Annotated in this window: 50 protein-coding genes and 1 tRNA gene (1 of these 51 running past the window's edge); 38 read left to right on the top strand and 13 right to left on the bottom strand. The window is 42.2% G+C overall.

What is annotated here, in order from left to right; all coding sequences use genetic code 11:
• Positions 1–1,572: the 3' portion of a sodium-translocating pyrophosphatase gene (locus E7X57_RS09475; RefSeq protein ID WP_135612730.1), read on the top strand. It extends 447 nt beyond the left edge of the window; only the last 1,572 of its 2,019 coding nucleotides appear in the window; the start codon falls outside the window, past its left edge; the stop codon is at positions 1,570–1,572.
• 225 nt (positions 1,573–1,797) lie between these two features.
• Positions 1,798–2,427 carry a class I SAM-dependent methyltransferase gene (locus E7X57_RS09470; protein WP_135612729.1) on the top strand — a complete coding sequence of 210 codons (630 nt, stop codon included), beginning with the start codon at positions 1,798–1,800 and terminating at the stop codon, positions 2,425–2,427.
• 74 nt (positions 2,428–2,501) lie between these two features.
• Here the strand turns inward: E7X57_RS09470 and E7X57_RS09465 are convergent, their stop codons facing one another.
• Complete coding sequence (locus tag E7X57_RS09465) at positions 2,502–2,957, bottom strand: DUF523 domain-containing protein (protein ID WP_135612728.1); 456 nt, start codon at positions 2,955–2,957, stop codon at positions 2,502–2,504.
• A 135-nt stretch (positions 2,958–3,092) separates the two neighbouring features.
• Between E7X57_RS09465 and E7X57_RS09460 the strand changes: the two genes are divergently transcribed.
• The gene (locus E7X57_RS09460) at positions 3,093–3,998 is read left to right on the top strand and encodes a hypothetical protein (protein ID WP_135612727.1); all 906 of its coding nucleotides are present in this window, start codon (positions 3,093–3,095) and stop codon (positions 3,996–3,998) included.
• A 91-nt stretch (positions 3,999–4,089) separates the two neighbouring features.
• Here the strand turns inward: E7X57_RS09460 and E7X57_RS09455 are convergent, their stop codons facing one another.
• Positions 4,090–4,998 (bottom strand): TIGR00269 family protein, encoded by a 909-nt coding sequence (locus E7X57_RS09455; RefSeq protein ID WP_135612726.1) that lies wholly within the window; start codon positions 4,996–4,998, stop codon positions 4,090–4,092.
• 155 nt (positions 4,999–5,153) lie between these two features.
• Here E7X57_RS09455 and E7X57_RS09450 point away from each other — a divergent pair, with 155 nt between their 5' ends.
• The 6 genes from E7X57_RS09450 (at position 5,154) to E7X57_RS09425 (ending at position 9,951) form a co-directional block, all read left to right on the top strand.
• Positions 5,154–5,882 carry an ABC transporter ATP-binding protein gene (locus E7X57_RS09450; protein WP_135612725.1) on the top strand — a complete coding sequence of 243 codons (729 nt, stop codon included), beginning with the start codon at positions 5,154–5,156 and terminating at the stop codon, positions 5,880–5,882.
• A gap of 13 nt (positions 5,883–5,895) precedes the next feature.
• The gene (locus tag E7X57_RS09445) at positions 5,896–6,570 is read left to right on the top strand and encodes a heme exporter protein CcmB (protein WP_135612724.1); all 675 of its coding nucleotides are present in this window, start codon (positions 5,896–5,898) and stop codon (positions 6,568–6,570) included.
• 62 nt (positions 6,571–6,632) lie between these two features.
• Positions 6,633–7,340, top strand: coding sequence for a cytochrome c biogenesis protein (locus E7X57_RS09440; protein ID WP_135612723.1), 708 nt, complete (start codon positions 6,633–6,635; stop codon positions 7,338–7,340).
• A 165-nt stretch (positions 7,341–7,505) separates the two neighbouring features.
• The gene (locus E7X57_RS09435) at positions 7,506–8,600 is read left to right on the top strand and encodes an NADH:flavin oxidoreductase (RefSeq protein WP_135612722.1); all 1,095 of its coding nucleotides are present in this window, start codon (positions 7,506–7,508) and stop codon (positions 8,598–8,600) included.
• A gap of 65 nt (positions 8,601–8,665) precedes the next feature.
• Positions 8,666–9,343 carry a S4 domain-containing protein gene (locus E7X57_RS09430; RefSeq protein WP_135612721.1) on the top strand — a complete coding sequence of 226 codons (678 nt, stop codon included), beginning with the start codon at positions 8,666–8,668 and terminating at the stop codon, positions 9,341–9,343.
• A 26-nt stretch (positions 9,344–9,369) separates the two neighbouring features.
• Positions 9,370–9,951, top strand: a complete 582-nt coding sequence (locus tag E7X57_RS09425; RefSeq protein WP_135612720.1) for a DUF2119 domain-containing protein — start codon at positions 9,370–9,372, stop codon at positions 9,949–9,951.
• A 30-nt stretch (positions 9,952–9,981) separates the two neighbouring features.
• On the opposite strand, the gene thsA is transcribed toward E7X57_RS09425, so the two are convergent.
• Positions 9,982–11,601 carry a thermosome subunit alpha gene (thsA, locus tag E7X57_RS09420; RefSeq protein WP_135612719.1) on the bottom strand — a complete coding sequence of 540 codons (1,620 nt, stop codon included), beginning with the start codon at positions 11,599–11,601 and terminating at the stop codon, positions 9,982–9,984.
• 168 nt (positions 11,602–11,769) lie between these two features.
• Between thsA and dph5 the strand changes: the two genes are divergently transcribed.
• Positions 11,770–12,573 (top strand): diphthine synthase, encoded by an 804-nt coding sequence (gene dph5, locus E7X57_RS09415; RefSeq protein ID WP_135612718.1) that lies wholly within the window; start codon positions 11,770–11,772, stop codon positions 12,571–12,573.
• A 209-nt stretch (positions 12,574–12,782) separates the two neighbouring features.
• Here dph5 and E7X57_RS09410 read toward each other — a convergent pair whose 3' ends face one another.
• Positions 12,783–13,400 carry a hypothetical protein gene (locus E7X57_RS09410; RefSeq protein WP_135612717.1) on the bottom strand — a complete coding sequence of 206 codons (618 nt, stop codon included), beginning with the start codon at positions 13,398–13,400 and terminating at the stop codon, positions 12,783–12,785.
• Positions 13,401–13,714: 314 nt separating this feature from the next.
• Here E7X57_RS09410 and E7X57_RS09405 point away from each other — a divergent pair, with 314 nt between their 5' ends.
• From E7X57_RS09405 to E7X57_RS09390, 4 genes are all read left to right on the top strand, one after another.
• The gene (locus E7X57_RS09405) at positions 13,715–15,409 is read left to right on the top strand and encodes an ATP-binding protein (protein ID WP_135612716.1); all 1,695 of its coding nucleotides are present in this window, start codon (positions 13,715–13,717) and stop codon (positions 15,407–15,409) included.
• 49 nt (positions 15,410–15,458) lie between these two features.
• Entirely contained in the window at positions 15,459–15,740 is a 282-nt protein-coding gene (locus tag E7X57_RS09400) for a DUF357 domain-containing protein (RefSeq protein ID WP_135612715.1), read from the top strand.
• A 71-nt stretch (positions 15,741–15,811) separates the two neighbouring features.
• On the top strand, positions 15,812–16,153 hold the full coding sequence (locus E7X57_RS09395; protein WP_048194852.1) for a DUF555 domain-containing protein: 342 nt from the start codon (positions 15,812–15,814) through the stop codon (positions 16,151–16,153).
• A gap of 12 nt (positions 16,154–16,165) precedes the next feature.
• Positions 16,166–17,068, top strand: a complete 903-nt coding sequence (locus E7X57_RS09390) for a carbohydrate kinase family protein (protein ID WP_135612714.1) — start codon at positions 16,166–16,168, stop codon at positions 17,066–17,068.
• Between the two features lie 168 nt (positions 17,069–17,236).
• Here the strand turns inward: E7X57_RS09390 and ppdK are convergent, their stop codons facing one another.
• Complete coding sequence (ppdK, locus tag E7X57_RS09385; protein WP_210409059.1) at positions 17,237–19,891, bottom strand: pyruvate, phosphate dikinase; 2,655 nt, start codon at positions 19,889–19,891, stop codon at positions 17,237–17,239.
• A 567-nt stretch (positions 19,892–20,458) separates the two neighbouring features.
• Between ppdK and E7X57_RS09380 the strand changes: the two genes are divergently transcribed.
• The 5 genes from E7X57_RS09380 (at position 20,459) to E7X57_RS09360 (ending at position 23,764) form a co-directional block, all read left to right on the top strand.
• Positions 20,459–20,719 carry an H/ACA ribonucleoprotein complex subunit GAR1 gene (locus E7X57_RS09380; protein ID WP_135612712.1) on the top strand — a complete coding sequence of 87 codons (261 nt, stop codon included), beginning with the start codon at positions 20,459–20,461 and terminating at the stop codon, positions 20,717–20,719.
• Between the two features lie 90 nt (positions 20,720–20,809).
• Positions 20,810–21,823: a transcription initiation factor IIB gene (locus tag E7X57_RS09375; RefSeq protein ID WP_048194848.1), complete on the top strand. Its 1,014-nt coding sequence runs from the start codon at positions 20,810–20,812 to the stop codon at positions 21,821–21,823.
• 172 nt (positions 21,824–21,995) lie between these two features.
• Positions 21,996–22,607 carry a LysE family transporter gene (locus E7X57_RS09370; RefSeq protein WP_210409058.1) on the top strand — a complete coding sequence of 204 codons (612 nt, stop codon included), beginning with the start codon at positions 21,996–21,998 and terminating at the stop codon, positions 22,605–22,607.
• Between the two features lie 36 nt (positions 22,608–22,643).
• A complete protein-coding gene (locus tag E7X57_RS09365) occupies positions 22,644–23,639 on the top strand; it encodes a class I SAM-dependent methyltransferase family protein (protein WP_135612710.1) in 996 nt (331 codons plus the stop codon).
• A 53-nt stretch (positions 23,640–23,692) separates the two neighbouring features.
• A tRNA-Thr gene (locus E7X57_RS09360) sits at positions 23,693–23,764 on the top strand.
• Between the two features lie 171 nt (positions 23,765–23,935).
• Here E7X57_RS09360 and E7X57_RS12675 read toward each other — a convergent pair.
• Positions 23,936–24,388: a hypothetical protein gene (locus tag E7X57_RS12675; RefSeq protein WP_210409057.1), complete on the bottom strand. Its 453-nt coding sequence runs from the start codon at positions 24,386–24,388 to the stop codon at positions 23,936–23,938.
• Positions 24,389–24,689: 301 nt separating this feature from the next.
• Here E7X57_RS12675 and E7X57_RS09345 point away from each other — a divergent pair, with 301 nt between their 5' ends.
• From E7X57_RS09345 to E7X57_RS09275, 13 genes are all read left to right on the top strand, one after another.
• Positions 24,690–25,283, top strand: a complete 594-nt coding sequence (locus E7X57_RS09345; protein WP_244603664.1) for a cyclic nucleotide-binding/CBS domain-containing protein — start codon at positions 24,690–24,692, stop codon at positions 25,281–25,283.
• 63 nt (positions 25,284–25,346) lie between these two features.
• Positions 25,347–26,141, top strand: coding sequence for an HPP family protein (locus tag E7X57_RS09340; RefSeq protein ID WP_135612707.1), 795 nt, complete (start codon positions 25,347–25,349; stop codon positions 26,139–26,141).
• 116 nt (positions 26,142–26,257) lie between these two features.
• Positions 26,258–28,129, top strand: coding sequence for a CBS domain-containing protein (locus tag E7X57_RS12975; protein WP_371413191.1), 1,872 nt, complete (start codon positions 26,258–26,260; stop codon positions 28,127–28,129).
• A 900-nt stretch (positions 28,130–29,029) separates the two neighbouring features.
• Entirely contained in the window at positions 29,030–31,102 is a 2,073-nt protein-coding gene (locus E7X57_RS09320) for an S-layer protein domain-containing protein (RefSeq protein WP_135612706.1), read from the top strand.
• Positions 31,103–31,140: 38 nt separating this feature from the next.
• Entirely contained in the window at positions 31,141–32,223 is a 1,083-nt protein-coding gene (locus tag E7X57_RS09315) for an iron ABC transporter permease (protein WP_135612705.1), read from the top strand.
• A 5-nt stretch (positions 32,224–32,228) separates the two neighbouring features.
• Positions 32,229–33,053 carry an ABC transporter ATP-binding protein gene (locus E7X57_RS09310; protein WP_135612704.1) on the top strand — a complete coding sequence of 275 codons (825 nt, stop codon included), beginning with the start codon at positions 32,229–32,231 and terminating at the stop codon, positions 33,051–33,053.
• Positions 33,054–33,066: 13 nt separating this feature from the next.
• Complete coding sequence (locus E7X57_RS09305; protein ID WP_135612703.1) at positions 33,067–33,912, top strand: class I SAM-dependent methyltransferase; 846 nt, start codon at positions 33,067–33,069, stop codon at positions 33,910–33,912.
• A 46-nt stretch (positions 33,913–33,958) separates the two neighbouring features.
• The gene (locus tag E7X57_RS09300; RefSeq protein WP_135612702.1) at positions 33,959–35,191 is read left to right on the top strand and encodes an ABC transporter substrate-binding protein; all 1,233 of its coding nucleotides are present in this window, start codon (positions 33,959–33,961) and stop codon (positions 35,189–35,191) included.
• Between the two features lie 140 nt (positions 35,192–35,331).
• Positions 35,332–36,177 (top strand): class I SAM-dependent methyltransferase, encoded by an 846-nt coding sequence (locus tag E7X57_RS09295; protein WP_135612701.1) that lies wholly within the window; start codon positions 35,332–35,334, stop codon positions 36,175–36,177.
• Between the two features lie 64 nt (positions 36,178–36,241).
• Positions 36,242–36,649 (top strand): pyridoxamine 5'-phosphate oxidase family protein, encoded by a 408-nt coding sequence (locus E7X57_RS09290; protein ID WP_167880963.1) that lies wholly within the window; start codon positions 36,242–36,244, stop codon positions 36,647–36,649.
• A complete protein-coding gene (locus E7X57_RS09285; protein WP_135612699.1) occupies positions 36,650–37,672 on the top strand; it encodes a methyltransferase in 1,023 nt (340 codons plus the stop codon). It begins immediately after the preceding gene.
• A gap of 4 nt (positions 37,673–37,676) precedes the next feature.
• Positions 37,677–38,042: a cupin domain-containing protein gene (locus E7X57_RS09280; protein WP_135612698.1), complete on the top strand. Its 366-nt coding sequence runs from the start codon at positions 37,677–37,679 to the stop codon at positions 38,040–38,042.
• Between the two features lie 378 nt (positions 38,043–38,420).
• Positions 38,421–39,995, top strand: a complete 1,575-nt coding sequence (locus E7X57_RS09275; RefSeq protein WP_135612697.1) for a GAF domain-containing protein — start codon at positions 38,421–38,423, stop codon at positions 39,993–39,995.
• Between the two features lie 118 nt (positions 39,996–40,113).
• Here the strand turns inward: E7X57_RS09275 and E7X57_RS09270 are convergent, their stop codons facing one another.
• Positions 40,114–42,057, bottom strand: coding sequence for a PAS domain-containing sensor histidine kinase (locus E7X57_RS09270; protein ID WP_135612696.1), 1,944 nt, complete (start codon positions 42,055–42,057; stop codon positions 40,114–40,116).
• Positions 42,058–42,105: 48 nt separating this feature from the next.
• Entirely contained in the window at positions 42,106–43,869 is a 1,764-nt protein-coding gene (locus E7X57_RS09265; RefSeq protein ID WP_135612695.1) for a PAS domain S-box protein, read from the bottom strand.
• Positions 43,870–44,222: 353 nt separating this feature from the next.
• On the opposite strand from E7X57_RS09265, the gene E7X57_RS09260 reads away from it, so the two are divergent.
• A complete protein-coding gene (locus tag E7X57_RS09260; protein ID WP_135612694.1) occupies positions 44,223–44,735 on the top strand; it encodes a hypothetical protein in 513 nt (170 codons plus the stop codon).
• Between the two features lie 114 nt (positions 44,736–44,849).
• On the opposite strand, the gene E7X57_RS09255 is transcribed toward E7X57_RS09260, so the two are convergent.
• Positions 44,850–47,525: a tetratricopeptide repeat protein gene (locus tag E7X57_RS09255; RefSeq protein ID WP_167880962.1), complete on the bottom strand. Its 2,676-nt coding sequence runs from the start codon at positions 47,523–47,525 to the stop codon at positions 44,850–44,852.
• Positions 47,526–47,856: 331 nt separating this feature from the next.
• Here E7X57_RS09255 and E7X57_RS09250 point away from each other — a divergent pair, with 331 nt between their 5' ends.
• The 5 genes from E7X57_RS09250 to E7X57_RS09230 all read left to right on the top strand — a co-directional run bounded on the left by E7X57_RS09250 (position 47,857) and on the right by E7X57_RS09230 (position 54,929).
• Positions 47,857–49,041 (top strand): mechanosensitive ion channel domain-containing protein, encoded by a 1,185-nt coding sequence (locus tag E7X57_RS09250; RefSeq protein ID WP_135612692.1) that lies wholly within the window; start codon positions 47,857–47,859, stop codon positions 49,039–49,041.
• A 285-nt stretch (positions 49,042–49,326) separates the two neighbouring features.
• On the top strand, positions 49,327–50,577 hold the full coding sequence (gene larA, locus E7X57_RS09245; protein ID WP_135612691.1) for a nickel-dependent lactate racemase: 1,251 nt from the start codon (positions 49,327–49,329) through the stop codon (positions 50,575–50,577).
• Positions 50,578–50,587: 10 nt separating this feature from the next.
• The gene (locus tag E7X57_RS09240; protein WP_135612690.1) at positions 50,588–52,012 is read left to right on the top strand and encodes an FAD-binding oxidoreductase; all 1,425 of its coding nucleotides are present in this window, start codon (positions 50,588–50,590) and stop codon (positions 52,010–52,012) included.
• Positions 52,013–53,104 carry a (Fe-S)-binding protein gene (locus E7X57_RS09235; RefSeq protein ID WP_135612689.1) on the top strand — a complete coding sequence of 364 codons (1,092 nt, stop codon included), beginning with the start codon at positions 52,013–52,015 and terminating at the stop codon, positions 53,102–53,104.
• 244 nt (positions 53,105–53,348) lie between these two features.
• A complete protein-coding gene (locus E7X57_RS09230; protein ID WP_167880961.1) occupies positions 53,349–54,929 on the top strand; it encodes a cell wall metabolism sensor histidine kinase WalK in 1,581 nt (526 codons plus the stop codon).
• A gap of 20 nt (positions 54,930–54,949) precedes the next feature.
• On the opposite strand, the gene E7X57_RS09225 is transcribed toward E7X57_RS09230, so the two are convergent.
• From E7X57_RS09225 to eif1A, 4 genes are all read right to left on the bottom strand, one after another.
• Entirely contained in the window at positions 54,950–55,357 is a 408-nt protein-coding gene (locus E7X57_RS09225; RefSeq protein ID WP_135612687.1) for a fasciclin domain-containing protein, read from the bottom strand.
• A 100-nt stretch (positions 55,358–55,457) separates the two neighbouring features.
• Entirely contained in the window at positions 55,458–55,994 is a 537-nt protein-coding gene (locus tag E7X57_RS09220) for a pre-rRNA-processing protein PNO1 (protein ID WP_135612686.1), read from the bottom strand.
• 41 nt (positions 55,995–56,035) lie between these two features.
• Positions 56,036–56,830 carry a serine protein kinase RIO gene (locus tag E7X57_RS09215; RefSeq protein ID WP_135612685.1) on the bottom strand — a complete coding sequence of 265 codons (795 nt, stop codon included), beginning with the start codon at positions 56,828–56,830 and terminating at the stop codon, positions 56,036–56,038.
• Between the two features lie 2 nt (positions 56,831–56,832).
• Positions 56,833–57,153 carry a translation initiation factor eIF-1A gene (gene eif1A / locus E7X57_RS09210; RefSeq protein WP_135613020.1) on the bottom strand — a complete coding sequence of 107 codons (321 nt, stop codon included), beginning with the start codon at positions 57,151–57,153 and terminating at the stop codon, positions 56,833–56,835.
• Positions 57,154–57,671 lie beyond the last annotated feature (518 nt).

The raw sequence follows: 57,671 nt of genomic DNA, 5'->3' as shown, positions 1-57,671 counted from the left end.
TTCGGCGATGTTGATCTTGTAGTCGGATTCGGTTTCGGTGCAAGTCTTATCAGCCTTTTCGCAAGGGTCGGTGGAGGTATCTTCACAAAGGCTGCCGATGTCGGTGCTGATCTTGTGGGTAAGATCGAGGCTGGTATTCCTGAGGATGATCCAAGGAATGCTGGTGTCATTGCTGACAACGTAGGTGACAATGTCGGTGACTGTGCTGGAATGGGTGCAGATCTGTTCGAGACATATGTCGTTACTGTCCTCGCATCAATGCTTCTTGGTTCCCTGATCATCGAATCATATCCAAACGCTATCCTTTACCCATTGATCCTCGGTTCAGTGGCTATCTTTGCTTCCATTATCTCTATCTTCTTCGTGAAAGTAGGAAACGATGGAAAGATAATGAAAGCGCTCTATAAGGGTGTTGCAGTATCAGCAATTCTTAGTCTGATCGCATTCTATTTCGTGACCGATTCCCTCATGGGCGACATTAGATTGTACTACGCATCCATTGTGGGTATTGTCATAATGGTATTGATGGTAATATTTACAGAGTACTACACTTCCACAAGCTTCCGTCCGGTCAAGACAATTGCCAAGGCATCCGAAACCGGTGCTGGTACAAATGTCATCTCCGGTCTCGCTATTGGATTTGAGAGTACAGCACTTCCACTTATCATCATCGTTGCCGGTATCCTTGCATCCTACTTCGTAGTAGGCGGTGCAACTGATCCTGCAATGGGTGTTTACGGTATTGCTATTGCAGCAGCAGCAATGTTGTCAACGACTGGTATGATCGTGGCTCTTGACTCATACGGTCCTATCACCGACAATGCTGGTGGTATCGCTGAAATGGCAAAGATGCCTGCGGAAGTACGCAAGATCACCGACGAACTTGATGCAGTCGGAAACACAACGAAGGCTGTAACAAAGGGTTACGCAATAGGTTCTGCTGCACTGGGTGCACTGGCACTTTTCGCAGATTACAGGCACAAAGTTAACCTCGAAGCAGGTTCACTCAGTCTTGACAATCCTATTGTTCTCGTTGGTCTCCTTATCGGTGCACTGCTCCCATTCCTGTTCACTGCTGTCACAATGAGGGCAGTAGGAACTGCAGCATTCGCTATTGTTAACGAAGTTCGCCGCCAGTTCAGGGAGATCCCTGGTATCATGGAAGGCACTGCAAAGCCGGAATACGGTAAGTGTGTAGACATCGTTACTGCAGCAGCTATCCGTGAAATGGCAATTCCAGGTATCCTCGCGATCTTCGTTCCACTTTTAGTTGGAATCGTGCTTGGTCCGGAGGCTCTTGGTGGATTGCTTATCGGTATCATCGTTGCAGGTCTTCTCCTTGCTATGACCATGAACAATGGTGGAGGAGCATGGGATAACGCAAAGAAGCTCATCGAAGACGGAAAATATGGCGGAAAGGGTTCCGATGCTCACAAGGCAGCAATTGTCGGTGACACAGTCGGTGACCCATTCAAGGACACATCAGGTCCTGCTCTTAACGCACTGATCAAGGTAGTTAACATGATCGCGATCCTGTTCTCTTCCCTGTTCATCGGAAAAGGCCTGTTCTAAATTTAAAAAACCGATCCGGAATTTTCCGGATCATCTCTTTTCTTTTTTCGGACTGATTCTTTTTCTTAGGCTCTTTTGCTATCGTTTTGTAAATAAGGTCTTTACCCTCCTTGTTCATTTGAAGGAAAGGTGGATGAATTGTGACATCAAGTATTAATTATTAAAGGTACATACAAAATATTCACATGCTGTTACTCTTATTAATTACAAGGTCTGGTATCTCACATGTCAAATATAATGCCATTTGAAAGGTACACATCCAGATATGAAAAATGGTTCGAGGATAACATCCAGGTCTATGGGTCAGAGTTGAAGGCACTAAGAGCTAGTGTACCATCCTTTTCAAGAGGAATTGAGGTTGGTGTTGGGAGCGGCAGATTCGCAGCTCCGTTGAATATTCATTTAGGTATAGACCCCTCGTCTAGCATGTTGGATATCTCCCGAAAAAAAGGAATTGAAGTTGTTCGGGGTGTAGCTGAAAAACTTCCTTTTACAGATTCCAGTTTTGACCTTGCACTGATGGTCACAACCATCTGTTTTCTGGATGATATTGCATCTGCATTCAGGGAAGTGAACAGGATCCTGATGCCCGGAGGTTCCTTTGTTATAGGATTTATAGACAAGAACAGCCCTCTTGGCAGATCATATCAGGAAAAAAGGTCAAATAATGTTTTCTATAGCCTGGCAACTTTCTATTCTGTGGAAGAGGTCGTATCCCTTCTCAAAGCATCCGGTTTTGATGACCTGTTTTTCACCCAGACGGTCTTCAGGGGCCTGAAGGACATAAAGGACATAGAACCTGCGCTGCCAGGTCATGGGCAGGGCTCCTTTGTTGTGATCAGAGCTGTGAAGTGACAGGTTCCTTTTTTTATCTCTGGATATATTGTGCAATTATTCTGCCACCAATCCAAAATATAGATAAAAATGACTCATGAATCACACATCTCGAAGAAGACCCCTCTCTCTTCAAGTTCCTGCACTATCTCTTCGTAGAAAACTCCCAAGCCTTCCACAGTCTCGTGTGCAAATTCATCGACACGTCCGGCAGGTCCTCCTATGGTCGTGGTCTGTGCACCGCATGAGGGGCTCTTTGGAACTCCTAGTATCTTTATAGAATAGCCTTCCTGGTAGAATTGCTCGAGCATATCTGCAAAAGGCTCGAAAAGAGAGCGACAAAAGCGTCTGTAGTTCGGGGTTTCCAGCTGGTCTTTTGTGATCTCCCTGCGGGCACTGCCAAGATAGATCATTTCAGGACATGGAAGCTGAATCACATTCCTGCTGCATATCTCCATTTTAGGTGGGGCTTTGATACCTTTGAGTCGGGAATATACATTTGCCAGGCAATGCCCGATAACCAGTATCTCTTTTCCATTCTTTTCTTGCATGATATGAACTCCTCACTAACCTATATTCAATATTCTTAACATGTTTCATAAAATGTTAAGGTATTATTGTAGGATCTAAGTAATACTTATATAGTGTCAGAAACGGTTTAAATCTATCTCGAGGAGATAAAAAATATGCATGAAGATCTGGGGAAAGTTCTCAACAAGGGATTTGGAACATGGAAGCGCAATCTCGGAATAGCTGTCCCGTTCATCTTTAACATGCTTCTAAGCATGCTTGTTCTGGTAATGGCTGTCATTATCCTTTCCTTCCTTGTCATCGCTCCTTCGGTCTCAGAAATATCCGATCCGTCTTCCCTTTCTCCGGAAGAAGCAATGGAGATGATAATGCCTCTGTTCAGTGATAGCATTGGTGTTGTCATAGTATTCGGTCTTCTTACAATGCTTGTATTGGCATTTATCCAGTCCTATTTCACTGCTGGTGCTGTTGGAATGGCAAAAGCAGCATCAGAGTCCGGGCACACAACTCTTTCCGACATGTTCCGTTATGGGAATGATAATGTGATCAACTTGCTCATGGCAAAGATCATGGTGTTCCTGATAAGTCTCGCTGGGGTCATTTTTATTGTACCCGGAGCACTTGTCACGAACGACTTTGGTACATTGATGTCCAATCCCGAGAATGCTGTCATTACAAGTGTAATGCTGCTTTTCGGTTTTCTCTTGTGGGTCATTTATGCCATAATAGTTGGTCTGGTGCTCAGTCCTCTGGAGTTTTGCCTGGTAGTGGACAACCTTGACCCGATGTCAGGCCTTAAAAAAGCCTACGGTTTTTTTATGGAAAACAAGCTGGACGTTTTCCTGCTTTTCATCGTAATGATCAGCATATCTGTCCTGAACAACCTTCTCAGCGAAGTTATGTCTACCATAGAAGCATTAGGGGCGATTTGGGCCTTTATCAGTTTCATTCTGTCCTTCGCTGTGATCCAACCACTTATTACAGTCTGGTGGACTCGCCTTTACATGTCCAGGTCAGAAAAAGAACTGTATGATATCAGCGAATTGCTGGAATATCCTTAACATAAACTGCTCTTAACATGGTCCACCTTGAAATGTTCCATCCTTAAAAATTCTTTATCAAGCTATCAGAGCTATTCGATGTCAAAATTAGTTAGTTTCGCCCAAGAAGCTTGCATGCCTGACAAAGCTCGGCTGTACATGGCTCGCCACAAACCCTGCAATCTGTGAGGCTGGCCTGTGGGAATTCCCTCCCAAGTATTCCTACCATCTTGTCGAACCCTCTCATAATAGAGTACTTGGTTCCGGGATGGTTCACCTCAAATTCGTTTATCATGTCCCTTACCTCACCCCTGAGAGCTTCATGGGCATACGGGCATTCGCTCATGTCGAATGGTAGGTCGTTCACAATGGCATACAAAGCGACCTCTTTCTCAGGAACCTTGCGTAAAGGTTTTGCACGAAGCACAAGACCTTCCAGAGCTCGTGGTGGCGAAAGACGTATCATACGTTCCACATCGCCGCCGAGGTGGTTCATCATTATGGTCTGAGCCTCATCATCCAGATTGTGGCCGGTGGCAAGCTTTGTAGCACTGATCTCATTTGCGATCTTGTTCATCAGGGATTTTCTCAGGACACCACAGTAACTGCATGCTCCAAGTTTTCTCTCCTGTGCGACCAGCTCATCAAGCGTTTTGTCATATTCATCCTTAAAAGAACGCACAATATGTCTGATACCAAGTTCGGATGTGAGCTTTCTTGCTTTTTCAAGGGTAACTTCCCTGTAGCCCTCAATGCCTTCGTCAATAGTGATCGCAACGATCTCCACATCCCGCCTCTTGCTGAATATCTTGTGAAGTATGTGTAACAGGACAATACTGTCCTTTCCCCCGCTAAGGGCGACTGCAATGATGTCGCCTTTCTCGACATTGTACTGCTTTCTGATGGTCAGCTTGATCTTGCGTTCCACATCTTCAATGAAATGTTTCTTGCAAAGGTGCATGCCGGAGTATTTCTGGAAAATAATGGCATCCTTGTTACATTTCATGCATTTAATGGGCATTGGATAGAGCTCCTTTCCTTCTCAAAAGAAACGATGATATTAGAACTTTGGGGTTTGAATGGATATGCCGGATATATTTGTTGTAGCCATATTGTGCTCATCTTCGTTGGTTTCACATCAAAACGTTAATTTACACATAAAGTAATCTTACTGCGATGGATAGCATACTGTCACTAAGCAATGTTTCTAAAAGCTACGGGAATGTTCCTGTTCTCAAAGGTATTGATCTTGACATCAAAAAAGGGGAGTTCATTGCCATACTTGGAGCCAATGGGGCAGGCAAAACAACTCTTGTTAAGATCATGTCGACACTTTCCTCTCCTTCGGAAGGATCGGTTGAGATCAGGGGGCATAACGTTGCAGAAGACCCGGCTTCAGTAAGAAGCATGATCGGTATGATCTCCCATGAAACATATCTGTACAACGACCTAACAGCAGAGGAAAACTTACGGTTCTTCGGAAAGATGTATGGCATAAGTGCAGGATATCTCGAAGATCGCATAAATGAACTTCTGGAGCAGGTAGAACTTAGCGGCAGGTCTGATGACAGGGTTGCTACTTTTTCCAGGGGTATGAAACAGCGCCTTTCCATTGCAAGGTCACTGATACATGAGCCGGCACTTTTGTTCCTTGATGAGCCATATACCGGACTGGACCAGCATGCAAGCCTGACATTTGAGAAAGTACTTCAGGACCTTGATCCTGAGGATACTACAAGAGTGATGGTAACCCATGATATTACAAACACGTTCAAAATGTGCAGCCGTGTCCTGATACTGGATGAAGGTATTATCGTATTCGACAGCCCGATGTCTGATGTGAGTTCAGCAGAAGAGCTAAAAGATATCTACATTTCTCATGTAAGCAGCCATCGTTCAATATAACCGGGAGTTTTCAATGATACGCATCTTTGACATCGCAGCAAAGGACCTTAAAGAGGAATTCCGCACCAAGCAGATGCTTAATTCCATGGTGATCTTCTCGCTGCTTGTTATCGTTATTTTTAGCATTTCCTTCGGCTCGATCCTTGGTTCTTCGGAAAATGTGGAGATGATCGCTCCGGGTGTTCTCTGGATAGCATTCATCTTTGCAGGTTCGATAGGCCTCTCCCGTTCTTTTGTAGCAGAACTGGAAAATGGCTGCCTTGAAGCTTTGAAGCTTTGTCCTGTGAGCAGGTCTGCTATCTATACAGGAAAAGCCATTGCAAACATCGTCCTGATGCTGATGGTGGAAATTATCACAATCCCTCTCTTCGTCATCCTGTTCAACTATAACCTAGGTGGACTACTTTTACCGGGTCTGGTGATCGCTCTGGGAACTATCGGTTTTGTTTGCGTGGGCACACTACTCTCAGCACTGACGGTAAATACCCGCACACGTGAGATACTGCTTCCTGTATTGCTCTTGCCACTGGTACTTCCGGTGCTCATACCTGCGGTGATGGCAACAGGTAGTGCACTCTCGGGTGCATCTCTGGGTGTTATCTCACAGGAGCTGAGGTTGTTGCTTGTTTATGATGTTGTTTTCTTCCTTGTGGGACAGCTTGTCTTTGAATACGTGATACAGGATTAAGGCTTATATAGCGGAGAGTTAGTACTACCTACATCATTTAATCATATTATTGAGGTCTTCAAATGTCGGATAAGAGTTTAACAGGCAAGGTCTTGCCATTGGTAGCTGCTGCAACAATGTTGCTGGCCATTGGCATGATATTCTTTTACCTGCCTGAGATGAAAGGCGAGTCCGGTGAGGTCTTGGACAGCAGTTTCAGGATATTCTATTTCCATATGCCCATTGCAATAACATCCTATCTTGCATTTACAGTTGTTTTCGTGTCCAGTGTTCTCTATTTGAAGAATGGTGAATACAAATGGGATATTATTTCACGCTCTGCTGCAGAGGTGGGTGTGATCTTCGCTTTACTTGTACTGGTAACAGGTTCCATCTGGGCAAAGGCAACATGGGGATGGTACTGGATATGGGAGCCACGTCTTACTACTTCCCTTGCACTTTTCCTTGTCTATGTAGCTTACCTGTTGTTACGTCAGGCAATTGATGCTCCGGATAAACGTGCACGCCTTGCAGCAGTATTTGGTATACTTGGTTTTGTCTCTGTTCCCCTGAGCTTTTTGTCCATACGCCTATGGCGTTCAGCTCATCCTTTAATGTTCGGAGAGGCTGCTTCCGGTTCAGGTGGCGGACTTGAGGGTACATCTCTTCAGTTGACCCTGCTTGTGAACATAGTTGCATTCCTACTTCTTTTCGCAGCTATAGTTTCGTACAAGATAGGTAATGAGGATCTTGAAGAAGAGATCAGCTCATTAAGAGCATCTCTAAGATGATCGTTCTTTTCCCTTTAATTGATCTATTTTCATTATGTTCTTTCTTTTCTACTTCCTTTTTTCTCATCCTCTTATTTTCTCTCTTTCTTCTTTCTTTTCTTCCTCCTTCCTCTTCTCCTCTTCATCTAGCAAAAAATATAAACGAATAGTTGTCGATTAGGTAGCATGCTTTTCGAACCAATTTCCATAGCAGACCTTACTGTAAAGAACCGTTTTGTGCGTTCAGCTACCAATGAGTGGCTTGCACAGGAAGATGGCACCCCTACTACTGCCATCGGTGACATGTATGAGGAACTTGCACGCAATGATGTGGGTTTGATCATTACCGGCTATTCCTATGTGAATGTGCAGGGAAAGAGCAACGACAAGCAGCAGGGCATATACGATGACAGGTTCATCGGTCCTTACAGTGAGATCACATCAAGGGTGCACAAGTATGACAGCAAGATCTTCATACAGATCGTGCATGGTGGTCGTCAGTCTGTGGTACAGGAGGGAATTCCTCTTCTGGCACCTTCAGCTGTTGAAGATGCTTCATCCGGGAAAAAGCCTGTTGAAATGACGGAGGGTGACATCCTCAACACTATCGAGGATTTTGTGGAAGCTGCCAGACGTGCAAAGGAGGCAGGTTTTGATGGTGTGCAGATACATTGTGCACATGGTTTCCTTTTGAGCAGTTTCATATCTCCTTATACGAACCACAGGACCGACAAATGGGGTGGTTCTGTTGAGAATCGTACCAGAATTATAACAGAGATCACAAGGCTTATTCGTGAGAGAATTGGCGAGGATTTCCCGATCATGGTGAAGCTGAACGCTACGGATGGGTTTGACATTACTTCAGGTAAATTCGGGCTTGATGCTCCGGAATGCGTGGAGATCGCAAGCCTTCTCGAGAAGGCCGGGATCTGTGCTATTGAAGTAAGTGGTGGCATATTTGAAGCAGGGGATGTGATGTCCCAGCCGAATATTGATTCTGAGGAAAAAGAGGCATACTTCAGACGTTACTCAAAGATGATAAGCGATACCGTAAGTATCCCGGTCATACTGGTTGGGGGTATCAGGTCAAAGAAGGTAATGGAATCTATGTTAAATGGATATGCAGACATGGTCTCGTTCAGCAGGCCGTTCATAAGCGAGCCTGATCTCGTGGTAAAGTTAAGGGATGGCATATCTGACCGGGTAAGGTGTGTGTCCTGCAACAGATGTTTCGATCACAACGGAATTCGCTGCAATTATGATTTTGGCGATTCCGCTTAATCCCTTTTTTAAATTTTTGGTTGGTTGGTCGTATCTATTTATAGTTTCTTTGCCTTCATTAATTCATGAGACTGGATACATATCTTGTTGAAATGGGTCATTTCAAGTCACGTGCTCGTTCCAAACAGGCCATCAAAGGTGGTCACGTGAGGATAGATGGTAATGTTGTAACAAAAGCCTCAAAAGATGTTTCTATAGATGATACTATCGAGGTTGATGAAGGTCTCGATATGCCAAAAGGGTATTTCAAGTTAAAGGGGATACAGGAAGAAACAGGTCTTATCAAAGAAGGTGACAGCATCATTGACCTTGGGTCAAGTGCAGGCGGTTTCATCACTTTCGCATCAGATATCGCTGGCAAGATAAGTGGTCTGGAGTTCAGCCATGATTTCAGGTCAGAACTCGGTCAGCTTGCTCATGAGAACGAGAATGTATCTGTAACTTTTGATGATGTTTTTAGTGTTCCTCTTGAGGAGCTTTCAGAGGACCCGGTTGACATAATTCTGAGCGATATGACCCTGGAACCAATGGATTCATTGGCAGCTCTTGAAAGAGTACTTCCTCTGCTAAAGGATGGAGGCAAGGTTCTTCAGGTCATAAAGATGTCAAAGAAACTTGACAGGAGTCCGGTGCTTGACAGAATGGAAGAGCTTGGTATCGAGATCCTGGACGTTCTGGAATCTCATAAGCAGGAGATATATGTAGTTGGCCAGAAAACAGGTATTCAGGAAGATATGGAATAAATCCGTTCATCAGGGAAAGGTTGGCAATGCTTTTGAAGTTATATGGAAAGGGGCGGCCTTTCCGGCTTTTTGTTTCAGGTCTTCATGGTTCTGAATGGAGAGATACTTCATCTGTCCTGCTAAACCTCAAACATCCTTTTTCAGGTACTCTGGCGATCCTGCCGGTAGTTAACAGGGGGAAATATATCTCCACACTTGACAGGGATTATTATTCCGGGATCGGAAAAGTTATTGTTGATGTTGTCAAGGAGTACAGGCCGGACATCTACGTTGAACTTCATTCCTATTCTAAAGAGAATTTTTGCAAACTGGTCTCTAAAGACAGGTTAAGCAATGTTGGTGTTCCCGGTTTCAGCTCTCTTGAAAAGGGGGTGCTTATGGGATCTGTATCGCCTAATATTCGAAGAGAACATTTTCCTGTGGAAGCTCTGTGCCTGACATTCGAGATTGAAAAAGGTAGCCTGCAGTCACAGAAATTTGTTTCAGGAATGCTCGATATCATTAAGGATTGTAATTCAAGGGACGGTTTCATCGGATATATGATGGAAAGGTATCCGGAAGTAGCAAAAAAAGCAATAGAAGATTATAAAAAGTTCTATGGGTTGTAAGGTTTCCCTTACAATCCATTTAATATCGAATTATAATCCGAGAGCGTCGTAGTTGTGAATGTTGTGCTCCGGGTTAACATCCATCATTTCTCTTCTCTGTGCTTTGAGCATGTCGTCGACACGAAGTACCATGTTGGCAACTTCTGAAGCTGACTTGATAGCCTGTTTCTTTACCCTGAGTGGATCGACGATTCCCTTTTCGAGAGAGTCGCTGATGTCGCCTGTGTAAACATCAAGACCTGCGTTCTTGATCTCACCGTGCTTTGCACGAAGTGCGAGGATCGTGTCAATACCATCCATTCCTGCATTGACTGCAATTTCTCTTGGTATTGCTTCCATTGCTTCTGCAAATGCTGTAATGGCAAGCTGTTCACGACCGCCGAAACTGGCTGCAAAGGTGCGGAGTCCCTGTGCAACTTCTATCTCGGATGCACCGCCACCAGGAACGATCTTTTCATCTTCAATAACGTTCTTGATCACCTGTAATGCATCGTCAACCGTACGTTCGAGGTTGTCAGTGACGTGCTCGGTAGCGCCTTTAAGCAGAAGGGTTACAGTCTTTGAGTTGTGGCATTCCCTGATATAGATCTTACCGAGGTCGAATGCTCCGATCTGTTCAATGATGCCTGCACTTCCAAGGTCCTTTTCGGTGATGTCAGTGATGTTCTTGACGATGTGTGCACCTGTTGCTTTTGTGATGCTCTTCATGTCTTCTTCATTGACACGTCTGATAGCAAATATTCCCTTTTTCTGGAAATAGTCTGCAGCATACTGGTCGATGTTCTTTGTTCCGATCACTACAGTAGCACCGGTGTCTATGATCGTGTCGAGCATCTTTTCATAATCTGCTTCTTCCTGTGCAGCGAACTGTGTCAACTGTTCTGCAGAATTGATCTGGAAAGTTGCTTTGTTCTTTGTTTTCTGAACTAGAACGTCTGAAGCCAGAAGTGCGATCTTTGGGTTCTCGACGATCGCTGGCATTGCAGAATGAAGGCGTGCTTTGTTGATGATGATACCTTCAAGAAGCTCGGTATCACTGATCTTGTGGCCAGGGTCCTGTGTGATAAGGATGTTTTCCTTTACATTGACCTTTCCATTAACTGCGACTTCCAGTGCTGCGTCTACACATAATTGTGCAATATGATCGCCGTAAGCTTCTGCGGATTTACCTGCTATTGCGGTCTTTGCGATCTTTAAAAGGACATCCTTGTTCTCTTTTGTGACATCTATGGCATAGTTGTCAAGAATTTCTGAAGCTTTACCTGAAGCTGCCAGGAAACCTTTGATTATTACTGTAGGGTGAACTCCGGAAATGACCAATTCTTCTGCCTTTTCAAGAAGTGATCCTGCAAGGACAGCTGCACTGGTGGTACCATCGCCTGCAATGTCTTCCTGTGTCTTTGCGATTTCCACTATCATTTTTGCAGTTGGGTTCTCGATCTCCATACCCTTAAGGATCATTGCACCGTCGTTGGTGAGTACAATATCTCCGACCGCATTCACAAGCATCTTGTCCATTCCTTTTGGACCAAGTGTTGTTTTTACGATATTTGCAACTGCTTTTGCTGCACCGATGTTCGCGAAGAGAGCCTGCTTGCCCTGCGTATGTTCTTTCCTTGGATCTGTTATAATTGCTGGCTGACCTACCATTGGATATGAACCTCCTGATGATCTAATATATGAACTGGTATAGTGATTTTACTAATATTGATTGAAACTAACTGTGTATGGTTCTATAAAAACGTTGCGAACGATTATACTGGATTTATCATTAGATACTCAAAAACTTTAACATACAAGCTGGTTTTAAGCGTATTTATGCTCGACTTTGTAGGACTTGGACTTTTTGATGAAAAAGACATCTCAATAAAAGGACTTGAGAAGATCCATAATGCGGATAAGGTCTATGTAGAATTCTATACTTCCATTCTTATGGGTACTGACCTCGAAAAGATGGAAGAGCTCTACCAGAAAAAAATCACAGTCCTTTCAAGGGAAGATGTAGAACAGCATGCGGAGGAATGGATCGCCGATGCAAAAGATATGAATGTTGTGTTTCTGACCGGCGGTGACACAATGGTATCCACAACCCATGTGGACCTACGCCTTCGTGCACTTGATATGGGTATTGAGACTTTCCTCGTTCATGGTGCATCCATAGCATCTGCAATATGCGGACTCTCAGGTCTCCAGAACTATCGGTTTGGAAAAGCGGCAACTGTCCCTCATCCTTATGTTACCAGCCGTGGTAGCAGGGTGGTATCTGAAACACCTTATGATACTATAAAGATGAACATGGATAACGGCCTTCATACGGCGGTGTTCCTGGATATTGATAAAGATAAAGGCTACATGACAGTAAATGAAGCTCTCGATATCCTGCTTGAGGTTGAGGATAAACGCGGTGAAGGTGTAATGACCGATCGCATCTCTGTCGGTATAGCCTGTGCAGGCTCGCCATCACCTGTGGTGAAGGCAGACTATGCCCAGTCCCTGAAAAGCTTTGATTTTGGTGAACCTTTACACATACTGATAATTCCTGCATCACTGCACTTTGTTGAAGCTGAAGCCCTTGTGAAGCTTGCAGGTGCACCGGAAGGGATACTTGAAGATGTGGACTGATAAGTGATAATATAAAAAGTGATAGTGAAAATGGGGCTTGCCCATAAAGTCTTCTTGACTACAAACTCATCATTTGACCACAAAGTACTATGTTTGACCATAAACTCGAAAAATCAGAAACTTCTAAAGCCTTCGATTTTCTGAAAAATAAAATAATTACTGATCAATTTTCAACAAAGAACACACATCCTCATTCAGATTACCATAACTTAACCACTCTTTGACATAACCTCCCTGATGTACAATCCTCCCAATATAGGTCCTATCACAAACAAAAAAGATAACATCAGAACGCTAATGAGTTCACTATTAACACCATGGGAACTGCTTAAACCATTGTAAACAAGCACTAAGCCATTTATTGCGGAAAAAACCAAAATCATCTTCAGATTCCTAGTATTGTCGCATCCGATAGAACGGGCATAAATGTAGAAACTTACAGGCATTGCTACTAGCTGTAATGTAAGCAACACAACTGCAATTCCTTGTAAAAAATCAAATTCATTCTCAATTCCCAAATTAAGCTTTGAGTGCGAAATAATTGCCAAAACTCCAATTACACATGAACAGATAATCAAAGGCAGACCAGCAACATTCCTGCTCTTAAATACTTTAAACCCAATCGCGAACATTGGAAGAAGGTAGACAACACCTACGATTAGGTGATAAATATCTAAAATTGGTTCATACAAGTACATGTTGGCTAAAGTCATTCCGAATACTGACCATCCTAGCCAAATCCAGCCTATAAAGAAAAGAGATACCTCCCATGGTAAATCCTTAATTCTAGCAATATATAACGCTGGTAATCCATCTGTTCCATTCATTCGTTCTTTCTCCAAATCCAACTATACCGATTTGATGTATCATATGTATTACTTCTATAAAAAATAATTCAAATACAAAACTTATCACAAATGTCTTATAGAAAATCTTCGTTCTTAAACTGAACTAATCATCGAATTTGACCACAAAGTATAGCATTTGACTACAAAATCATGTGTTTGACTCTAAAGTAAAGGACTTTATTGGCAAGCCTGGAATATGTGCCTGTCTGACTCTTTACTTTCTTATCGTGAAATAGCAACGGTATAAAGCACAATAGATATAAGTCTGTAGTTCCTTTTTTTGGTGAGAGGATATGATGCGCGGCTCAGTAGGTATAATTTCAGGTGAGACCGGATCGTTTGATTTTAAGTTCTTGATTTCTGACAGCACGGCTGTACATCGAGGGGAATATGTAAAGGCCTGGCATGAGGGCGATGGATGGGTGCTTTGCCAGGTGCTTTCGATCAAAAGGTTCAGTGATAAAGTTAGTATGAAAAATTCCTTTGATGAAGCTAAAAAAGCATTTGAGGAATTAAAGAAGGGTGGTAAGGACCGGAAGAGTTCCGACCGTATAGTTGCAGAAGCTACTGTTATAGGAAGTCGTGATCCTTCCGGGCTCTTAAGGGCTCCCAAGACCCCTTTCAGTCCGGGAGATGATGTTTTTAAGGCAGACAATGACCTGATAAGTTCTGTACTTGGTCTGTCTGGTAATGAGATGTACATCGGCCTGCTGGATGGTACTGATATTCCGGTGCATCTGAGCGTGAACAGCCTTGTGCAGAAGCATTGCAGTATCCTTGCGAAGACCGGAAGTGGCAAGTCATATACGGCGGCAGTGTTACTGGAGGAATTGCTTGATCGCAAGGTTCCTCTTTTGATCCTTGATCCACATAGCGAGTATGCTTCTATGAAAGAACCTGCATCCTCATCCGGTGATTTTAAAAAGTTCGGTGTATCTCCAAAAGGTTACGGTTCCAATGTAACAATATATACTCCTGCGAACAAGGCAGTAAATCCGAATGCCGATGAGTTGTTCCGGTTGAACGGCAACAATCTGACCGCAAAGGACCTTACTTCTATCTTCCCTGAGAATTTCAACAGCACTCATATTGGTATCCTGTATGAATCGATACAGAAGCTCCGTGCAGAAATGGAAACCTATACTCTTGATGACATAATATTCGAAGTAAGCAATAACGAGAGCAAAGCCCGCTGGAATGTTATGAGTCTCCTTGAGGACATCCGTGATTCAGATCTCCTCTCATCATCACCAACATCCCTGGAAGAGCTTATGCAGAAGGGCAAGGCAGCAGTTATTGATTTCAAAGGTGTGGCCCCGGATCTCCAGAGCATGATCGTAGCGCAACTTTGCAGTGCGCTTTTCGAAGCACGTAAAATGAACGCCATCCCGCCGGGTATGCTTGTTGTGGAAGAAGCACATAACTTTGCTCCTGAGCGTGGTTTCAGTAAGACTGCAAGTTCTGAGGTCCTGCGTACCATTGCATCAGAGGGACGTAAGTTCGGACTTGGTATGCTGGTAATATCTCAGCGCCCTGCAAGGATCGACAAGAATGTGCTTTCCCAGTGCGGGACTCAGATTATCATGAAAGTGACCAACCCCAACGACCTTAAATCTATCAGTAAGGGACTTGAAGGTGTGAACTCTTTTGTGGAGGATGAACTTATGCGCCTGCCTCCGGGTGTTGCTATGCTTGTAAGCAACGATATCGAGAGGCCTGTACTTATAGATGTCAGGGTAAGGAAATCAAAGCATGGGGGGGAATCGGTTAATGTACTTAAAAGTGCCCAGGCATCATCCCCTGCTCCTGTAAAGCGCACTTCTAAACCTGTCAGCCAGCCAACGGCAAGTTCTGCACCTGTACAGGTGGAAGGCTCTGCTGAAGCAGGTAGTCCGCCACCGAAAAGGCAGCCACGCAGGCAACCTGACAGGCAGCCTAAGGCTGAGGGTGGAGGACTTTTCAAGAAGATCTTCGGTTCAGAAAAGTGACTTTTCAACGGATGGGTTTATAAATATACTATATGTAGATGGTGTAATTGTGGCAGCAGATCTGAACGAAAAAGTTGAAAGATACGAACGTCTGTTGAGAGAAGCACTTGGAAAGGCGGACATAAGTCCAATTGAGCGATCACACATGCGTAAGGTGGCTGAGGACTATAAGAATATGGCACATTCCTACTATGAGGACGGGATGCATTTCATCAGGTCCGAGGATCCGGTAAATGCACTTATTTGTTTCAGCTATGGTCATGCCTGGCTGGATGCAGGTGCACGTCTGGGTGTTTTTGATGTTGACGACGATGTGCTGTTCACTATATGATCATCATTCAATAAATTAGATTAAAGAAGACAATGAAGGTTTAAGATAAGATATCTGGAGAGAATGAAACGATGACAAATTATCATGTTACACTTGAAGCTGCCTGGTTGGTAAGAGACGTAAATACTGCAGACGATGCTATTGGAGTTGCTATTGCAGAAGCTGGAAAAAGACTGAACCCACAACTCGATTTTGTAGAGGTCGATGTCGGAACTACTTTCTGTCCTGCCTGCAATGAGCCTTTTGGCAGCGTTTTCATTGCAGCTAATACTGCAATTGTAGGTCTTGTCCTTGAAATGAAGGTTTTTGATGCAGAGAGTGCAGAGCACGCATCAAGGATTGCAAAATCCGTAATAGGCAAGGCATTACGTGATGTACCACTCCATGTAGTGGATGTTGAAGATTTTGAATAAAAAGGTGTCTGGATGTCTGATGTGATATCTGTAGTAGGACATGCTGCGATAGATCTTCTCTTTGATGTGGAAGGCATTGCAACACAGAACGAATCATATCCGATAGTCGATTACCAGAGATTCTTCGGAGGCGGGGCTGCAAATATCGTTGCAGCGATCTCCATTCTTGGAGGAAACTCTCAGCTGATCTCTGCTGTTGGTGATGATTTTGTTACTTCCGGGTATGAAGAGCACCTTGAAGGTCTTGGAGTTGATCTTTCCCTTCTTTTCAGATTTAAGGGAGAAAAAGGAACTGCTGCTTATGTTTTCACAGATCCTTTCCACAATCAGTCCACTTACTTCTATTGGGGAGCATCTGCAAAGATGAAGGAACTGGAACCCCCTGAGGTTGATTTTGTTCATCTTGCAACATCTGAGCCAAACTTTAATGCTAAGATAGCACAAAAAGCAAAATTCGTGTCTTTTGATCCCGGACAAGACCTTATCACATATTCAAGAGAGAATCTTGAAGCTATTCTTGAGAACACTGACGTTCTTTTCACGAACAAGCATGAGATCAAGCGTGTCTGCGAGATGACCGAAAGCACTTTTGAGGATATTAAGGAACAGATTGGCATTGTAGTCGTTACTTACGATGCAGAAGGCAGCAGGATATTTACATCCGGTGAAGAATATGAGATCCCTGTGGTCTCTGTAAAAGCAGTGGACCCAACCGGGGCAGGGGATGCATATCGTGCAGGTTTCCTTGTGGCATATACTCGTGGATATCCGCTGGATGTTTGTGGCAAGGCCGGAGCTACGGTCGCATCATTTGCTGTGGGATCAGTTGGTTGCCAGACAGACCTTCCCACGTGGGATGATATGGTGGCCAGATATGAAGGTCACTTCGGAGCATTTCCATCACTTGATGGGTGAATGTTCTTCTCTTTTTTATTTAACTTCGGATAGCTAAGGTAGTTAGTATTTTCTAAGTTGATCAGCGGTAGCTAATTTTCATTAGTAACAACTACGCGAATTAGTATATATATTTCAAAAAAAGAGTTCCAATACCGTGTGTTTCCACACGATATTGTGTTATTGCGTTTACTGCTTGTTCTCGATCACAGCGTGTGCTGCTGCAAGTCTTGCGATTGGCACACGGAATGGTGAACAGCTGACATAGTCCAGTCCGACGTTGTGTCCGAACTTCACTGATTTTGGCTCTCCGCCATGTTCTCCACAGATTCCGATCTTGATGTCCGGTCTTGTAGCACGTCCTTTCTCGATACCGATCTTAACAAGCTGTCCCACACCTTCCTGGTCAAGCACTGCAAATGGATCGTCCTCGAGTATGCCACTCTCTAAGTAGAATGGTAAGAACTTGCCTGCATCATCCCTGCTGAACCCGAAGGTTGTCTGGGTCAGGTCGTTGGTACCAAAGGAGAAGAACTCGGCTTCCTTTGCGATCTGATCGGCTGTGAGTGCTGCTCTTGGCAGTTCTATCATTGTTCCGACCATGTAGTCAAGTTTGATACCTTCCTTTTCCATAGCTGCTTCTACAGCTCCGATAACATGCTTTTTGACGAATTCAAGTTCCTCGATGTTGCTGATCAGCGGGATCATGATCTCTGGTACGATTGTCATACCTTCTTTTGTGAGCTCACATGCTGCTTCAATGATGGCCTGTGCCTGCATCTCGTAGATCTCGGGATATGTGATCCCAAGGCGGCATCCTCTGTGACCGAGCATTGGGTTCATCTCTTTGAGATATTCAATACGCTCGATGACCTTCTTCACCCTGTCAATTTCGGTTTGTGTGGCATCATTGGCATTTAGTTCTGCCAGCTTTTCAATTGCTTCCTCGTGGTTTGGCAGGAACTCGTGGAGTGGTGGATCAAGCAGTCTGATGGTCACAGGGAATCCTTCCATTGCCCTGAATATTCCGATAAAGTCCTCTCTCTGCATTGGGAGAAGTTTCTTTAATGCTGCTTTTCTGGCATCGATCTCTTCTGCCATGATCATTTCACGTACCGCAGGGATCCTGTCCTCTCCGAAGAACATGTGCTCTGTTCTGCAGAGTCCAATGCCTTCTGCACCAAAGTCGCGTGCGACCTGTGCATCGTGTGGGGTATCTGCGTTTGTCCTTACCTTCAGGGTTCGAACTTCATCGGCCCATGATAGTATCTGTTCAAGTTCGCCGGTAACTCCTGGCAGGATAAGGTCAACCTTTCCAAGAATGACGTGCCCTGTGGAACCATCAATGGAGATCATGTCACCTTCGTTGATGGAATGTTCTCCAACATGGAAGATCTTCTCTTTCATATCAATTACAATTTCACCGCAGCCTGCAACACATGGCTTACCCATGCCTCTTGCAACTACTGCTGCATGTGAGGTCATTCCTCCGCGTACTGTGAGGATACCTTCTGCAGCATTCATGCCGCCGATGTCCTCAGGGGATGTCTCAGCACGTACAAGGATGGTCTTTTCGCCCTTCTTTGCTCTTTCTTCGGCATGTTCTGCTGTGAAAACAACTTCACCCACAGCAGCTCCCGGGGATGCAGGGAGGCCGTTAGCAATTACGTCCGGTGTTGCGTCAGGGTCAATATTTGGATGCAGGAGCCTGTCGACTTGTGCAGGTTCGACCCGTATAAGGGCAGTTTCCTTGTCGATAAGTCCTTCTTCTACCATATCGGTCGCGATCTTGATGGCTGCAGCTGCAGTTCTCTTACCGGTCCTTGTCTGCAGCATGAAAAGCTTGCCTTTCTCAATGGTGAACTCAATGTCCTGCATGTCCCTGAAGTGATCCTCCAGTTTCATGTAGATGTCCACAAGCTGGTCGTAGACCTCAGGCATGTTGTTCTTCAGGGTTTTGATCGGTTGAGGTGTCCTGATACCTGCAACGACATCTTCGCCCTGTGCGTTGATGAGATATTCTCCGAAGAATCTCTTTTCACCTGTTGCAGGGTCTCTTGTAAATGCTACTCCTGTTCCGGAGCTTTCTCCCATGTTTCCATAGACCATGCTCTGTACATTCACTGCAGTTCCCCATTCGCCAGGGATGCCGTTCAGGCGCCTGTATGTGATGGCACGCTGGTTGTTCCATGAACCGAAAACTGCATCAATGGCCATCTGGAGCTGTTCCCTTGCTTCCTGGGGGAAGTCCTTTCCGGTCTCTTCCTTGATGATGCCTTTGAAGTTCTCTACGAGTTCTTTAAGATCATCCACATCAAGGTCGGTGTCCTGTTTGACACCCTTTTCCTTCTTTTTAGCAGTGAGTGCAGACTCGAAGTTCTCGTGTTCGATACCAAGCACGACGTCTGCGAACATTGTGAGGAATCTTCTGTAACTATCGTAGGCAAACCTGTCATTGCCGGTTTTCTTGGCAAGGCCTACTACTGAGCTGTCGTTAAGTCCCAGGTTCAGTACCGTGTCCATCATACCGGGCATGGATACGCGAGCACCTGAGCGCACAGATAGAAGTAATGGATTGTTAAGATCTCCAAATATCTTCCCTGTAGTGTTTTCCAGCTCCTTTATGGCATTATTGATCTGCTCTTCAAGACCTGAAGGATAATGTTCATCCTTAAGATAAAGAGTACAGACCTCGGTTGTGATCGTAAATCCAACCGGAACTGGTATTCCCAGATTTGACATTTCTGCGAGGTTGGCTCCTTTGCCCCCAAGCAGGTCTTTCATACTATTTTTGCCTTCAGTTTCGTCGTTTCCGAAAAGGTACACAAATTTATTATCTGCCACTAAGTTTTCCTCCCACGGGAAGATATTTTGATTATGGGTTAGGCTAGCGTAATTATGCATTAAATTATCAGGATATCTTACTAAAATCAGCTTCAATATCCATGTTCTTCCGGATACAATCTCATCGGGTATATCCAGAGGACATTGCCGTTTATTGTGTGATTGGTATTAAGTGTTATCGTTGTTTTTTGTTAATTGATTGTAATGTTCCATATCTGGGCAAATTTCATGAAGATTTAACCATAATCTATATATACTTTCTTTGGACTTTGTCAATTATAATATGTGTAGTTTCAAAATTTGCGGCATTTTATTTTGTTAAATCTTGTTAGAAAACAATTTATATCCGTGTGAGGCATTGTCATGCCTGATATGCGCACGATTTCATTATATTCTTGTATATGATGTCTGTCGTTAGCATTTTTTGCTATGGTTATTGTCCGGATATTATCATCTTTTTGTAATGGTTTTATCTGGATTATTAAAGAGATTGCGATAACTTTATATACTACGTATGGTATGTATATATATCAACAATTTATCTTATATATTGATGGCACGAGATACATGAAAAGACTTGGAACGGTAGTGCAAGTAGTTGCACATCAGGGTTTGCTTGTTAGAGGGGACAACATACGACCAGATACATCTTTGAGGGATCTTCCTCGTATCAATTCGTTTGTTGTTGACAAATCTGTTAAACGCATCGGTAAAGTGAATGGTGTTATCGGTCCTGTCAATTCTCCTTATATTACTATTAAGGTCTTTGGAGATATTTCGGGATCTGAACTTAAGCAGTACCTCAATGAGAAAGTGTACATCAAATAAGTCCATTTGTCATATTTATTAGTACATTTGTACATTTCTATTAAATGGATCGACAGTTAGCAATTTTGGGAAAATCGAGGCAATGATAATATGGTGGAAGTTGAAAGAGTAAGATATTCTGATACTTCAGAGAGAGAAAAGATACGTGCAATGATCAAAGCACGTAAAGAGAAAGAAAAGACCGCTGAAGTTGAGAACAAGGTTATCGAGTGTCCGGAATGTGGAAGCCGAAATCTTGAACAGGACTATGAACGTGCCGAGCTGGTATGTGCAGATTGTGGTCTCGTAGTTGATGCTGAATTCGTTGATGAAGGTCCGGAGTGGCGTGCTTTTGACCATGATCAGCGTATGAAGCGTTCTCGTGTGGGTGCACCAATGACGTACACCATACACGATAAAGGTCTATCTACTATGATCGACTGGAGGAACCGTGATTCCTACGGGAAGTCAATTTCTTCCAAGAACCGTGCCCAGTTATACAGGTTGAGAAAATGGCAGCGTAGGATACGCGTAAGCAATGCTACCGAAAGGAACCTTGCATTCGCTTTATCCGAACTTGACCGTATGGCATCCGCATTAGGTCTTCCACGTACTGTACGTGAGACTGCTGCGGTGGTCTACAGGAAAGCAGTTGACAAGAACCTCATCCGTGGAAGGAGTATTGAAGGTGTGGCAGCAGCAGCACTATATGCAGCTTGTCGCCAGTGCAGTGTTCCACGTACACTGGATGAGATCGGAGAAGTTTCAAGGGTAAGCAGGAAAGAGATCGGAAGAACATACCGTTTCATTTCCCGTGAGCTTGCACTTAAACTGATGCCAACTTCCCCAATAGATTATGTCCCAAGGTTCTGCTCAGGCCTGAACCTCAAGGGTGAAGTACAGTCCAGAGGTGTCGAGATCCTTCGTCAGGCATCTGAAAAGGAACTCACAAGTGGTCGTGGACCAACCGGTGTGGCTGCAGCTGCGATCTATATTGCATCAATTCTCTGCGGTGAGCGCAGAACCCAGCGTGAAGTCGCTGATGTTGCTGGTGTGACCGAGGTCACTATCCGTAACAGGTACAAAGAGCTCGCAGAAGAACTGGATATAGAGATCATTCTCTGAGCATATTGGAAAACAAGAACTGCAAAGACGAATTTTGTCTTTGCGTTCCATAAATTTTTTATTTTCTTCTTTTTCTGACTGACTTATTAATTGATCTATCGATCTCGTTTATCTGATCGACCTATTGGACCTAATCGATCACATTATATAGTAACGTAATTTTCTACTGACTATGTTAGAACTGTTCGAGATGCTTTTCATTGGTTTTATAGTAGGGCTGACCGGTGCTCTTGTTCCTGGTCCCATGCTATTTGTGACCATTGATGGCACTATGAAGAAAGGCTGGACAGCAGGACCTGAAGTGTTCCTGGGTCATGCTATCATCGAATCCGTGGTGCTTGTGCTGATACTTTTAGGCATGAACACGCTCGTGGGTGAACGGGAGATGTCGTTCATCTCAGTAGCCGGTGGCATTGTCCTGATCATTTTCGGGATCATGACCATTAGGGGTGCAAAAGTTTCAGCCGAAGAACTTCACGGACAGGATAAAGTGGCATCAAACTCACTAATAGCAGGTATTGTGACCTCTGCTTCCAATCCATATTTCTGGCTATGGTGGCTGGCAGCCGGCAGTGCCCTTGTGCTTGAGAGCATGAAGCTTGGAATGGTTGCAGTGGTGTTCTTCATAGTCGGGCACTGGCTTGCAGACCTTGGATGGTTCACTGCTGTATCGCTATCTTTCAGCCGTGGCAGGGGCATGTTCTCCCCGAAGACCTACAGGCATATTCTTGTATCATGCGGACTATTCCTGATATTGTTCGGTGGATGGTTCGCAATCGGATAATTCGAACAGGCCGATATTTCCCAGGAGAGATTACTTTTGAAGCAGCCCTGTATTGCGATCCCTAAAAAGAAAGGTGAACCTGCCAGAAAGTTCCTTATGGAGCTTGATATACTTGACAAGTCCCTGAAGATATTCAGTGAAGATGGAGAGTTATATCTTCCTCTTGAGAGGGAACTGACTCCGGAAGAATTCGATGAGCTTCCAGGAGAGGCAAAACAGGCCGAACGTGAGTTCGAATCCCATGAAAAGATCTTTACACTTGAGGATATCCTCGGCTTCACCCCGGGTTACGAGATCGTAGGCGATATTGCACTTATAGAGGCTGATGAGCCGGAAGCAGAAAGGATCGCAGATGCACTCCTGAAGTTGCACAGGAATGTGAAGACCGTGCTTGGCGCAGTGTCAGCTGTGGAAGGAGAGTTCCGAACCCGCAGGTTCAAAGTACTTGCAGGGGATGAGAGGACGGAGACCATTCACAAGGATCACGGTTGCAAGTATAAGGTAGATCTTGCACGTGCATATTTCACACCTCGTCTTTCCACTGAGAGACAGCGAATAGTTTCACAAATAAGTGAAAATGATGTTGTCCTTGACATGTTCGCAGGGGTCGGCCCATACAGTATCCCTATTGCCAAAAAATGCAAAAAGGTCATTGCCATGGACAAGAACCCCGATGCGATCCATTTCCTGAAAGAGAACGTGGAGCTCAATTCCATCGGGAACATCGAGGTCATCGAAGGCGATGCGAATGAAATAGCTCGAAATTTCAAGGGCATTGCAGACCATGTTATCATGAATCTCCCCCACAGTGCCGATGCATTTCTGGATGCTGCAATTTTTGTGATGGCTCCACAAGGCATTATCCATTACTATGGAATGACCCACGAAGATGATCTGTTTGACAGTTCCATAGGTCTGATAGAAGCAGCAGCAAAAAAGGTGGGTCGGAGTGTTGAAGTGGTTGAATGCCGGACAGTGCGTTCGTATGCACCACATCAGTATAATGTCTGTATCGAGGTCCGAATAAGCTGAATCTGGGCGAAACGATTAAATTCTTAAATCCTTATTAGGTGTAAGTTCAATGTGCCGTCGTGGCTTAGTGGTATAGCGGCTGATTCGTAATCAGCAGGCCGGGGGTTCAAGTCCCCCCGACGGCTATGAAGTACGGGGTTAAAAGCCCCTTCTTTCTATTTTTGTCATAGTGCACTCTGAGTTCAAATCTTTCCCTCACATGAGCATTGAGATTAAAAGTTTTGTCACTCCTAGCATTTTGCTTCATATAATGCAAGGTGCGACAGAAGATACGTCTATTTCGTGGAAGCTTGAGTTCAGAATTCCGCTATTTTTAATTCAATTGCTTGTAAGATTGCAAGTTCCAGTTGTTTGGGTTCATCGGTACCTATCCTGTATATTTTACCGTTTTTCATTTTAATCTCAACTGCATCAAAACCAGAAACATTGAAAATCACCATTTTAGGCCATAGCCATAATCTTATCCCCCAACCATAATACCAATGATTCTTTACAGTTCTTGCTGAAACGATCTCATTAAGCGGAAACCTCTTCCAAAATATTCCATATCCATATTTTATTCTTAGGTAGTTTTCATCAATCATGACTTTAAGTGTTGTAAAAGAAATTAAAATTAGAACAATGAACAACATAATGGCAAAAACGATTGGTTCAAAATCTGTTGTTGATAAAATAAATCCAAAAAGTAAAACAACTACAAGTGAGGCAAATATTATAAAATATCCTGTTTGAGTGTGTTTGTAATTCATATCATTAAGTGTTAGTTATGTCAAATTAAAAGCTTTGTTTCCCACATCCCTAATCTCTCCCTCACACGAGCATTCAAAGTAAACGACTTATATAGATATAGGTCAATGTTGAAATAATTTCATTGTGATTGACTCATCTCGAGTATAATTCACAATTATCTCGCTGACTACATTCAGGAGTAAAATTGCACACAAGCACATATATATAATTAAAAACAAACTTTCTGAATAGTGGGAAATTAGTAGTACAGTGGGATTAACATTTCATTGCTAAAAAATATGAATAGTGGTAACTATGGTTATGGATACTACAAATGATCAGGGGACAAACGAATCTATCAAAGAGATTGAGACATATATCTCGGTCAAGGAAGTAATGACAGAAAAAGTGATTACCACAGATATCGAGGAAAGTGCTCTAAAAGTCGGAAAGGAGATGATAAAGCACAATGTGGGCAGCATAATCGTAACAAAGAACGATGAGGCAGTGGGAATCATAACTGAGAGAGACATGATAAAAAAGATAGTAGCAAAGAACAAGAAAACTGAAAATGTCTCTGCTTCCATGCTCATGTCTTCCCCCTTGATAATGATAAAACCATCCACGAATGTCATAGATGCTTCTAAAACAATGTCTAAGGCCAATATCCGCAGGCTTGCTGTAATGCAGAATGGGAAGATTGTGGGTATCATCACAGACAGGGATCTACTTACGATAGCACCCGGATTGAATACAATACTGGCAGATCTCATAGAAATGAACCGCAAACAAAATGTTACAGCGGAAGAAGAATATGAGGGAGGAATATGTCAGAGATGTGGTTACTATGTCGCTGATCTTGCAATGGTAAATGGGAGAATATTGTGCGAGAGCTGCAGAGATGAAGAAGAGTAATACGATTAAATTTATTTTTTCACATAATGATCTAGTTTAATATTTGGAAGGGGAGGTAAATAGATGACAGTAGGTCAAATAATGTCTAAAGATGGGGTATTCGTAAAGGAAGATGATTTCGTGACCCACGCACGGCAGATGGTGCGTGACCATTTTCTGCGCAGTCTTCCTGTAATCGATGGTTCTGAAAGGCTAGTGGGTATTCTTACGGATCAGGACGTGCTTAATATAACGGCCAACAAATCCCATGTGACGGTGGCAGGGTATGCAAGGGAATGCCCTTTGATCACTCCTGACATGGATGCCATAAAGGCCGCGAGACTGCTTGTAGAGGTCGGGATGCACAGGGTCCCAGTGGTCGCCTCAACCAGTGACAGAAAGCTTGTAGGTATGCTGAGCGATGTAGATCTGCTTAAAAAGTTCAAAATTACCAGGATATCTCCGAAGATGGTCAAGGAGATCATGGAAACAAAGGTCAAGACCTGCAATCCGAATGACAGCATCTCAAAGGTCTGGCAGAACATGCTGGACCAGGACTTTACAGGCATCCCTGTGGTATCCGAGAAGAACAAACCCATGGGAATGATCACAAGAATGGACATAATCAAAGCCGGGTTCGCCAGGATCGGCTCCAGTGATGCACACGGGACAAAGCCCAATGACTCCACAAAGGTGGAAAAGCTCATGTCAACCCCTATATATGCAACATTGCCCGAAACCTCGATATCAAAGGCAATAGAGATGGTACTACATTACGACATAGGCAGGCTGATAATTATAAATGATTCAAAGATTGTGGGAATAGTCGGAAGGCATGACCTTCTCAAGGCATGTCTTGTCGGTAAGACCTCTGAATGATATCTCTCAAAGCTTATGTCAAGATGATGTTAACGATTTTTCGCAGAGAAATCATACTGGAAAGTGGGAATTAAGGGGTAGAATAATATCGATATTTGGGGAGTTTGGTGGTTCAATTGAACATACAATACAAAGCAACAAAGCTTGCAGATGAAAAAGTAAAGGCTCAGGAAAAGCTAAATGCACAGGATAAGACCATTCAGAGAAAGGATCCTAAAATGATGGACATGACAGGGACAATGGACTTTGGACCTGTAAATTCCCAAGCAAGGGCTTCGGAGCATGAAGGGGAAATAATGGCAATTGCAACAAAGGAAGTCGTGACACTTCCCCCCACTACCACAATAATGGGTGCGATCAAGACAATGACAAACAAGGGGTTCAGGCGTGTACCCATAACGGATGCAGGGACAAATCGGCTGGAGGGAATTGTCACATCTGTGGATGTCATCGACTTTCTGGGAGGAGGGGACAGGAACCTTCTGGTGGAGAATAAACACAAAGGTAATCTCCTAGTCGCCATCAATGAAAGCGTACATGAGATCATGCAGAATGACGTTGCCTTCATTAAGAACAATGCAAAGATATCTGAAGCACTGGAGATGATGCTTGAGAGAAAGGTCGGAGGAATACCCATCGTGGACGGTGAAAAAAAAGTGGTTGCCATCTGTACAGAGAAGGATTTCGTCTCACTTGTTTCAGATGTTCCTGCTAACAAGACCATCGGGCAGTATATGACCAAGAAGGTGAAGACAGTTTCCCCGGACACGAAGATAGGTGAAGCTGCAAAGATAATGATCAAGGAAGGGCTGAGAAGACTGCCCCTTGTCAGGGATGAGATACTTGTGGGTCTTGTCACAGCCTCTGATATTATGCACTATCTTGGAAACGGGGAGGCATTCGACAAGATTGTTACCGGTGACATACATGAGGCGTTTGATGAACCCATCGGCTCATTGATATCAAAGGATGTTGTGTGGGCCACATCAGATATGGACCTTGGCAAGGCAGCATCCCTCATGATGGAGAAAGATGTAGGTTCGCTGCCAGTAATCGATGAGGGTACCCTTTGCGGGATAATCACGGAGAGAGATTTCCTCATGGCAAAGTCGAAGAAAATCACCAAGGCAAATGCAAGGAGGGAAAATATAAAGGTGGCAGATATCATGAGCTCACCGGTCCATATAATATCTCCAGAAGAGCCCATATCGCATGCAAGGAAATTGATGCTCAGGCATAAGATAAGCACCATCGTTGTCATGGACAACGAAAGGATGGTCGGAATCGTCAACAAAGCTGATATCGGAGAGAAACTGGCTCAGGCAGAGCCTGTATGGAGAAGAAGACCCATCGATAAGATTCCTGTAAGCATGGTCATGAGGGAGTCACCCATAACCATCTACCCGGAGGCAATGGTATCACAAGCCATCAGCCTGATGCTTGAGAACGAGATCACCTGCCTTCCTGTTGTGAGCAAAAATGTTGTGGGAATAGTTACAATGACCGACATTGTCAGAAACATTTCCGAGGATGGTCTTGAAACCAAGGTTTCTGAATTCATGACCGAGGACGTGGTCGTTGTACACAGGCATCACACTATCAACCATGTCATAGACGAGATGAATGAGAACGAGATCAATCGTGTTGTTGTGATCAATGATATGAGCGAGGCCGTTGGAATGATATCCGCAAGTAACCTGGCAATGAGCATGATGCAAGACAACGAAGGAAAGCTTCCTGTAAAGAGCATAAAAATGGCACGTCGACCCACGCCTGCGGGAGAAAAGGTCTACAGATATGTAAAGGAGGTAGCTCTTGTTGCTGAGGATATAATGTCAAGCCCCCTGATTACCATTAAGGCGGATGAGACGGTGGTGAACGCTGCAAAGATAATGATCGAGGAAGACCTCACGGCCCTGCCAGTTGAAGAGGATGATGATATAGTGGGCATAATCAGCAGAACCGATGTGATGAGAGCAGCAAGGTGAGGATAGAAAAAGAAGTTATCAAAAATCAATACCAACAGAAAAGGAATCAAGTTGTAGGTTCAATGAGCTACTCCAAAAATCGATTGGTAAAGAATGAATTTATTAGGACTGATAAGACTCTAAAAAGATAATGTAGATTTTGCTCATGGTTCAATAGGATAATTGAAAGAGACGATCTGGAGCTATAATGAAATCTGATTTGATTAAATTGTAAATATCAAGGCTTTTGTCTAGAGATCTCTTCAGCCAAATAACACACAATCTTGACATATCTGTCAAGGTTGTGTATCAATATTTTGAACTTCAGTTATTTGCTTAAATTTTATTTTTTAATCACCAATTAACAGAAACCTCACAATCCCAATTTTCCAACCTCTCCCTCACATGAGTATTGGGAGTAAACGGTTTATTACTCTTGCCATTTTGGTTCATGTAGTGCAACGTACCCTTAGAGAACCCCATCTTCTTCCAATCAGAATATAAAATTCCCCCGACGGCTCTCCATACCTATTTTCAAGCTATTTTTATTTGCTTTTTGAGTGAAAAGTTAATTTGACGATTTGTGTAGATTATCTACTGTGTTTCGTTTTACAAATCGATTTTGCCTATTGGAAATGCGGAGCAAATTCATACTTTTCTGTAAATAATTTCATAACATTTTTTCTGTTTTAATTTATTTTCATTTGCTGCCTGATACTCCTTCTACAAATTTCTAGCGTCACAGCGTTAATACAAAATTATATATGATACCTATTTAGTATTAAGTTTTAATAAATAAGTAACACGAAAACTAATTATTTCTATAATAATTATTACAAATGGGCATTAATGGTGACATAATTATTAAAAAAGGAGGACTGATCTATTAAGACTAAACTAGCTAAAAAGGTAAATCTTACATTGCTGATATTTATATCACTTATTCTTGCTGCAGGCGTCTGCTCTGCATCATCAGTTGAGATTCGCGGATCACCACTTGATACAGGAGATGCATCTGAAATCTCCTGGAATGCAACGAACTGGCCCGCCTTTTACTACTCAATGAATGAGGCCGGATGTGTTGCCGAAACTCTGAGTTATGAAAATACTGATTCAGAAAATCCTGCGATCGGTGCATCTCCTACTAACAACGTTATGGATAAGGGAGAACTTACCTACAGTACACATCCCTACATCAAAAAATACATGGCAAGTATCAAGACTGGTGTTACAACGGTCAATAAATATTACATGATGCCTTGGTTTGGCCAAAAATACGTGGCAGTTGACGGTGATGCTCAGAAGATCACCAAACTGGTCCTTGAACAGGGAGGAAGTGCAAAAAAGACATTAAAGGTCGGAGAGTCCTGGAATCTTGGAAAAGGGTACAACCTTACGGTCAAACAGCTGGATCTTGACGGAGGAAAGGTGTGGTTAGCTCTATACAAAGATGAAGTTGAACTGGAATCTAAGATCCTGAGTACAAATGGGGAAGATGATGAAAGAACATTTGTCGCAAAAGATGATTTTGCGGGCAAGGAAGACGCCGTTTACTTTGTAACTTATGTGGATGAGGCTTTCAAAGGTACATCTGACTGTTTTATAATTCTCAAGTATACATGGCTTATTGATAAGGACGATATTACAAGCATTGAAGCAAACGATGAGTTTGGAGCTTTGAAGTGTACTGAAGTTGCCGAAGACAAAATTACATTATCTAACGATCAGAAAATAACTCTTGAAATGAGTGATACCATCGACTTAACTGACGACTGGTACTTCAAGGTATCAACAGCAGGTAAAGGTACGGATGGCGGCTATCTTTTCTATCCTGCAAAGAAGTTGATCAATCCCGGAACATACGAAATTCGCGGATCACCACTTGATACGGGGAACTTATCTGAAATTTCCTGGAATGCAACAAATTGGTCCTCCTTTTACTATTCAATGAATGAAGCTGGATGTGCTGCCGAAACTCTCAGCTATGAAAATAGTGATTCAGAAAATCCTGCGATCGGTGCAGCTCCTACTAACAATGTTATGGACAAGGGGGAACTTACCTACACTACACATCCCTACGTCAAAAAATACATGGCAAGTACCAAGACTGATGCTACAACAGTCAATAAATATTACATGATGCCTTGGTTTGGCCAAAAATACGTGGCAGTTGACGGTGATGCTCAGAAGATCACCAAACTGGTCTTTGAACAGAAAGGAAGTGCAGAAAAGACATTAAAGGTCGGAGAATTCTGGGAGCTTGGAAAAGGATACAACCTTACGGTCAAACAGCTGGATCTTGACGGAGGAAAGGTGTGGTTAGCTCTATACAAGGATGAAGTTGAACTGGAATCTAAGATCCTGAGTACAAATGGGGAAGATGATGAAAGAACATTTGTCGCAAAAGATGATTTTGCGGGCAAGGAAGACGCCGTTTACTTTGTAACTTATGTGGATGAGGCTTTCAAAGGTACATCTGACTGTTTTATAATTCTCAAGTATACATGGCTTATTGATAAGGACGATATTACAAGCATTGAAGTGGATGATGAGTTTGGAGCTTTGGAGTGTACCGAAGTTGCCGAAGATAAAATCACATTGTCTAACGATCAGAAAATAACTCTTGAAATGAGTGATACCATCGACTTAACTGACGACTGGTACTTCAAGGTATCAAAAGCAGGTAAAGGTACAGATGGTGGCTATCTTTTCTATCCTGCAAAGAAGTTGACCATTGAAGATAAAACAGCTTCTCAAGAAGGAGCTGAAGAGATTCCCGATAAAACTGAAACCACTGATACAGAAAGTGGATCAACTATTTTAGAGGATGAAACCTCTGAAGAATTTTCTGAATCTGGTGTCGAAGAAAGTGAGGAATTTGCACTAAAAGTTGATGATGAAACAGGAATGCCAGGTAAGGATTTGCCAGGATTTACATTCCTTTCTACAATCTCAGGACTTCTTGCGGTCTTTTTCTTTTCCAAAAGAAGGTAACTAATGTGTATAGTAGATGCAGATAAAGGAAATTGACAATGTTTGAAACATTAAAACTCACTAATATCCTGGAAAGGATAACAAATCAGGATGTAAAGGGTTTCTCGGATATGAGAAAGTTCTTAATCCTTTGCATTCTTTTTGCGGTGCTGGGCCTTGCAGCAGCCATCGCCATGGTACTTGGTGCATATAATATCTCTTTTGTAGATGTATATGCAACTATCATCGCTAACCTCAGTCCCTTTCAGGATGCATCCAGTATCAATAAACTACATAATACCATAATATGGAACATACGGTTGCCAAGAGTCCTGTTAGCTATTATAGTAGGTGCTGCCCTTGCAACATCTGGTGCGGTCTTCCAGGGATGTTTTAGGAATCCACTGGTCGAGCCCTATATTCTCGGTGTTTCCTCCGGGGCAGCGTTCGGGGCAGCACTGGGGATTGTTTATCCCCATATTCTTCACTCTATCCAGATATCGGCCTTTGTTTTTGCCTCACTTGCCGTCATGGCTGCCTATACGCTGGCAAGAACGCGAGGTCAGACCCCGATCATCACTCTCATACTTGGAGGTGTCATCATTGGTTCTATTTTTTCAGCACTGGTCTCCCTCTTAAAATATACGGCTAATGATTCCTCATTACGTGAGATCGTGTTCTGGTTGATGGGCGGGTTCTACTATGCCACCTGGAATGACGTTGTCATTACCGCACCAATTGTGGGTCTTTCTTTTTTGGTACTATGGATGTATGGCTGGAAACTGAATATTCTCTCAATGGGGGATGAAGAAGCCCGGGCACTGGGTATTAACCCGGAGAAATCCAAGATGATCGTGGTCGCACTTGCAACACTTGTCACAGCGGTTGCGGTTTCAACTGTTGGGATTATCGCATGGGTTGGTCTTATGATGCCCCACGCAACGCGAATGATCCTTGGACCCGATCACAGATTTGTGATACCTTCTGCGGCAATGCTTGGCGGGATCTATCTTATCGTCTGTGATACACTGGCACGGACGCTCACGACTTCCGAGATTCCAGTCGGGATTATTACATCAATTGTGGGTGCACCATATCTTTGCTATCTTTTGAGAAACAAAGGACGATCGTTACTTGGGTGATTCTCATGCTACAGGTAAAAGATATTCATTTTAACTATGGATCGACTCAGATTCTTAAAGACATCTCTTTTGATGTTGAAGAAGGACAGCTCTGCGGGTTATTTGGTCCAAACGGATGCGGAAAGACCACACTTTTCAAATGCTGCATGAAATTTTTAAAGTTCCATAAGGGTTCCGTGATCATGGATGGTATGGACATGAATGAGTGCAGGATCGAGGATATGGCCAAAGTAGTTGCGTATGTTCCCCAGGAGCATAAGCCTCCATTTCCATATCTGGTAAAGGAAGTTGTATTGATGGGGAGAACACCACATCTTGGAGGTTTTTTTGGCGTCAAACGTGCGGATAAAGAAAAAGCACTGGACGCACTTGAACTGCTGGATATCTCCCATCTTGCAGAACAACCTTACAACCAGTTGTCAGGCGGACAGCGCCAGATGGTGTTGATAGCACGGGCAATAGCCCAGGAGACAAAACTGATATTCCTGGACGAACCTACCTCTGCTCTTGATTTTAGCAACCAGTTAAAAATCTGGAAGCTACTGCGCAAGGTGGCTAATCAGGGAATTACCATCCTGGCGTGCAGTCACGACCCGAATCATGTTTCGTGGTTCTGCGACGACGTGGTGGTTATGAATGAAAATGGGATCATGGGTCAGGGTCCTCCCTACCATGTGATCACAGAGCCAGTCCTCGATGAAATCTACCGGGGTATGTGCACAGTCAGGAGTCTGGATGGGACTAATATGGTATTGCCTCGTGATGTGGCAGTTAAAGAGAAAGACGGGACGTCAAGACAGATGCCGGCGCTTCAGAGAGATGTAGAATAAACGGATGAATTACATGGATGAAAATACGATTGATTGGAATGAAGTCTGGAAAAACCAGATGCTAAAGAACATTGAATCGAAGTGTGCCGTTGAGTGTGCCCGAGTATGGGATAATAAGGAACGGGCAACGCAATATTGGAAGACGGTGCAGAATAACAAAGAACAAAACCAGAAGACCATCGAGGGACTTGCGCTCACACCGGATTCCCGAATACTGGATATCGGTGCCGGGCCGGGAACGCTTACGATTCCGATGTCCTCTCTGGTAACTCATGTAACTGCAGTAGAACCCTCCGAGGGCATGGTGAATGTGCTGCAGGACAACATCGCAGAGTATGAGGCCGACAATATCACCTGTGTTCAGAAGCGGTGGGAGGATGTGAATGTTGAAGAGGATCTTGAAGGCCCCTATGATGTGGTCATAGCCTCTTACTCCTTAGGTATGCCTGATATCAGGGAATCGATCAAGAAGATGACAGACGCCTCTTCGAGATATGTCTACTTATTCTGGTTTGCCGGGGAACCTTCCTGGGGAACCCATTATAAGGCACTCTGGCCTGCCCTTCATGAGAGTGATTATCATCCAGGGCCAAACTGCGATGTGATCTACAATGTGCTCTACCAGATGGGCATCTACCCCCATATGCAGGTCTTCCCGCTTAATCATTTCAACCGTTTTCAGTCTATTGAAGAGGCTGTTGAACATTTCAGATCCTTCTACAATATCACTACAGACCATCAGGAATCAGTTCTTAGGGATTACCTTGAAGCTGTTCTTGAAAAGGATAATGATTCCCTGATCATGAATGGATCATATACTTCTGTGAAGATGTGGTGGGAAAAACAGACAGGTGAGTGATCACTCAAATTTATTTATAGATTATATCAAAAAAGAGGATATAAAAATGAAATCTAAATTACAGTATTGTGTTCTTGTTACTGTACTGTTGAGCATCCTGCTGAGTGCAGGATGTATGGGAAATGCGACTGATGATGCCACGGTATCCCACGAACAGTATCGAACAGTTGTCGATAGTCGCGGAGTTGCTGTGCAGATACCAACAAATATTGAAAAGGTAGCCACGATAAGCGATGGAATGATTGAAGGGGTTATGACTACAATCGGTGTCCAGGATACTCTTGTGGGCATAGGATCCAGCTGTTTGCAGCGAAACTTTAACTACAGCTACGAGACCGTCGGTGGGGAGACATTTAACTATGAGGATGGAATGAATCCGGTCACCTACCTGAACCCCGGGATCATGGATCTCCCTTGTTTTGCAAAGTCCGGTTCTGCGGTGAACTACGAAACACTTGCAAGCCTTGAGCCTGATGTGGTTATCGTCCGCCTGGGTAGCTGTTCACTGCGGTTCATTGATGATGAAGGCACACAAAAAAGTATCGAAACGATCGAATCTCTTGGAATACCGCTGATCGTTTTATACGGATCAAGTTGCTATGATGAACCGGATGTGTCCAACATCTCGGATGAAATTCGCATCATTGGCCAGGTATTTGACAAAGAGGCCGAAGCTACCAAACTCGTAGAATACCTTGAAAGTCAGGTCAACCTTATAAATGAACGGACAAAAGATATTCCTGATGAAGATAAACCTGATGTGCTGATTTTTGGAGCATCGCCTAAAGCACGGAGTGCTGGTGGTGCAGGTCAGGTCTTTGGTCTTGATACGATTGAGTCGTTCTTTATCCAGGATATCGTTCATGCGAGGAATGGTTTTCAGGAGGCTGGGAACTTCAAGATAGTGAGCGGCGAGCATATATTAGCATTGAACCCTGATGTGATCGTGCTCTGCACTGCATTTGGATACCACCCACCACTTGAACTTTATGAGGCACCTTACTACCAGAATCTGCAGGAACTGGATGCCGTGAAGAACAGACGGGTTGTAGCATTACCATGGTCACCATGCAACTGTGCAAAACGGCTTGAATACCCGATCGATATAATGGTGATCGCAAAGGGAACGTATCCAGAGCGTTTTGAGGACATTAACCTCGCGGAGTGGCTGCTGGACTTCTATCAGAATGTCTATGGTGTGGACCTCGACACCGCAAAGGAGTTGCGCTCAGCCCAGTGGATGGACTGGACTCTCGAGGAATGCCCTACCTGCAATTAAATTCTCGAATCCATATCAAATTTCAATTGATATGGATTTTAACATTTTTTTAAATATACGAATCATGAGACGTTTTCACTGACGAGTTTTATCTCTGCATGTGCACGTAGTAAGGCGTCGGAACGATATGAGGACTAACTATGAATGAAAATACAATTGATTGGAATGAAATCTGGAAAAACCAGACGCTAAAACAAGTAGAGTCGCACTGTGTTGTAGATTGCGCCTCGATATGGGAGGAAAAGAAGAATGCAAAGCGCTTCTGGGAGATGTCCTTGGCGAATGGTGGAGAACGGATTGAAAAGACCATAAGTGGCATTTCTATTTCTCCAGACTCAAAGGTGCTCGATGTTGGTGCTGGACCTGGGACTCTGGCAGTTCCACTTGCAGAAAGAGTGGTCCACGTTACTGCTGTTGAGCCCTCAGAAGGCATGATGAATGTGCTGCAGGACAATATATCGGAGTATGAAACCGACAATATCACCTGTGTACAGAAGCGGTGGGAGGATGTGAATGTTGAAGTGGATCTTGAAGCCCCTTACGATGTGGTCATAGCTTCGTTTTCTCTTGGTATGCCCGATATCAGGGAATCGATCCAGAAGATGATAGATGCCTCCTCGAGATATGTCTACTTATACTGGTTTGCCGGGGAACCCTCATGGGACATCCATTACAGGACACTCTGGCCATCCCTCCATGATAGTGATTATCATCCAGGGCCAAAATGCGATGTGCTTTACAATGTGCTCTACCAGATGGGCATCTATCCCCATGCAGAGGTCTTCCCGCTTGAGCATGTCAACCGTTTTCACTCTGTGGACGAGGCTGTTGAATATTCCAGGTCGCACTACAAGATTACTACAGACCGTCAGGAATCAGTTCTCAGGGATTACCTGGAAGAAGTCCTTGAAAAAGACAATGATTCCCTGATTATGCGAGGTTCGACTAACCGTGTGAAAATGTGGTGGGAAAAAAATAAACCGTGATTTAGATCTGTAGAAACCCTGCTAATAATTTTGTGACGTTTGAAGGAGAATGATGAGCATGAAAATGAGTGAAGAAATACAGGAAATGATAAACGAGAATGTGGTTCATCTGGCAACTACATCCAATGATGGTAGACCGAATGTAGTTCCAATAGGTGCCATACGTACGATAAGTGACAGCGAGTTACTGATTGTAGATGTTCTATTTGACAAGACAAAAAAGAACCTGCTTGAGAATCCCCATGTAGCGATTGCTGTCGAGGCGCTGGGAAAGGAATCACCAAGTGCATACCAACTCAAAGGGCAAGCACAGATTTTCACAAGCGGTGAGATCTTTGAAAAGGCAGAAGAAATAGTGGAAGAGCTGCGAAAAAGACATTCGCGCCATTCAGACATGAAAGTGAAATCCGCGGTTCTGGTGGAGGTGGAGGAGATATACTCAACCGTTCGCCACAAAAAAGGGGAAAAGTAAATGAAAGTATTGGATACCATTCCAGAAATCAGTTCAGAACCGCTGGATAGGATTGTAAAAGGCTGTGAAGCGTTCCACATCTTACTGATAGCCCTTGATTTTGATCTCTTCGATATGCTCGAAGAGTCAAAGACCGCAGAACAAATATCCTCAGAGATCTGTACTGATGCATCCCTGACTGGGAAGTTCCTGAATACTCTGGTAGCATTACAGTTCCTCTCAAAAGAGAATGATAAATATATGAACACAAAGCTTGCCTCGACTTTTCTTGTGAAGGATAGTCCGTTTTATCAAGGTAATCTACTCAGATTTTCCGGAAGGAACTCTGACAAACGGTCGATGTTGAACTCTATCCTGAAAGGGGACGTGCCGGAAGCGAATAAAGGAAGGTTTGAAGATGTCTTCGATTCCAGCTTTATTCTGGCAATGGCTGAAGGTTCAATGAAGGGAAGCCTTCATCAAACCATGAAAGAAGTGTCGACCCTTCCTGAATTCGAGAAAGCAAGAACGCTTCTTGATCTCGGCGGCGAGCATGGGCTCTATGCAATAGCATTTGCTGAGATGAACCCGGAACTTGAAGCCACAGTATTTGATCTGCCACATGTGACAGGGGTTACAAAAGAGTTCATCGAAAGGTATGATATGAACGACAAGGTCGGAATCATTGGAGGAAACTTCTTTGAAGATGAGATTGGAAGCGGGTATGACATCGTCTTCTCATCTGATGTCTTCTATCGAAAGTCGGATGTGCTTGCAGGTGTTTTGAAGAAAGTATACAACGCGCTGAACAATAAAGGTTCGATCGTGTTCAAGCACTGGATCTTAAATGATGAACGAACTGCTCCTCCCACATCCGTCCTCTTTGATCTTAATCTATCCTTGCGAGGGGATATGCACCATATTTACACTGAAAACGAATGTGTCGAACTATTAGAGAACGCACAATTTTCAAATGTCCGTGTTCTGGACATATCCTCTCAAACAAGCCCATCTATGCTCATTATAGGAGATAAGGAGGTATAATAGAATGGAAATAGAAATACAAAAAATAGACGATACTGAAGGTTTGGAGACACCCGAGGGTGTGATGAAGCCATTGTTATTTGGTAAGAGATTGCTTTGTATGCATCTTGCGATCCCAGCAGGTCTTGAGGTATCTCCTCATGCCCACTCTACAGAAGGTTTGATATATTGCTTGAGTGGTGAGCTGGTGGTGGAATCAGGAAATGAAACCGTAACCATAGGCAGTGGAACTGCAATGCTGGTGCCACCTGATACAGTGGTGGGTATCAAGAATCAACAAGATGCAACGGTAAATGCGATACTGGTTTCATCTCCTCCGTCTGTGAAGTCGGTTGAGGAACTTAAATGCCTTCTAAACCATCATAAATAAGAGCGATAAAGAGAAGTGGAATGACCATTTCAATCAATCCTCTCCAATATTTTGTGATAATTTGATGGACGAAAATCTTTTTATTAACATTTGTACTAATTAGCAAGTATCAAATCTTATGTTCCTAATAAGACAGAAATATCTAGTGTGTTGGACCCGAGAACTTGCTCCCCCCGGAGGCTTTTAATTCAAGATTCAAAGCATGCCAAAACCGATGTGTTCCGAAATTGAAACCTTACAGATCATTTTTTAATTTCTTCCTTAGTAGAGCTTTTGAAATGTAATAACATTTCTAAAAACATTTAAATTGTATCTAACTAATACATTAACAAGGTACATTTACCAGATCTTCTATTACCTGAAGAAGGGAATGATTCAATGGGATCCGAAAAAGAATATCGTATGATATTTGAGAAATCTCCTCTGGGGATCATCTATTTTGATCGTGAGGGGATCGTTACTCTTTGCAATGAACGGTCTTCTGCGATCATTGACAAAAAGAAGGAAAATATCATCGGATCGGACATACTTTCTATTTTTAATGACGAGCAAATGGGTTCAGCTATTCAAACAGTGCTTTCAGGAACACCCGTTCAGTATGAGGGTGAGTATTTACCTTCTCCAGAGGTCTCATCTGTTCAGATGGAGTTTCATTGCAGTCCGGATGTGTCGGAAGACGGCTCACTTCTGGGCGGGATATGCATTATCGAGGATATCTCACTGAGAAGAAGCCTTGAAGATACATTAAAAATTGATGAATCCCGCCTTGAAGCACTGCTGAAACTTGAACAGATGATGGATGCGCCCATGCAGGAGATAGCAGACTTTGTTCATGAAGAAGCTGTCAAACTCACCGGCAGCAATATCGGTTACCTGGCTTTTTTGAACGAAGACGAGTCAGCTCTCATAATGCATACCTGGTCGAACAGTGTCATGAAAGAGTGCACCGTGCCTGACCGGAAATTCGTTTACGAAGTTGATAGGATCGGCTTGTGGGGCGAACCGATAAGGCAGCGAAAACCTGTTATTATCAATGATTATAATGCCCCGGACCCTCTTAAGAAAGGCTATCCTGAAGGTCATGTGGAACTCAGTAACTACATGGCAGTTCCTATCTTTGAAGGGGAGAGGATAGTCGCAACTGCGGGTGTTAGCAACAAAGAAGGAGATTATGATGCTTCCGATGTTCGCCAGCTGACGCTCTTGATGCAAGGCTTGTGGAGACTTGTCCAGCGCAGGGAATCTCTTGAAAAACTCAAAAAGTATGCGGAAGACCTTGAACATTCAAACGAACTTAAAGAACTTTTCACCGACATAATGCGCCATGATCTTCTAAATCCTGCAGGTATCGTCAAGGGTTATGCCGAGCTGTTGCTTGAGATGGAGGATGATGAGAAGAAGCATGATATGGTAAGGACCATTGATCGCAACAATAAAAAACTGATAGATATGATCGAAAATGCTGCAAGGTTCGCAAAACTGGATTCCTTCGAGGAGATCGAGTTTCAGGAAATGGATCTGGCTCTTGTTATTGAGAGTGTGGTCGGCAACTTCAGGCCCAACATCGAAGAGAGGCAGATGGTAGTTGAATTTGCTCATAAAGGTACGTATCCTGCAAAAGCAAACCCGATGATAGAGGATGTGTTTTCTAATCTGCTGTCAAACGCGATAAAATACAGCCCTGAAAATGAAAGGATTATCATTGCCATCTCAGATGCCGGTGATGAATGGAAAGTGTCAGTTACGGATCTTGGCGAAGGGGTTTCTGACGAGAACAAGCCGGAGTTGTTCGAGCGTTTCAAACGCGTCACAAAAAAAGGTATCAAGGGAACTGGTCTCGGTCTTGCCATAGTCAGGAAGATAGTTGATCTTCATGGTGGCAGTGTTGGGGTCGAGGATAATCCTGAGGGGCGGGGAAGTATTTTCTGGGTCACTTTGAACAAATGGGGTTGAAGGTATATGTGGATAATTTTAATAAATGATGTATTTTATTCTCGATCCCATGGAAGAACATGAAATGATCCGCCTATAACTTTTTCTTTCCCATAAACCCTGTGTTCGACTTGTAAGTTCAGTTTACAATCCTGGAGGCGATCTTTTGTTCAGCAGGAAGTTTAATATGAACCTCAGTCCCGATTCCTTCCTGACTTTCTATCCAGACATCGCCCTTATGCATTCCAACAAAATACTTTACAAGGGCAAGACCAATCCCATTTCCTCCATAGTCTCGTGATGTTGATCCGTCGATCTGATAAAATGGGTCGAATAGTTTCTCAATCTCTTTTTCAGGGATTCCGATTCCTGTATCCATTATTGATATATTTATTTCATTATCGATGTTTTGTGCTTTGATAAGGATCGAACCATCATTATTGTTAAATTTGATCGCATTGCTGATGAGATTGTTAAGTATCTGTATAACTTTGTTTTTGTCACCATTCATCAAGATCATGTCCTCAGTATCGATATCTATGGATATGTTCTTTTGCGTTGCAAGTGGGATCATATTTTTTCTGACTTCTTTGAGAACATCGGAGAAAAAAAACGTTTCACAATTTAGTTCAGTTGTTCTTGCTTCTATGGCCGAGAGGTCAAGTATGTTATTTATGATCTTCAAAAGATTCTGTCCACTTTTATGGATATTCTCTGTATATTTCCTTTGTTTTTCATTAAGCTCTCCAAAAGTCTCATTGTACAGAACATCCGAAAAACCAATTACAGAATTAAGCGGAGTTCTTAGTTCATGGCTCATATTTGCCAGGAACTCGCTCTTGGAGCGATTTGCAAGCTCAGAAGTTATTTTCGCATCCACTAAATTCTCTTCGAATAGCTTTCGCTCTGTAATATCCTGTCCCGAGCATAGAATTCCTTCAATATCACCATTTTTGTTACTTAATATAGAAGTGTTCCATGCTATCCACCTTTCTTCACCAACAGAATTCAAAATTGGATTTTCATGGTATTCTATTTTTTTCTTATTATTTGACAGTAAATATTCCATTTGTTTTTCAACTTGTTCGCGGAAGTATTCCAGAAGGAAGTTCTCACTCCAATTCTTTCCGACAATATCTTCTTCTTCATAACCAAGGACTTCACATCCCTTTTTGTTAATTTGAACAACATTACCATTCGTGTTAAGAACTAACATAATAACTTTAGCAACATCAAAATACTTTTGTGCCAGGTCCCTTTCGACTACCAGTTCATCATGTATGGTTTTAAGTTCTGTTATGTCGACTGTAGTTCCGAATATTTGCACTGCTCCTTCTGAATTAACATTTGATATGGCTTTTTCATATACCCATAATTGAGTTCCATCTGGTCTAATGACACGATATTCATAATTATTAAGGGAATATCTTTCTTTGATGATCTCATTTAGTTTTTGGAACAAACCAGGCAGATCGTCGGGGTGTACGTAACTAAATGATTTAGCCCAATCGTTCCCTAATATTCCTTTTTCTACTCCATACAACTTATCTGCAAAAGGGGAAAGATACGTATTAATAAAGCTTCCATCTTCTGCCACATCTGCTTTCCAGAAGAGTGCATCGATCGATGAAACAACTTCCCTGTATTTTGTTTCACTTTCTTTTAATTTCCTTTCTGACTCTTTTCGCTCTGTAATATCTCTGGCAATGCTCAATACAGCTGTTTGGTTTTCATACTCAATAATACGATTACTTAGTTCTACAGGGATGCTCACTCCATCTTTGGAAAGAATAAATGTTTCAAATATTGAGTATTTGTCTTCATAAAGTTGTTTTAGATCTTCAGTTAACCTTGCTCTATATCCAGGCGAAACCATATCAATAATTGAGTTTTGTAAAATTTCATTTCGATTGCGACCAGTGAATTCGCAAGCAATTTCATTTACTTCAAGGACGTTACCTTTCAGGTCATATATGGCAATTGCATCATTGGAGTTGTTAAAAATGTTTCTGAATTTCTTTTCTGATGTTTTCAGTGCATTTACCATTTCTTTTTTCTTGGTTATATCACGCAAGATTGCCATAACTGCAGGCCTGCTCTCGTATTCAATGGTAGCTGCACTGGCGTCAACCTATATCTTGTTTCCATCTTTAGAAAGAATATCAAATTCATACCTGGATCGGTTATTGTTACCATTTTCTAATTTCTGTTCATATTTCTCAAGAACCAATTTTCGGTGAGCTTCATTTACATATTCTAAAAATGGAGTTCCAATCGGTTCTTCCAGATTGTAACCTGTCATTTCTGCCATTTTTGAGTTAACAAATTTCAACAAACCGTCCTGAACAATAAGAATACCATCATTTCCATTTTCTACCAGAGCTGAATATTTTTCTTCACTTTTCTTCAATTCACTCTCTGCTAACTTACGCTCTGTGATATCTGAAACAATGGCCAATATAGAATCTTCTCCGCTAAGGACCAGCCGAGCTTCAAAATAGTTCATTTTTCCATCTATCAGAAGCTGGTAATCAAAACGTTGAATTTTTGTTGTTTTGACCACTTGCTCAATTGAGGAAAATATCCCGGTTGCAATTTCTTTTGGCAGAACTTCGTTGACTTTTTTGCCTAAAAACTCTTTAGGTTGAACATATGTATCGATCTCAGGAGATGGGCGATAATCAATAATTGTTCCATCTATAGTAAATTGGAATATCAAATCAGGTAAAGCGTTCAGAATTGCCTGGTTTTTCAAGTCAGTTTCTCTAATCTTTTGTTCCATTGTCTTGCGTTCAGTGATATCGCGAAGTATTGCCATATTTGCGGGTTTGCCTTCATACTCGATAACAGATCCACTTATCTCCACTGGAATAAGGCTACCATTCTCTGACAAGATATCGATCTCATAATTGTTTGGAATATTATTACTGCTAAATCTCTGTTCATGTCTTTTCATTGAGAGTTCCTTATATTCAGTTGAAACGAGATTAAAAAATGGGCTTCCGATCAATTCCTTCTTTGGAAACCCGGATATATCTATGAATTTTTGATTTACAAATTTAAGCAAATAATCTTGAATTATAACAATACCATCATTTCCGTTTTCAACCAGAGTTGAGTATTTCTTTTCACTCGCTTTCAATGCAGTTTCTGTTTTCTTTCGTTCGGTTGTATCCCTGGCAACGGTTATGACTGCAGGATTTCCTTTGTATTCGATCGGACGAATGTTAAGTTCAATTGATACCAAAGAACCATCTTTGTGCTTACTGACAGTTTCGACGATTCCGCCTCCCTGTTCTAATTTTTCAAAAACTTGTTCACGCAGTGTTTCTCTAAATTCAGGTGGTGTTATGTCCATCACCGTCATTTGCATTAATTCATCCTTTGTGTATCCCAATTTATCAAACGTGATCTGGTTTGCTTCTAAGAACTGTCCTTCAAGGTTAAATATAGCAATTTCATCGTTAATGGAATTAAATATCGTTTCAAGATCGTTTTCCAACTCCCTCTGCTTGGAAATATCTATGAAAGATGTCATCATAGCAACTGGTTTCTTAGAATTGTCCCTTATGATACTAGCAGAAAAAAGTGTTATGAGCTTTGAACCATTCTTCTTTTTAACTGTGAGCTCACCAGACCAATGACCTGTTTCCTGAACAATTTTTATTATTTCTGTTGCTTCAGTCTGTTTATTCCAGAAGTTGGCTGCATGTCTACACAAAAAATAGTTTTTGTTATCAAATCCGAACATTTTCAAAAAAGTACTGTTTATGTAGATGATCTCTCCCTCTAGATCTGTTAAAGCAATAGCACTAACATTTGATTCGATAGCCTGATTTTTTAGTGATAGTTCTTTTTCAAAAGTAGATATATGCTTTTTAAGATTACCAGTCATTTATTGTGCTCCCAGGGTCAAATGTTGTGATTTCAATTTATATATTTTAATTTAATACTTTAAATTTCATCTCCAATTCGAATATATTCATATAAACATTTCGATTTTTAAACAAGTTGGTGCCTATATCGGAAGCTTAACCAAGTTTGCTAACTTTTCTGAAGTTATTAGTTAAATTCAGAATCACAAAACTAAACTGGTTTAAATTGAACAGATATCGATTATATAATGCGTGAACTATACTTTAGGAATTTAAATAGAATTATAGTTCTCTGTAAGGCTATCGATAGGGTGATCAAAAGATCAATTATATATAAAAGTGCATCTAAATGCCTTATAGGAGATGCTGAATTATGATTGCAGAAGATAAGTTGGAAGAGCTTGCAAAAGCATGTGAGAAATGTATTGGTGACGATTCCAGCTCTATTGATGAGCATTTTGAAAAATGTCCGGTCTGTAAGCTTTACAAAGAGCAGGCTGAAACTGTCAAGTGCATAACAGAAACAATAAGGCAACTCACTTCAAGATCTGAGGAGGAGAAGTGTGATACAATATGCAAAAATCTGGATGAATTTTATAGCATGCCGGATGATGAAAGATTAAAAGCAATAAATGAAATGCTCGATGCTGAGGGTGGCTTGTCAGAAGAGGATATGTTCAAGATAGTAACGACCCGTATCGATCTGCTGACGAAGCTTCCAAAAGAAAAAAGAGTACTTCTCATGGAATCGCTGGAAAAGGTAATGTCGCAGTGGCCTGAAGACCGAAAAATGCTGGAAAAACGTGCTATTATGAATGCCACTCAGGATTATTTCCTTCTCAAAAAGACCTTGCTCAGAAGAATGTTCAAAAAAATACTATCCTGAAAAAAGATCGTTTTCAGGAATATTTAGAAGATCTCGGTTAAGAGACCTTCCGAACATATCTGACAACTACTTTGCGTAATAGATCTCAAATAACTCTTTGAATACGTGCGAGTATCAGTATTCAATTTCAAGAGCATTCTCATGGATCTGGTTCTTTGCCTCGATAAGACCATAACTGCTGCTCAGCTCAAACTCAGGTTTTGCTTCATTTGAACGCTTAATTTTGAACATCTTCTTCAACAAGCCCTGGGAATCTTTCATCTTCTCAAGAATTCGACTATTCCTTATTGCTTTTACATTATATTCATCTTCTGACAGGGCCTTCCGGAAATATTTCTCAGCTTTCTCGTAATCTTCCAGTTCTCCATATGCTCTACCCATATTATTATAGATCTCCGAGATCGAGGAAGGGTGCATCTCCTCTGAATTGAAAAGTGCTTTTTCATATTCCTCAATCGCTTTTTCGAAATAGCCTTCATCTGAGAGAATATCTCCAAGAGCTCCTAATGCAAATGAATTTGATGGATTCATCTGGAGTACGAGTGTTACTTCAGTTTCAGCTTCACTGAACTTTTTGTTCTCTCTTAATGTATTTGCATAATTAAGGTGTACAGCCACATTCTCCGGGTTCATCTCCAGAGCCTTATTGTAAGCTTCACTCGATTCCTCATATTTTTTCATATGGGAAAATACGTTTCCTTTATTGGTCCATACATCTTCGCAATTTGGATTTATCTCAAGGGCTTTATTGTAGGCTTCAATTGATTTTTCGTACTTTTTCAAATGATAGTAAACATTTCCTTTGCTTATCCATACATTTTCATCTTCCGGATTCAACTGAAGAGCTTTCTCATATGCATCAATTGAGTTCTCGTATTTCTTCACCTGTGAATATGCATTTCCTTTGTTGATCCATGTTTTTTCATCTTCAGGATCTATCTGCAAAGCTTTCTCATATGCTATGATAGCATCTTCGTATTCTTTCAGATACAAATACGCATTTCCTTTGTTTGCCCATGCATTTTTATCATTTGGCTTTAGCTGGAGCGCCTTACTGTATGCTGTGATCGCATCCTTATATCTCTTTAGATAGGAATATGCATTTCCTTTATTGGTCCATACGAATTCAGATTCAGGATATATTTCTGTGGCCTTATTGTATGCATATATTGCTTCTTCGTATCTTTCCAGACAGAAATATGCATTTCCTTTATTGGTCCATACTCTTTCCGATCCCGGATCGATCTCAATGGCCTTCTCATATGAGTTGAGTGCTTCGTCGTATATTTCCAGAGTAAAAAGTGTATTTCCCTTATTGATCCATACGTCTTCAGAACCGGGGTTTATTTCTGTGGCTTTATTATATGCTTCAATTGCTTCTGCTTGTCTTTCGAGGATCGAACATGCATTTCCTTTGGATATCCATGCAAGTTCGTTTTTCGGATCTAGCTGAAGGGCTCTACTGTATGCCTGAATTGCCTCTTCGTACTTTTTCAGGTTGAAATATGCATTTCCTTTACTGACCCAAACAGATTCATCTTTTGGATCGATATCTGTCGCATTATTGTATGCTTCAATTGAGTTTTCGTATTGTTTCAGGCTGGTATGCGCATTTCCTTTGCTTGCCCATATTCTTTCATTATTTAGGTCAAGCTTTATCGCTTTCTCGTATGCCTGAATTGCTTCTTCATACTTTTCCAGTATTATGCAGGCATCTCCTCTGCTTTCCCATATGCTTCCGTTTTTCGGATCAAGTTCCGTAGCTTTCTCGTATGCCTGAATTGCTTCTTCATACTTTTCCAGAATTAAGCAGGCATTCCCTTTGCTTGCCCATATGGTTCCATCTTTTGGATCGATCTCCAGATTTTTATTGAATGCTTCAATTGCCTCTGCATATTCCTTCAGGTTGAAATGCGCCTTCCCTTTTTTTGCCCAGGTGTTTTCATTTTCCGGATCGATCTCCAGGGCTCTATTGAATGCTTCAATTGCTTCTGTGTACTCGTTCAGATTGAAATATGCCTTCCCTTTTTTTGCCCAGGTATTTTCATTTTCCGGATCTATCTCTAGGGTTTTATTGAATGCTTCAATTGCTTCTTCATATTTACCCAGGTCATAGAGGGTGTTTCCTTTACTTCCCCACGCATCTTCATTTTCCGGATCGATCTCCAGGGTCTTATTGAATGCATCGATCGCTTCATCACTCTTTTCCAAATGTGAATATGCATTTCCTTTGTTTTCCCATGCATCTTTTGATTCCGGATTGATCTCCAATGCCCTGTTATATGTTTCAATTGCTTCTTCGTATCTTTCCAGATGTGAATATGCATTTCCCTTGTTGATCCATACATTTTCCTCTTCAGGATATATCTCCAGGGCTTTAGTATATGCCTCAACTGTTTCTTCGTATTTTTTAAGATTAAAATAAGCATTTCCTTTGTTGATCCACGCATTTTCATCTTCAGGGTAGATCTTTATAGCTTGATCATATGCTTCAATTGCTTCCTCATATCGTTTGATATTAAAAAAAGAATTTCCTTTATTTATCCAGATGCCCTCAAGTTCCGGATTTATTTCAAGAGCTTCATTGTATGCATCAATTGCCTCTTCATATCTTTTTAGATTAAAGTGAGCATTTCCTTTGCTTTCCCATGCACCTTCATCCTTTGAATATATCTCAAGTGCTTTATTGTATGCATCAATTGCTTCTTCGTATTTTTTGAGACTAAATAAGCTATCTCCTTTTTTAATCCATTTCTCAGCATAATCAAGATACATATATATATGTTCCATTTTTATATTTAAATAATTTTGCATCAATTATGTTTTTTACTTATATTTGATTTCTGATAATCTTAAAATTATTGCGTTACATTGATACCGTTTTTTATTATTTGCGATATGTGTGGGATGAGTTCTATTTTTTTTACCGATGTTAGTGGCCGTAGAATTCTGTTTTCAAGCATTATGTCACGGTATGGTCAGAAAATTGATATGTGTCTAAATATTTTATGAACTGTTTTTCGGATCGCTTCTTTCACAAACACATTTTTATAAAACAAAAACAAAATTAGTACTTATATCCAATTTATATTTTCTGTGTTTCTGGGGGATAAAAAATATTATGGTACTGGAAGAATACTATCCTGGTATTATCGTAGTTATGAGTACGCTCATTCTTTTGACTGCACTGGGATACATTTTCAGGAAGACTCGTATATTCTCAGATCAAAAGACCTTTGAGCAGTTCATTCTTTTTCTGGTAGCACTCGTCGGGCTTGTAGTTTTTGTGCTTACCCTTCCAATCTCGGATAATACGAAGCAGACTCTCCTGAGCTTTTTTGGTATCCTGATCGGTGCCTCCATGGCGTTATCATCGACCACTTTTGTAGCAAATGGTATGTCCGGTATAATGCTAAGTCGAATAAAACCTTTCAAAGCAGGCGATTATATAAGAGTCGAAGAAACCTTTGGGAAGGTGTCGGAGATCGGGATACTGCATACTCAGGTCCAATCGGTCGATCGTGATATTATTACCATACCTAACCTGAAATTGATCTCTAATCCTCTGGTAACTGTAAGTTCATCAGGTACAATTATCTCGACTACTGTTTCATTAGGATATAATGTATCAAGAGAGCAGATCGAAAAGGCTCTCATTAAGGCCGCAGAAAAAGTAGATCTTGAGAATATTTTTGTCCATGTGGTCGAATTAGGCGATTTTTCAGTTACTTACAAGGTAGGGGGTCTTTTGAAGGATGTATCCAGCCTTATAACCAAAAGGTCAGATCTGAAAAAGATGATGTTCGATAGCCTTCATGAAGATCATATCGAAATAGTATCTCCAACATTTATGAATCAGAGGGTCTACGATAAGAATATCCTTTTCATACCCTCTGATCATGATAAGGTAGGTGTTAAGCCACCGGCAACTTATGAATATGTCACACAGGTTACAACAGAAGATGTAATTTTTGGTAAGGCTATAGAGGCGGAGACAACTAAGAAGATAGATAAATTGATCGAAGATATGGAACAGAAACAGAATGAATTCTTTGATCTGGTCAATACGATCACTGATGAGGAAATTAAGTCAACAGAAAGGCAAAATATCGATTCCATCTTGGAGCAGAAAGACAGGCTTAAAGATGATCTGGAGTCTGTAAAGGAAGTATTGAAAGAGGAAGATAAGATCTCTTCTGATGGTGTTAAACTAAAGTCTCTCCAGTATCTAGATTCAAAAGCAGCCGAGCTAAATGATGAAATTAAGGAGCTATTGGAAAGAGTTAGCAAGGGAATTGAAAAATAAACTGTGTTGCATGTATCTTTTTCATTTTGAAAACGAATTCAAGCAACGTTTATCTAATTTTAGTAATTAGGCTATAGCAAATATTCAGGGATTATTCAGGGATTATTCAGGGATATATCTTTATACTGGTACTCGTTTTTCTTTGTATCATACCCAGTCTTTTTATACAAACTTTACTTAGAATGGTTCAAGTATGCAGTGTTTATATTATCGTCCGGTTTTTATCCGGTTTACATTGTAGTACTAATATGTGTGTCCTGGTGTACGCAAAAAGGAGAATATGGAATGAATGTGAAGATACCCTATGGAAAGGACTTTGTTGATCTTGAAGTAAAAATACCTCATGAGGTGCTTTCGCCGAACGAGCCGGAGGTAGGGGATGAGTCCGGGATAATCTCACAGGCACTTTCAAACCCACTGGGCAGGGAACCTTTTGAAAACTTCATAAATAATACTGAACACCTTTTGGTCATTGTAAATGATGCCACACGGCCGACGCCAACTGCCCGCGTACTCCTTGAGATGAAAGATATGCTTCTTTCTCATCCAGATGTAAAGTTCATAGTGGCAACAGGGGCACACAGGGCACCCACAGAAGATGAGTTCAGGTTCATTTTCGGGGAGATCTATGATGACATGGGGGATCGTATCTTTGTGCACGATGCCAGAAAGGATGAAGATATGGATTACCTGGGTGTTTCTTCTAATGGTACTGAAATGTACATCAACAAAATGGTTCGTCAGGCAGGCAATATACTTGTCATTGGAAGTGTGGAACCGCATTATTTCGCAGGCTACACAGGTGGAAGAAAGGCATTCCTGCCGGGAGTTGCAGGGTACAAGACAATTGAGATGAATCACAAGCATGCTCTTTCAAATGCGGCTCAATCTCTTGCCCTTGAAGGAAATCCTGTTGCGGAGGACATGACCGATGCCATGGAAGTGCTTAAGGACCTAAATATTTTCTCTATCCAGACGATTCTTACTGCAGATCATGGTCTTTATGCAATGACTGCAGGGGATCTTTTTGAATCCTTTGATGCTGCCGTTGTAAAGGCCAACGAGGTTTTCTGCACGAAGTTCAGCAAAAAAGGCAACATTGTTCTCTCTGCAGCACCATATCCTATGGATATCGATCTTTACCAATCACAAAAGGCTCTTGAGAACGGAAGGCTTGCACTCGAAGATGATGGTATCATCATTCTGGTATCCAAGTGCCGTGATGGGGTGGGAGATGATACATTCCTTAATCTGCTTGGTTCTTCAGCAACCTGCAATGATGTTATGGCAAAGACATCTGAATGTTACAAGCTGGGATTCCACAAAGCAGCAAGGATGGCACAGATTGGCACATGGGCTAAAATGTGGGCTGTATCCGACCTTGACAGTGATGTCCTGAAGTCTGCAAAACTGGAGTCTCAGGAAGGGATACAGAAAGCTTTTGACAAGGCTATCAATGTGATCAAAGAGCAGGGCAGGGAACCTTATGCTATTATTCTGCCTCAGGGCAGTTTGACAGTACCTCTTATTGAATAATGGTGAAATAATGGATCAGCAGATCATTGACAAATTACGGGATATTGTGGGTGAAGGCCATATCAGTACATCTACAGCTGAGTTATATGCTTATTCTACCGATGCAGGAATACACCGCAGTATGCCTGATGCTGTGATAAGGCCAAAGACGACCGCTGAAATAGAAAAAATAGTGAAACTTGCAAATGAATATCTTTTCCCGATCGTCCCAAGAGGTGCAGGAACGGCACTTTGTGGTCACAGCGTACCTGTTGCCGGTGGTGTGGTCATTGATCTGCAAAGGATGAACAAGATAAAGGAACTACATATTGAAGACCTGTATGTGGTGGTCGAGCCGGGTGTGATCCACAAGGATCTGAATGCAGAGCTTGAGAAATATGGATTTTTCATCCCGGGTCCTTCCAGTGGCAATGTGGCTAATATTGGTGGCATGGTAGCGACCAATGCTTCAGGTGGAAATGCTGTAAAATATGGCGCTACAAGGGATTACGTTCTTGGAATGGAGGTCGTGTTCCCTAATGGTGATGTCGCAAGACTGGGTTCAAGGACTTTGAAGAACTCTGCAGGATATCAGCTGGAAAAACTGATGTGTGGTATGGAGGGAACACTGGGTATCATGACCGAGGTCACACTACGGATCGTTCCACTTCCCGAGACAACTGCAGTCGCAGTAGCGGTATTTGATACACTGGAGGAAGCAGGTCAGTGCGTTTCCAATATCATTGCAAAGCCTCTGATTCCTTCTGGATTAGAGCTTATGTCAAAGGTTTGCATTCAGGCGGTGAACAAGGCTGTTGGTATGGGGCTGCCTGATGAAGAGGCTATACTTTTGATAGAGGTCGATGGTAGTATCAATGATGTTAAGGACCAGATCGAAACAGTAATGGAAGTTTGTAAGGCTTCTAACGCTCTATCTGTTGATTTCACTGATGATCCTGAAAGAAAGGAAGAACTATGGAAAGGCAGAAAGGCAATGATACCAGCTTTGTCAAAGTATGATGATGACCTTGTAACTGTTATGCTTGCCGATGATATGGCTGTTCCGATGAGCAAAGTTCCTGAAGCTGTCAAAACTTTCCAGGAGATATCCGATAAATATGATATAATCATTGCCAGCTATGGCCATTCAGGCGATGGGAACCTGCATACTAAAGTGCTAATGGACCCCACGAAGAAGTCTCATTGGGACCAGGCTGAAAAGGCAGTTGAAGAGATCTACGAGAAAGTAATGGATCTTGGTGGAACGATCACCGGGGAGCATGGTGTTGGTATGACCAAAGCTCCGTTCTTCCTTAAGGAAAGGAAGTGCAGTCTTGATGCCATGAAAACGATAAAGATGGCTCTGGATCCCAATAATATTATGAATCCGAATAAGATCATGGATTGGGATGGTAATTTCATTTCCCATCTGCGGTACCATCTGGGAGATGAGTGAATGAAGACGGATAATCTGAAAGAATGGAAAAAAGAGCTGCTTAATTGTACTCAGTGTGGGTTCTGTAAGGAGATATGTCCTATATTTGATCATCTCGAATGGGATTCTTCAGCGGCAAGGGGAAAGATGGCTCTTTCCTATGGATTGTATTCCGGGGATATCGAACCTGATGAGTCTGTACTGGAGCGTATCTACCAATGTACCACCTGTGCGGATTGTACTCGCAGGTGTCCTTCATCCACAAGGGTAGTTGATGTGATCGAAGCTGCACGAAAAGATATTGTGGCATCAGGGGTAGTAGGTTCAACTCATCAGAAGATCGCTGATTCTATTGCTACCTTGGGAAATCCGTTCGGTGAAGAAAAAAGCCGAAAAGAAGTATTCGGTGAAGTTCCCCATCCTGCTAAGATCGCTTATTTTACAGGTTGCAGTGCAGCTTATCGTAATAAAGAGACTTCTACGGCAGGCATCTCCATATTGAAGAAGCTTGGGACGGATTATACATTACTTGATGAGGTTTGTTGCGGGAGTGTGCTTGGAAGGATAGGCTTTTCGGACGATGTGATCAGAAGGCAGGCTGAAGCGAACATTAAAGCAATTGAGGACACTGGTGCTGAGATCGTACTATTCTCATGTGCGGGGTGTTTGAGGATGTTCAGAAAAGAATATCCTCGCTTTAAGGACATGTCCTTTAAGGCAATGCACTTTGTTGAGTGGCTCAGTGAGCAGGAATTTGATCTAAAACCTTACAACAAAAAGGTAACTTATCATGACCCCTGCCATATTGGCAGACATTTGGGTATCTATGATGCACCTCGTGATTTGATCAATATGATCCCGGAGATCGATTTCGTAGAAATGAAAGATAACAGGGAATCTGCACGTTGCTGTGGTGGCGGCGGCGGTGTCAGATCAATGTTCCCTGAAATATCACGTCAGATCGCTGAGAAAAGAGTGGATCAGGCCGAAATAGCAGATGTTCTGCTTACGACATGTCCTTTCTGTGTCAATAACCTGAAACTGGGTGTAAGTGAAACTTCGACGCTCGAAGTCAGGGACCTACTCGAGCTAATAGATGAAATTCTGGAATGATTGAATGGATTTTGTTGATCTTCCGGATCATTTTATTTCTATTTTTTTAAAAGAAAAGTCTTTAATATGGTTGGTATTAATTGACAATATAATCATTGTTGGAACCAAAAGATTGACATTTGGTTAAACCATATCAGTAAAGGTGGTAGTACGATGACATTGGGAAATATGTCATTCATATCTGAGCAAAGCAATTCGAAGCGATTATTTTTGCATCAGTTTAGAACATAGATGTGGAATGTGGATGATCTCGAAAAGGGAATGTGAACGCTCCTCGTGCGTAATGGCAAGTGGCAACGATCGTGTGGATGTTGAAGTTATTAATACGCCCGATGCTATGGATCATCCGGTAAATGAGGGGCGAGGTGGTAGCACACGTATGAATATTGTACAATATTTACATTCAGTTTCTAAAGTGGTCAATAATGCATCTTCACTGGAGACTGGTTTTCAGCAGATCGTGAAAATGGTTCCCTGTGGTATGCAAAATTCGTCGATCGCATGTTCGAGGATCATTTTTGATGATCTGGTGTTCCAATCTGATAATTTCGAAATATCCCGATGGAAATATGCATCTGAAATCTTCGTTGATGGTGCAGTTCATGGCAGTCTGGAAGTTTATTATCTTGAAGAATTGCCAGGTGCAGATGGTGGCTCTTTCCTGAAAGAAGAGGAATATATTGTCGACTATATTTCCGATTGTCTTGGTAATTTCGTTGAACGCATACTTGTAGCAAAGGACCTTAACATATTCAAGACCATTTCTGATAATGCAAACTATGGTATTGCAGTCCTTGATCTGAAAGGAAGACTTCTTTATCTTAACGAGGCATTTGCATCAATGCATGATCATTCTCTTAAAGATGTACTTGGGGATCACTTTTTAATGTTCTACAATGAAGATCAGGTTCCTCGCTTGAAATATTTACGTGACAAGTTACTTAATAATGGACATTTCCAACAAGAAGGTGTCTGGCATATGAGGAAGAATGGCAGTATTTTCCCTGCGATGCTTGATTCTCATGTGATATTTGATCAGGATAATGTGCCTTCCAATCTCTCTGTGATCTTGCATGATGTCAGTGAGGCAAAGAAATCTGAAGATATTCTTAAACGCGCTCAAGCTATTGAAGATGCTGCAAATTGTTCCAAGAGTGAATTCCTTGCGAATGTTAGTCATGAGCTAAGGACACCCCTCAATTCAATAATTGGATTTTCCGAGATATTGCTGGATGGCCGATGTGGAGATCTTACTGATGTTCAGCGAAGATATCTCCAAAATGTGTCCAAGAATGGTAATCATCTTTCTGAGATCATAAATGATCTGCTTGAGATCTCAATGATAGAAGCAGGAAAGGAGGAGGCTACATTCGAAAAGTTTAGCATGATCCCTGTGTTTATGGAGATTAAGGATTCAATTATGCAGTCGATCTTAAAAAAGGATGTTTTGTTCTCTTATGATGTGGATCCTGAGCTTCCTCAGATAAATGCCGATAAAGCAAAGTTCAGGCACATTATTTACAATCTTCTGTCTAATGCTGTCAAATTCACTTCAGAGGGGGGAAATGTTAACGTTGAGGCTAAAACCCTTGGTGAGATGGTGCATATTATTATCAGGGATGATGGTATCGGTATCCCAAAGGAACAATTGCCTCATCTGTATGATAAATTCTATCAGGTGGATGGTTCTACAAAGCGACTTTATGGTGGTACCGGCTTAGGGCTTGCACTCACAAAGAAACTTGTGAGTCTTCATGAGGGTCAGATGTGGGTGGAAAGTGAACAGGGTATGGGCACCACTGTTCATGTGATGCTTCCAATTTAAGTTTGTATGCAGGACAGCTTTCAAGGTATCAGTATATCGCCGATAGCATGAATGACACCATTGGTGCATTCGATATTTTCTTTTTCGATGGAGATCCCATTGATCATAACATTGCCATCGTTTGTTATTTTCAATATCTTGTCGTTGAGTGCAGTCAATGAGTCAAGTCCTTTGAGATCTGATGTCAGGTACTTTCCTTCGACAACATGGTAGTTTATGATGTCCATAAGATAATCAAGGTCATCAAAAGCCTCATCTATTACATTTTCAGGTATTGGATCGAATGCTTTTTCAAGGGGTGCAAATATTGTATATGGGCCGTTGTTATCGAACTTTTTATCAAGGCCTAGCTTTTTTGCAGCATTTACGAGTGTTGGAAAATCGCCGATCTCTATTGCTGTTTGTACAATGCTCTTTGTTTCACCCATGTAAATGTCTCCATATTAGTGTCAGATCAATATCTGATCTAAATATGTCTGGTCTAAAGGACGCTGCTGCCAATTGTGCAGCATCCTTTAAAAGACTTCATCAATATGAATCAAGCTGCGCACGCATCATGTCTTGTTTCTTCTTTTCAAGGAAGCTGTATACAGAACCATGGTTTGCACCGTCGATAAGCATTTCCAATGCTGTCCTCATTATAAGTATCTGATCGGGATGGCCTATGACGCTTACTGTTTTTCCGTAGACTGAGATCTTGACACCTATGAGACTCTCTGCTATTTCTCTTGTCTTCCCACCTTTACCGATGATCCTTCCTTTAAGACGCAGTAATTCTTTTGCTGTTGAAGCTGCTTGTGAGAGATCTATTATCTCGAGCATTAGCATATCATCATCAAAGAAACTGTATGCTTTTTCAGGGTTGAATCCTCTTGCAATGGCATGTATGACGTCAGCTGCTCTCATAGCTCCGACCGGGTCATCGCCAGCTATTACTTCCACCGTACCGTTTTCACTGTTAATTTCCAGTTTGGAGGTGGATTTATTTTCGATCATGTTTTTAACACTGCCTTTTGGGCCGATGATCGCGCCGATTCTGTCCTGGGGTACTTTGATATGTGTCATGTGGTCTACCTGCTGGTTATTATAATTATAGTTTATGTTTTTTAGTTCTCTGGTTCCGGTTCTTTTATCCGTGCATAAATGCTTTCGGCTGATTCATCGACCTTGTAGCGTTTAAAGTATCGTACAATGTTCTCGATATCTCGCTTTAAGAACTGATCTGCACGTGGATGTTCCAGAGTTACGGATTGACCCATATCGATAATAATGGGTGTTAGGTCTTCCTGATCGATCAGTATGTTATATTCACTAAGGTCGCCATGGACAAGGTTTGCATCTACATAGAGCTTATGCATATAATCTATAACTGTTTCAAATATCATCTGCCCATCTTCTTTTTCGATCTTCATGTCTTTGAGCAGGGGGTAAGGTTTGCCATTCTCACCCATGAATTTCATTATTAGTATGTTCCTTTCGGTAGTTATGGGCTCGGGTACGCGGACACCAGCTTGCTTTGCTCTCATGAGGTTCCTGAACTCTTTCTTTGTCCAGGCAAAGACTATGTCCCTCTTGTTATGGCGTATGTTGCTGAAACGTGGGTCTCCGAGAATATAATCTTCCATTGATCTAAAACTGCTTGAAGATATTCGGTAGATCTTTATTGCGATCTCTTCTTCTTCTCCGTCTGCGAGGAAGACATTCGCTTCTTTTCCTGTACTTATGGATCCGCCTAGTGCCTGTACTATCCCTTTGTTGGATAAAGTGTATAGTGCCTTTAGGGTGGCGTTATCAAATACGTTCTCGGTTACTTTGAGATTATCGCTGTCTTTGCGTCTAATTCGCAATTTATCAACGCTATTGTCAAGGCGTTTTATCTTGCCTTCAAGTTCTTTTTTCATAATTATCCTTTCAGGAAACCTTCGCGCTCAAGCCAATTTACCTGTGGGCGTGTGTATTTCCATATAACATCTGCTTTTGTGTCCTGGAAGTCCCATGGGATGGCGATAACAATATCACTTTCACGTATCCAGTTATTTTTTTTCATAGATCCGGGGATGCGTCCCATACGGACGACTCCGTCCATGCACCGGAGTTTTACCCGGCTTGCACCCATAAGTTTCTCCACTATCGCAAGAACTTCCCTGTCTTCTGTCCGTGGTGTTCTTACACGTGTTACTTGTTGTGGTGCATCATTATCTTTTCCAGATTCCTTTTTATCCAGCCAAATTCCTCTTTCAGATTTATCCAATATATTGCATCATTTAGGTCTCATCTATTGTTAAAGGTTGCGTGTGTTTCCTATTGTTTGAACCTGTTTTTGTGCGTATGATGTTATTCTGATCCCTGTCATGTGGGCAGTTTGGTCATATACTTAATGCATGTTTGCCATTTTATATTTTCAAATATTTCTAATGCTAATACTCCTGTTTACGAAATATATTTATACTAGTGTGTGCATGTAGGAGTCCTCGCAAGGCGGGTAAATATGCGGGTCTGCAATACGCATGATCTGTCTGTTACTTTCTTTTGCGAGTTTGTCAGTATATAAGCAATCCAAAGTCTTATATACCATGTACGACATTTATTTAATTCCGCACAACGTGTGTGGAATATCAATCACCTCCATTTCAAAATCATTAGTGGAGACCTGAGCTTTTCCGGTCTGACGTTGAAATTGGCAGTTCGGTTAATTCTGACTGATAGTGACTTTATCTATCAAAAAGAACTAACCAACATTGT

It is taken from the genome of Methanococcoides sp. AM1 (assembly GCF_900774055.1).
GTDB lineage: Archaea > Halobacteriota > Methanosarcinia > Methanosarcinales > Methanosarcinaceae > Methanococcoides.
Note: the sequence above shows the minus strand (reverse complement) of the source record. Positions and strands in the feature narration are given on the sequence as shown.

Excerpts from the sequence above, each read along its gene's own strand:
- E7X57_RS09340 (WP_135612707.1), top strand. The coding sequence starts at position 25,347 with ATGACAGTAGGTCAAATAATGTCTAAAGATGGGGTATTCGTAAAGGAA.
- E7X57_RS09380 (WP_135612712.1), top strand. The coding sequence starts at position 20,459 with ATGAAAAGACTTGGAACGGTAGTGCAAGTAGTTGCACATCAGGGTTTG.
- E7X57_RS09300 (WP_135612702.1), top strand. The coding sequence starts at position 33,959 with ATGAAATCTAAATTACAGTATTGTGTTCTTGTTACTGTACTGTTGAGC.
- E7X57_RS09220 (WP_135612686.1), bottom strand. The coding sequence starts at position 55,994 with ATGACACATATCAAAGTACCCCAGGACAGAATCGGCGCGATCATCGGC.
- E7X57_RS12675 (WP_210409057.1), bottom strand. The coding sequence starts at position 24,388 with ATGAATTACAAACACACTCAAACAGGATATTTTATAATATTTGCCTCA.
- E7X57_RS09470 (WP_135612729.1), top strand. The coding sequence starts at position 1,798 with ATGTCAAATATAATGCCATTTGAAAGGTACACATCCAGATATGAAAAA.
- E7X57_RS09410 (WP_135612717.1), bottom strand. The coding sequence starts at position 13,400 with ATGAATGGAACAGATGGATTACCAGCGTTATATATTGCTAGAATTAAG.
- E7X57_RS09305 (WP_135612703.1), top strand. The coding sequence starts at position 33,067 with ATGGATGAAAATACGATTGATTGGAATGAAGTCTGGAAAAACCAGATG.
- E7X57_RS09255 (WP_167880962.1), bottom strand. The coding sequence starts at position 47,525 with ATGGAACATATATATATGTATCTTGATTATGCTGAGAAATGGATTAAA.
- E7X57_RS09450 (WP_135612725.1), top strand. The coding sequence starts at position 5,154 with ATGGATAGCATACTGTCACTAAGCAATGTTTCTAAAAGCTACGGGAAT.
- E7X57_RS09315 (WP_135612705.1), top strand. The coding sequence starts at position 31,141 with ATGTTTGAAACATTAAAACTCACTAATATCCTGGAAAGGATAACAAAT.
- E7X57_RS09430 (WP_135612721.1), top strand. The coding sequence starts at position 8,666 with ATGAGACTGGATACATATCTTGTTGAAATGGGTCATTTCAAGTCACGT.
- E7X57_RS09215 (WP_135612685.1), bottom strand. The coding sequence starts at position 56,830 with ATGAAAAAAGAACTTGAAGGCAAGATAAAACGCCTTGACAATAGCGTT.
- thsA (WP_135612719.1), bottom strand. The coding sequence starts at position 11,601 with ATGGTAGGTCAGCCAGCAATTATAACAGATCCAAGGAAAGAACATACG.
- E7X57_RS09435 (WP_135612722.1), top strand. The coding sequence starts at position 7,506 with ATGCTTTTCGAACCAATTTCCATAGCAGACCTTACTGTAAAGAACCGT.
- E7X57_RS09230 (WP_167880961.1), top strand. The coding sequence starts at position 53,349 with ATGATCTCGAAAAGGGAATGTGAACGCTCCTCGTGCGTAATGGCAAGT.
- E7X57_RS09265 (WP_135612695.1), bottom strand. The coding sequence starts at position 43,869 with ATGACTGGTAATCTTAAAAAGCATATATCTACTTTTGAAAAAGAACTA.
- E7X57_RS09285 (WP_135612699.1), top strand. The coding sequence starts at position 36,650 with ATGAAAGTATTGGATACCATTCCAGAAATCAGTTCAGAACCGCTGGAT.
- E7X57_RS09405 (WP_135612716.1), top strand. The coding sequence starts at position 13,715 with ATGATGCGCGGCTCAGTAGGTATAATTTCAGGTGAGACCGGATCGTTT.
- E7X57_RS09240 (WP_135612690.1), top strand. The coding sequence starts at position 50,588 with ATGGATCAGCAGATCATTGACAAATTACGGGATATTGTGGGTGAAGGC.
- larA (WP_135612691.1), top strand. The coding sequence starts at position 49,327 with ATGAATGTGAAGATACCCTATGGAAAGGACTTTGTTGATCTTGAAGTA.
- E7X57_RS09375 (WP_048194848.1), top strand. The coding sequence starts at position 20,810 with ATGGTGGAAGTTGAAAGAGTAAGATATTCTGATACTTCAGAGAGAGAA.
- E7X57_RS09440 (WP_135612723.1), top strand. The coding sequence starts at position 6,633 with ATGTCGGATAAGAGTTTAACAGGCAAGGTCTTGCCATTGGTAGCTGCT.
- E7X57_RS09465 (WP_135612728.1), bottom strand. The coding sequence starts at position 2,957 with ATGCAAGAAAAGAATGGAAAAGAGATACTGGTTATCGGGCATTGCCTG.
- E7X57_RS09295 (WP_135612701.1), top strand. The coding sequence starts at position 35,332 with ATGAATGAAAATACAATTGATTGGAATGAAATCTGGAAAAACCAGACG.
- E7X57_RS09275 (WP_135612697.1), top strand. The coding sequence starts at position 38,421 with ATGGGATCCGAAAAAGAATATCGTATGATATTTGAGAAATCTCCTCTG.
- E7X57_RS09425 (WP_135612720.1), top strand. The coding sequence starts at position 9,370 with ATGCTTTTGAAGTTATATGGAAAGGGGCGGCCTTTCCGGCTTTTTGTT.
- E7X57_RS09460 (WP_135612727.1), top strand. The coding sequence starts at position 3,093 with ATGCATGAAGATCTGGGGAAAGTTCTCAACAAGGGATTTGGAACATGG.
- E7X57_RS09370 (WP_210409058.1), top strand. The coding sequence starts at position 21,996 with ATGTTAGAACTGTTCGAGATGCTTTTCATTGGTTTTATAGTAGGGCTG.
- E7X57_RS09390 (WP_135612714.1), top strand. The coding sequence starts at position 16,166 with ATGTCTGATGTGATATCTGTAGTAGGACATGCTGCGATAGATCTTCTC.
- E7X57_RS09270 (WP_135612696.1), bottom strand. The coding sequence starts at position 42,057 with ATGGCAATCTTGCGTGATATAACCAAGAAAAAAGAAATGGTAAATGCA.
- E7X57_RS09260 (WP_135612694.1), top strand. The coding sequence starts at position 44,223 with ATGATTGCAGAAGATAAGTTGGAAGAGCTTGCAAAAGCATGTGAGAAA.
- E7X57_RS09250 (WP_135612692.1), top strand. The coding sequence starts at position 47,857 with ATGGTACTGGAAGAATACTATCCTGGTATTATCGTAGTTATGAGTACG.
- E7X57_RS09235 (WP_135612689.1), top strand. The coding sequence starts at position 52,013 with ATGAAGACGGATAATCTGAAAGAATGGAAAAAAGAGCTGCTTAATTGT.
- E7X57_RS09310 (WP_135612704.1), top strand. The coding sequence starts at position 32,229 with ATGCTACAGGTAAAAGATATTCATTTTAACTATGGATCGACTCAGATT.
- E7X57_RS09225 (WP_135612687.1), bottom strand. The coding sequence starts at position 55,357 with ATGGGTGAAACAAAGAGCATTGTACAAACAGCAATAGAGATCGGCGAT.
- E7X57_RS09345 (WP_244603664.1), top strand. The coding sequence starts at position 24,690 with ATGGATACTACAAATGATCAGGGGACAAACGAATCTATCAAAGAGATT.
- E7X57_RS09280 (WP_135612698.1), top strand. The coding sequence starts at position 37,677 with ATGGAAATAGAAATACAAAAAATAGACGATACTGAAGGTTTGGAGACA.
- E7X57_RS09445 (WP_135612724.1), top strand. The coding sequence starts at position 5,896 with ATGATACGCATCTTTGACATCGCAGCAAAGGACCTTAAAGAGGAATTC.
- E7X57_RS09455 (WP_135612726.1), bottom strand. The coding sequence starts at position 4,998 with ATGCCCATTAAATGCATGAAATGTAACAAGGATGCCATTATTTTCCAG.
- E7X57_RS09395 (WP_048194852.1), top strand. The coding sequence starts at position 15,812 with ATGACAAATTATCATGTTACACTTGAAGCTGCCTGGTTGGTAAGAGAC.
- E7X57_RS09290 (WP_167880963.1), top strand. The coding sequence starts at position 36,242 with ATGAGTGAAGAAATACAGGAAATGATAAACGAGAATGTGGTTCATCTG.
- dph5 (WP_135612718.1), top strand. The coding sequence starts at position 11,770 with ATGCTCGACTTTGTAGGACTTGGACTTTTTGATGAAAAAGACATCTCA.